This is a genomic window from Elioraea sp., assembly GCF_022842375.1.
In the GTDB taxonomy this organism is placed as follows: domain Bacteria; phylum Pseudomonadota; class Alphaproteobacteria; order Acetobacterales; family Acetobacteraceae; genus Elioraea_A.
In genome coordinates this window covers 109433-166150 of sequence record NZ_JALHPR010000007.1, presented here as the reverse complement: position 1 = coordinate 166150, position 56718 = coordinate 109433, and the positions used below count along the sequence as shown (strand labels likewise).

52 protein-coding genes (2 of these 52 only partly in view) are annotated in these 56718 nt (G+C 70.0%); 27 read left to right on the top strand and 25 right to left on the bottom strand.

Annotated features, from left to right (window positions below; translation table 11 throughout):
* Positions 1-1100: the 3' portion of an ABC-F family ATP-binding cassette domain-containing protein gene (locus tag Q0C38_RS09050; RefSeq protein ID WP_291296753.1), read on the top strand. Its footprint begins 712 nt before the window's first position; the window shows 1100 of its 1812 coding nt (coding positions 713-1812); its start codon lies beyond the left edge, outside the window; it ends in the stop codon at positions 1098-1100.
* On the opposite strand, the gene Q0C38_RS09045 is transcribed toward Q0C38_RS09050, so the two are convergent.
* The 4 genes from Q0C38_RS09045 to Q0C38_RS09030 are packed head-to-tail and all read right to left on the bottom strand — an operon-like array spanning position 1097 to position 4989.
* Positions 1097-1945 carry a peptidase gene (locus Q0C38_RS09045; protein ID WP_291296752.1) on the bottom strand — a complete coding sequence of 283 codons (849 nt, stop codon included), beginning with the start codon at positions 1943-1945 and terminating at the stop codon, positions 1097-1099. The genes Q0C38_RS09050 and Q0C38_RS09045 overlap by 4 nt on opposite strands.
* Positions 1946-1958: 13 nt before the next feature.
* Entirely contained in the window at positions 1959-3470 is a 1512-nt protein-coding gene (locus Q0C38_RS09040; protein ID WP_291296751.1) for a tripartite tricarboxylate transporter permease, read from the bottom strand.
* Positions 3471-3477: 7 nt separating this feature from the next.
* A complete protein-coding gene (locus tag Q0C38_RS09035; protein WP_291296750.1) occupies positions 3478-3939 on the bottom strand; it encodes a tripartite tricarboxylate transporter TctB family protein in 462 nt (153 codons plus the stop codon).
* 42 nt (positions 3940-3981) lie between these two features.
* Positions 3982-4989 carry a tripartite tricarboxylate transporter substrate binding protein gene (locus Q0C38_RS09030; protein ID WP_291296749.1) on the bottom strand — a complete coding sequence of 336 codons (1008 nt, stop codon included), beginning with the start codon at positions 4987-4989 and terminating at the stop codon, positions 3982-3984.
* Positions 4990-5240: 251 nt separating this feature from the next.
* Between Q0C38_RS09030 and Q0C38_RS09025 the strand changes: the two genes are divergently transcribed.
* On the top strand, positions 5241-6329 hold the full coding sequence (locus tag Q0C38_RS09025) for an AbrB family transcriptional regulator (protein ID WP_291296748.1): 1089 nt from the start codon (positions 5241-5243) through the stop codon (positions 6327-6329).
* Positions 6313-7104, top strand: a complete 792-nt coding sequence (locus Q0C38_RS09020; RefSeq protein WP_291296747.1) for an SDR family oxidoreductase — start codon at positions 6313-6315, stop codon at positions 7102-7104. Before Q0C38_RS09025 ends, Q0C38_RS09020 begins: the two co-directional genes overlap by 17 nt.
* 3 nt (positions 7105-7107) lie before the next feature.
* On the opposite strand, the gene Q0C38_RS09015 is transcribed toward Q0C38_RS09020, so the two are convergent.
* Positions 7108-8064 (bottom strand): alpha/beta fold hydrolase, encoded by a 957-nt coding sequence (locus Q0C38_RS09015; protein WP_291296746.1) that lies wholly within the window; start codon positions 8062-8064, stop codon positions 7108-7110.
* Positions 8065-8129: 65 nt separating this feature from the next.
* The gene (locus Q0C38_RS09010; RefSeq protein WP_291296745.1) at positions 8130-8840 is read right to left on the bottom strand and encodes an FCD domain-containing protein; all 711 of its coding nucleotides are present in this window, start codon (positions 8838-8840) and stop codon (positions 8130-8132) included.
* 121 nt (positions 8841-8961) lie between these two features.
* Here Q0C38_RS09010 and Q0C38_RS09005 point away from each other — a divergent pair, with 121 nt between their 5' ends.
* The 8 genes from Q0C38_RS09005 to Q0C38_RS08970 are packed head-to-tail and all read left to right on the top strand — an operon-like array spanning position 8962 to position 16813.
* On the top strand, positions 8962-10155 hold the full coding sequence (locus Q0C38_RS09005; protein ID WP_291296744.1) for a CaiB/BaiF CoA-transferase family protein: 1194 nt from the start codon (positions 8962-8964) through the stop codon (positions 10153-10155).
* A gap of 11 nt (positions 10156-10166) precedes the next feature.
* A complete protein-coding gene (locus Q0C38_RS09000; protein WP_291296743.1) occupies positions 10167-10973 on the top strand; it encodes an enoyl-CoA hydratase in 807 nt (268 codons plus the stop codon).
* A gap of 60 nt (positions 10974-11033) precedes the next feature.
* A complete protein-coding gene (locus Q0C38_RS08995) occupies positions 11034-11996 on the top strand; it encodes a tripartite tricarboxylate transporter substrate binding protein (RefSeq protein WP_291296742.1) in 963 nt (320 codons plus the stop codon).
* A 27-nt stretch (positions 11997-12023) separates the two neighbouring features.
* A complete protein-coding gene (locus Q0C38_RS08990; protein ID WP_291296741.1) occupies positions 12024-12473 on the top strand; it encodes a tripartite tricarboxylate transporter TctB family protein in 450 nt (149 codons plus the stop codon).
* 3 nt (positions 12474-12476) lie between these two features.
* Positions 12477-13937, top strand: a complete 1461-nt coding sequence (locus Q0C38_RS08985) for a tripartite tricarboxylate transporter permease (RefSeq protein ID WP_291296740.1) — start codon at positions 12477-12479, stop codon at positions 13935-13937.
* On the top strand, positions 13934-15280 hold the full coding sequence (locus Q0C38_RS08980) for an MmgE/PrpD family protein (protein WP_291296739.1): 1347 nt from the start codon (positions 13934-13936) through the stop codon (positions 15278-15280). Before Q0C38_RS08985 ends, Q0C38_RS08980 begins: the two co-directional genes overlap by 4 nt.
* A 13-nt stretch (positions 15281-15293) precedes the next feature.
* A complete protein-coding gene (locus Q0C38_RS08975) occupies positions 15294-16058 on the top strand; it encodes an SDR family oxidoreductase (RefSeq protein ID WP_291296738.1) in 765 nt (254 codons plus the stop codon).
* Between the two features lie 8 nt (positions 16059-16066).
* Complete coding sequence (locus tag Q0C38_RS08970; RefSeq protein ID WP_291296737.1) at positions 16067-16813, top strand: sulfite exporter TauE/SafE family protein; 747 nt, start codon at positions 16067-16069, stop codon at positions 16811-16813.
* A 21-nt stretch (positions 16814-16834) separates the two neighbouring features.
* Here the strand turns inward: Q0C38_RS08970 and Q0C38_RS08965 are convergent, their stop codons facing one another.
* A complete protein-coding gene (locus Q0C38_RS08965) occupies positions 16835-17407 on the bottom strand; it encodes a demethoxyubiquinone hydroxylase family protein (protein WP_291296736.1) in 573 nt (190 codons plus the stop codon).
* Positions 17408-17499: 92 nt separating this feature from the next.
* On the opposite strand from Q0C38_RS08965, the gene Q0C38_RS08960 reads away from it, so the two are divergent.
* Complete coding sequence (locus Q0C38_RS08960) at positions 17500-17856, top strand: thiol-disulfide oxidoreductase DCC family protein (RefSeq protein WP_291296735.1); 357 nt, start codon at positions 17500-17502, stop codon at positions 17854-17856.
* A 4-nt stretch (positions 17857-17860) separates the two neighbouring features.
* On the opposite strand, the gene Q0C38_RS08955 is transcribed toward Q0C38_RS08960, so the two are convergent.
* Positions 17861-18499: a DUF938 domain-containing protein gene (locus Q0C38_RS08955; protein WP_291296734.1), complete on the bottom strand. Its 639-nt coding sequence runs from the start codon at positions 18497-18499 to the stop codon at positions 17861-17863.
* 132 nt (positions 18500-18631) lie between these two features.
* Between Q0C38_RS08955 and treS the strand changes: the two genes are divergently transcribed.
* The 4 genes from treS to malQ are packed head-to-tail and all read left to right on the top strand — an operon-like array spanning position 18632 to position 28261.
* Positions 18632-21937, top strand: a complete 3306-nt coding sequence (gene treS, locus Q0C38_RS08950; protein ID WP_291296733.1) for a maltose alpha-D-glucosyltransferase — start codon at positions 18632-18634, stop codon at positions 21935-21937.
* Positions 21934-24087 carry a 1,4-alpha-glucan branching protein GlgB gene (gene glgB / locus Q0C38_RS08945; RefSeq protein WP_291296732.1) on the top strand — a complete coding sequence of 718 codons (2154 nt, stop codon included), beginning with the start codon at positions 21934-21936 and terminating at the stop codon, positions 24085-24087. The genes treS and glgB overlap by 4 nt, the downstream gene beginning before the upstream one ends.
* On the top strand, positions 24084-26180 hold the full coding sequence (gene glgX / locus Q0C38_RS08940; RefSeq protein WP_291296731.1) for a glycogen debranching protein GlgX: 2097 nt from the start codon (positions 24084-24086) through the stop codon (positions 26178-26180). Before glgB ends, glgX begins: the two co-directional genes overlap by 4 nt.
* Positions 26177-28261 (top strand): 4-alpha-glucanotransferase, encoded by a 2085-nt coding sequence (gene malQ, locus Q0C38_RS08935; RefSeq protein ID WP_291296730.1) that lies wholly within the window; start codon positions 26177-26179, stop codon positions 28259-28261. Before glgX ends, malQ begins: the two co-directional genes overlap by 4 nt.
* A gap of 45 nt (positions 28262-28306) precedes the next feature.
* Here malQ and polA read toward each other — a convergent pair whose 3' ends face one another.
* Together polA and Q0C38_RS08925 are read right to left on the bottom strand one after the other, a co-directional pair.
* Positions 28307-31072 carry a DNA polymerase I gene (gene polA, locus Q0C38_RS08930; protein WP_291296729.1) on the bottom strand — a complete coding sequence of 922 codons (2766 nt, stop codon included), beginning with the start codon at positions 31070-31072 and terminating at the stop codon, positions 28307-28309.
* A gap of 18 nt (positions 31073-31090) precedes the next feature.
* On the bottom strand, positions 31091-31267 hold the full coding sequence (locus Q0C38_RS08925; RefSeq protein ID WP_291296728.1) for a zinc-finger domain-containing protein: 177 nt from the start codon (positions 31265-31267) through the stop codon (positions 31091-31093).
* A gap of 185 nt (positions 31268-31452) precedes the next feature.
* Between Q0C38_RS08925 and Q0C38_RS08920 the strand changes: the two genes are divergently transcribed.
* Positions 31453-32379, top strand: a complete 927-nt coding sequence (locus tag Q0C38_RS08920) for an alpha/beta fold hydrolase (protein WP_291296727.1) — start codon at positions 31453-31455, stop codon at positions 32377-32379.
* Positions 32380-32431: 52 nt separating this feature from the next.
* Positions 32432-34039, top strand: a complete 1608-nt coding sequence (locus tag Q0C38_RS08915; protein ID WP_291296726.1) for an ABC transporter substrate-binding protein — start codon at positions 32432-32434, stop codon at positions 34037-34039.
* Positions 34040-34242: 203 nt separating this feature from the next.
* Here the strand turns inward: Q0C38_RS08915 and Q0C38_RS08910 are convergent, their stop codons facing one another.
* From Q0C38_RS08910 to Q0C38_RS08895, 4 genes are all read right to left on the bottom strand, one after another.
* Positions 34243-34719 (bottom strand): copper chaperone PCu(A)C, encoded by a 477-nt coding sequence (locus tag Q0C38_RS08910; protein ID WP_291296725.1) that lies wholly within the window; start codon positions 34717-34719, stop codon positions 34243-34245.
* A 16-nt stretch (positions 34720-34735) separates the two neighbouring features.
* Entirely contained in the window at positions 34736-35377 is a 642-nt protein-coding gene (locus Q0C38_RS08905; protein ID WP_291296724.1) for an SCO family protein, read from the bottom strand.
* Positions 35374-36033, bottom strand: a complete 660-nt coding sequence (locus Q0C38_RS08900; protein WP_291296723.1) for a hypothetical protein — start codon at positions 36031-36033, stop codon at positions 35374-35376. Before Q0C38_RS08900 ends, Q0C38_RS08905 begins: the two co-directional genes overlap by 4 nt.
* 95 nt (positions 36034-36128) lie before the next feature.
* A complete protein-coding gene (locus tag Q0C38_RS08895) occupies positions 36129-36518 on the bottom strand; it encodes a hypothetical protein (RefSeq protein WP_291296722.1) in 390 nt (129 codons plus the stop codon).
* Between the two features lie 79 nt (positions 36519-36597).
* Here Q0C38_RS08895 and Q0C38_RS08890 point away from each other — a divergent pair, with 79 nt between their 5' ends.
* The 6 genes from Q0C38_RS08890 to Q0C38_RS08865 all read left to right on the top strand — a co-directional run bounded on the left by Q0C38_RS08890 (position 36598) and on the right by Q0C38_RS08865 (position 41921).
* Positions 36598-36927: an NIPSNAP family protein gene (locus Q0C38_RS08890; RefSeq protein ID WP_291296721.1), complete on the top strand. Its 330-nt coding sequence runs from the start codon at positions 36598-36600 to the stop codon at positions 36925-36927.
* Between the two features lie 200 nt (positions 36928-37127).
* Positions 37128-38045: an IclR family transcriptional regulator gene (locus Q0C38_RS08885; RefSeq protein ID WP_291296720.1), complete on the top strand. Its 918-nt coding sequence runs from the start codon at positions 37128-37130 to the stop codon at positions 38043-38045.
* Between the two features lie 16 nt (positions 38046-38061).
* Positions 38062-39003 carry a dihydrodipicolinate synthase family protein gene (locus Q0C38_RS08880; protein ID WP_291296719.1) on the top strand — a complete coding sequence of 314 codons (942 nt, stop codon included), beginning with the start codon at positions 38062-38064 and terminating at the stop codon, positions 39001-39003.
* A 67-nt stretch (positions 39004-39070) separates the two neighbouring features.
* Positions 39071-40048, top strand: a complete 978-nt coding sequence (locus Q0C38_RS08875; RefSeq protein ID WP_291296718.1) for a tripartite tricarboxylate transporter substrate binding protein — start codon at positions 39071-39073, stop codon at positions 40046-40048.
* On the top strand, positions 40045-40728 hold the full coding sequence (locus Q0C38_RS08870) for an SDR family NAD(P)-dependent oxidoreductase (protein ID WP_291296717.1): 684 nt from the start codon (positions 40045-40047) through the stop codon (positions 40726-40728). Before Q0C38_RS08875 ends, Q0C38_RS08870 begins: the two co-directional genes overlap by 4 nt.
* Positions 40729-40751: 23 nt before the next feature.
* Entirely contained in the window at positions 40752-41921 is a 1170-nt protein-coding gene (locus tag Q0C38_RS08865; protein ID WP_291296716.1) for a mandelate racemase/muconate lactonizing enzyme family protein, read from the top strand.
* A 3-nt stretch (positions 41922-41924) separates the two neighbouring features.
* Here Q0C38_RS08865 and Q0C38_RS08860 read toward each other — a convergent pair whose 3' ends face one another.
* Positions 41925-42647 carry a superoxide dismutase gene (locus Q0C38_RS08860; protein ID WP_291296715.1) on the bottom strand — a complete coding sequence of 241 codons (723 nt, stop codon included), beginning with the start codon at positions 42645-42647 and terminating at the stop codon, positions 41925-41927.
* Between the two features lie 491 nt (positions 42648-43138).
* Here Q0C38_RS08860 and Q0C38_RS08855 point away from each other — a divergent pair, with 491 nt between their 5' ends.
* Positions 43139-44128 (top strand): TAXI family TRAP transporter solute-binding subunit, encoded by a 990-nt coding sequence (locus Q0C38_RS08855; protein WP_291296714.1) that lies wholly within the window; start codon positions 43139-43141, stop codon positions 44126-44128.
* A 69-nt stretch (positions 44129-44197) separates the two neighbouring features.
* Here the strand turns inward: Q0C38_RS08855 and Q0C38_RS08850 are convergent, their stop codons facing one another.
* Complete coding sequence (locus tag Q0C38_RS08850) at positions 44198-46561, bottom strand: methyl-accepting chemotaxis protein (protein WP_291296713.1); 2364 nt, start codon at positions 46559-46561, stop codon at positions 44198-44200.
* Between the two features lie 125 nt (positions 46562-46686).
* On the opposite strand from Q0C38_RS08850, the gene Q0C38_RS08845 reads away from it, so the two are divergent.
* Positions 46687-47634 carry a DMT family transporter gene (locus tag Q0C38_RS08845; RefSeq protein ID WP_291296712.1) on the top strand — a complete coding sequence of 316 codons (948 nt, stop codon included), beginning with the start codon at positions 46687-46689 and terminating at the stop codon, positions 47632-47634.
* Between the two features lie 39 nt (positions 47635-47673).
* On the top strand, positions 47674-48705 hold the full coding sequence (locus Q0C38_RS08840) for an aspartate-semialdehyde dehydrogenase (RefSeq protein ID WP_291296711.1): 1032 nt from the start codon (positions 47674-47676) through the stop codon (positions 48703-48705).
* Positions 48706-48747: 42 nt separating this feature from the next.
* Here the strand turns inward: Q0C38_RS08840 and Q0C38_RS08835 are convergent, their stop codons facing one another.
* The 9 genes in view from Q0C38_RS08835 to Q0C38_RS08795 are tightly spaced (at most 39 nt apart) and all read right to left on the bottom strand, a layout consistent with a single transcriptional unit that may run on beyond the window.
* Positions 48748-49986 carry an MFS transporter gene (locus tag Q0C38_RS08835; protein ID WP_291296710.1) on the bottom strand — a complete coding sequence of 413 codons (1239 nt, stop codon included), beginning with the start codon at positions 49984-49986 and terminating at the stop codon, positions 48748-48750.
* 21 nt (positions 49987-50007) lie between these two features.
* A complete protein-coding gene (locus tag Q0C38_RS08830) occupies positions 50008-50934 on the bottom strand; it encodes a DMT family transporter (RefSeq protein WP_291296709.1) in 927 nt (308 codons plus the stop codon).
* A 39-nt stretch (positions 50935-50973) separates the two neighbouring features.
* The gene (gene hpxZ, locus Q0C38_RS08825; protein ID WP_291296708.1) at positions 50974-51387 is read right to left on the bottom strand and encodes an oxalurate catabolism protein HpxZ; all 414 of its coding nucleotides are present in this window, start codon (positions 51385-51387) and stop codon (positions 50974-50976) included.
* The gene (locus Q0C38_RS08820) at positions 51384-52787 is read right to left on the bottom strand and encodes an AtzE family amidohydrolase (protein WP_291296707.1); all 1404 of its coding nucleotides are present in this window, start codon (positions 52785-52787) and stop codon (positions 51384-51386) included. The genes hpxZ and Q0C38_RS08820 overlap by 4 nt, the downstream gene beginning before the upstream one ends.
* Positions 52784-52990, bottom strand: coding sequence for a DUF4089 domain-containing protein (locus Q0C38_RS08815; protein WP_291296706.1), 207 nt, complete (start codon positions 52988-52990; stop codon positions 52784-52786). The genes Q0C38_RS08820 and Q0C38_RS08815 overlap by 4 nt, the downstream gene beginning before the upstream one ends.
* Positions 52987-53997: an ABC transporter ATP-binding protein gene (locus Q0C38_RS08810; RefSeq protein WP_291296705.1), complete on the bottom strand. Its 1011-nt coding sequence runs from the start codon at positions 53995-53997 to the stop codon at positions 52987-52989. The genes Q0C38_RS08815 and Q0C38_RS08810 overlap by 4 nt, the downstream gene beginning before the upstream one ends.
* Positions 53979-54947: an ABC transporter ATP-binding protein gene (locus Q0C38_RS08805; protein ID WP_291296704.1), complete on the bottom strand. Its 969-nt coding sequence runs from the start codon at positions 54945-54947 to the stop codon at positions 53979-53981. The genes Q0C38_RS08810 and Q0C38_RS08805 overlap by 19 nt, the downstream gene beginning before the upstream one ends.
* A 13-nt stretch (positions 54948-54960) precedes the next feature.
* Positions 54961-55821: an ABC transporter permease gene (locus Q0C38_RS08800; protein ID WP_291296703.1), complete on the bottom strand. Its 861-nt coding sequence runs from the start codon at positions 55819-55821 to the stop codon at positions 54961-54963.
* Positions 55818-56718 carry the 3' portion of an ABC transporter permease gene (locus tag Q0C38_RS08795; protein ID WP_291296702.1) on the bottom strand. The gene runs 113 nt beyond the window's last position, so the window shows 901 of its 1014 coding nt (coding positions 114-1014); the start codon falls outside the window, past its right edge; its stop codon occupies positions 55818-55820. Before Q0C38_RS08795 ends, Q0C38_RS08800 begins: the two co-directional genes overlap by 4 nt.

The window sequence follows — 56718 nt, the reverse complement described above, 5'->3', positions numbered from 1 at the left end:
CGGCACGCCGCAAGCGAAACGTCCGCCGCATGGCGGAGCTTGGCGCGCTGCGCGAGAAGCGGCGGGCGCGCGTCGTTCCCGTCGGCCGAACCGCCGCGGGCGCGACCGAGGCGGCGGGCTCGGGCAGCCTCGTGATCGCAGCCGATGCGATAACGAAACGGTATGGCGAGCGTGCGGTGGTGCGCGAGTTCACCACGCGCGTGATGCGGAGCGACCGTGTCGGCATCGTCGGCCCGAATGGCGCAGGCAAGACGACGCTGCTCGCCATGCTTACCGGAGCGCTCGCGCCTGACGAGGGCAGCGTGAGGCTCGGCACCGGACTGGCGATGGTCACGCTCGACCAGGGCCGCGCCAGCCTCGACCCGACGACGAGCCTTGCCGACACGCTGACGGGCGGCGGCGACATGGTGCGCGTGGGCGACACGCCGCGGCACGTGATGGGCTACCTCAAGGACTTCCTGTTCCTGCCGGAGCAGGCGCAGACCCCGGTGGGCAAGCTCTCGGGCGGCGAGCAGGCGCGCGTGCTCCTGGCCCGCGCCCTTGCGGCCCCCTCCAACCTTCTGGTGCTCGACGAGCCGACGAATGATCTCGATCTCGAAACGCTCGACCTGCTGCAGGAGTTGCTCGCCGAGTACAAGGGAACGGTCATCGTCGTCAGCCATGACCGCGACTTCCTCGACCGTGTCGCGACCTCGGTGATCATGTCGGAGGGCGAGGGGCAGTGGCAGGAGTATGCCGGCGGCTATTCCGACATGCTGGCCCAGCGCGGCGAGGGCATTGCCGCGCGCGTGGTGCCCGCGCAGCGTCGGCCGGATGAACGCACCGAGGCACAGGTCGAGAGCCGCGCGCCGGACCAGCGCCGCAAGCTCACGATGGCGCAACAGCATGCGCTGAAGACGTTGCCGGCCCGCATCGAGGCGCTGGGCGCGGAGATCGTCCGCGCCAACGCCACCCTCGCCGACCCCGGCCTCTATGCGCGCGACCGTGCGACGTTCGACCGCGCCTCCGCGGCACTGGCGAAGGCGCAGGCCGCGCTGGCCGAGGCCGAGGAGCAGTGGCTCGAGATCGCGCTGCTCGCCGAGGAGATCGGGGCTGGCTAGACGATCGGAGCGAGCCGCGTCAGCCGCGGCGGGCTGATCTCGCTCAGCAGGATCGACCCGTCGGGTGCTGCCCAGATGCCGTGCGCGCCGTTCAGCACGGGGCGGCAACGACCCTGGAGCGTGCCATCGGGGCCGAGCAGGGAGAGCCTCGGCACCTGGTCGGTCACATAGAGGCCGCCGCCAGGGGCACCGTGCACCGACATCGGCTTGTGGTGATCGCGCCAGTCGGCGAGCCAGCGCCCCTCGGCGTCGAACACCTGCACGCGGTTGTTCTCGCGGTCGGCCACCGCGACGCGGCCATCGGCGAGCACCCAGATGCCGTGCGGCGTCGAGAACTGGCCGGGGCCTTCGCCTGGCTCACCCCAGCGTCCCAGCGGCGTACCCTCCGCCGTGAAGCGATGCACGACCGACGCGCCGTAGCCATCGGCGACGTAGATCGATCCATCCGGCCCGAACGCCACGTCGCACGGTGCATTGAACGGCTCGCCCGGGCAGTGCCGCCGGCCGATGCCGCCGAGGCGCTTGCCCGCGCGGTCGAACACGATGATCTCGTGCGCGTCACGGTCGACCACGAACACACGGCCATCGGGGTGAACCGACAGCATGTGCCCATCGGCCACCGCATCGCCGCCCCAGGCATCGATGCGCCGCCCATCGGGGCTGAGCACGACGACGGCTGGGCCGGCCGGGTCATAAGGGTCCTGGCGGAGCTGGCAGAACACGGTGCCATCGGCCGCGCAGGCAACGTCGCTCGGCGTGCCGACGCCTGTGGGGATGTCACCCCAGGGGCGCTCGATGCGGTAGCGGCTTGTTCCGAGTGCGACGATCAATTCGTGGCGCGGCATCCAGCGTCCCCCTTCAGCCGGCGGTGATGTCCTCGACCCGGCGTCGCCTGCTGTCCTGCCACATCGAGAACCCGAGCGACAGCACCATCAGCGCAATGATCACCAGCGCCCAGGGGTGGTTCAGCACCTCGCCGATGTCGCCGCCGGCGAGCTGCCAGGCGCGCAGAAGCTCGGTCTCGATCAACCGTCCGAGCAGAAGCCCGACGACCACGGCAGCGACGGGATAGCCGGCCGATGACATCAGCCAGCCGAGTACGGAGAACACGAACAGCGTCATCGGCCCCGCGATCGAACCTTCCATGGCGAAGGAGCCCATTGTCGCCATCACCAGCACGCAGGGGATCAGGAAGCGCAGCGGCAGCCGCACGATCGAGCTCGCGCAGTAGACGAAGGCGGTGCCGACGAAGAGCAGCAGTACGGCCTGGGCGAAGTTCGAGAGGATGATCGCGTAGACGATGTCGCGGTTCTGGTCCATGAACCGCGGGCCGCCAACGACGTTGTGCATGGCGAAGGCCGCGAGCAGGATCGCCGTGGCGCCGCCGCCGGGAATGCCGAGGGCGAGCATCGTCGCCATCGATCCGCCCTCCGACGAGCTGTTGGCACTTTCCGAGGCGATCACGCCTTCTGGGTTGCCCTTGCCGAAGCTGTCACGATCCTTCGAGGCGCGGCGCGCCTCGGCGTAGGAGAGCAGGTTCGAGATCGATGAGCCGACGCCCGGTGCCGCGCCGACAAGCGCGCCGATCATCGAGCCGCGGACCAGCGTGCGTGGGTGCTTGAACGTCATCATGCCGCCCGCGACGATCCGGGAGAGGCTGATCTGGCGATCCTCCTCGGCCTCGACCAGGAAATGCGTGTTCACCAGGCCAAAGAGCTGGCTTGCCGCGAGCAGCCCGACCATGGCGGGAATGGTCGGAATGCCATCGAGCAGCTCGGGGATGTTGGCGGTGCCGCGGAGATAGCCCGCCGTGTTCATTCCCACCGTGCCGAGCAGCACGCCGATGCCGGCCGCGAACAGCCCGCGGCTCAGCGATTTTCCGCCGAGCGAGCCCAGCAGCACCATGCCCCAGATCGCGATCGCGGCCATCTCGAACGGGCCGATGCGCAGCACGAGCTCGGCGATCGGCTGAACGAGGAAGAACAACACGATGTAGCTGCCGAGCACGCCGAGGCAGGACGACACAAGGGCGAGGCCGAGCGCCTCGTTGTGCTTGCCCGCGCGCGCCATCGGGTAGCCATCGAACGTCGTGGCGACGGCAGAGGACGTGCCGGGAATGTTCATCAGCACCGCCGGCACCGACCCGCCGAAGCCCGCGCCGGTATACACGGAGGTGAGGAAGATGATCGCCGGCAGGAACTCCATGTAGAGGGTTGCCGGCAGCACGAGCGCCATCGCCATCGACACCGAGATGCCGGGCATCGCGCCGAAGACGAGGCCGATCAGGAGTCCCGGCACGACCCAGAGCCAGGCGTCGAGCGAGCCGGCAAGGAGGGCCACGGCGGAACCGGCGGCAGCGAGGTCGACCATCGCGGTCCTAGATCAGGGTGGTCGGAAACGGATAGGGCACGAGGGCGCGGAAGCCGAAGATCGCGGCGGCCGTGAAGATCAGCGAGAACAGCACCAGCACGAGGGGCCGCCGCTCACCTCCGATCCAGAGCGCCGCGCTCACGAACAGTACCATTGCGATATCGTAACCGACGCGCTCGAGGGAAAGGATGAAGAACCCGAATGCCGCGACCATGCCGACAACGCGCAGTGTCGCCCGCCAGTCGGCCGGTGCCGGCGACGCTTCGCCCGCCGGGGCGCGGCTGACGCAGCCGATCGCGATGACGCCCCAGAGGAAGAGGACGAGGATCGCTGTCGGTTGGAGCAGGAGCAGGTTGTTGACCGAGAGGGAGACCGTGCGCGCATCAACCAGATAGGCGAGCGCGAAGGCGGCAAGGGCGGTGACCAGGGCGAGTTGCCCCCACGCCACGCGCCATGCTGCCCCTCGCACCCCCGACCTCCCTGCCCGCGCTGTCTTACGCCCGCGGCCAGCTCACGCCTGCTTCAGCAGATCGACATACTTCTCCATCAGCGATGCGCTGCGGAGATACGCCTCGTTCGAGGCCTCGGCCCCGTACCAGGTGGTGGCAAGCTGCTGCGCCTTCAGCGCGGCGACGCACTCGGGGTCCTTCGTCGCGCGCTCGATCGCCTGGAACATGATCTGGTAGCGATCAGGCGCGCGGTCGCGGAAGCGGCGGGAGACGACGAAGCCGCGCTGCGATCCGTCGACATACTCGGGCGCGAAGCCGGAGGCCTTCGCATGATCGGTGCTGAGCGGCGCCTCCGGGAAATCCTCGTTCTTCTCATTGGAGAAGACGAGCAGCGGGCGGATGCGGTCCTTCACCGGCAGGAAGCCTTCGCCGCCGACCAGGCCGATATCGACATGCCCGCCCATCGTGGCGGTGCGCGCTGGGCCGCCGCCGTCATAGGTGACGACACGCATGCGCGAGCGGTCGATGCCGTGGCCCTGCATGAGCAGCGCGAGGTTCACGAGGTCGGCCGAGGCCGGCTGGATGCCGACGCTGACGGAACGTGGATCGCGCTTCAACTGGGTGATGACGTCGCCGATCGAGGTGAAGGGCTTCGACGTCGCGCACGCCACCAGCGTCGCGTCGCGCGACGGCAGGTTGATCATCCAGAAATCCTCGACCTTGTACTGCGCGTTGCGCGTCAGCACCGAGAGCGGGATGAACGGGCCGGCCGAGTGCACCATCACCATGTAGCCGTCATCGGGCTGCTGGAGATAGAACATGTTGCCGAGCATCGTTCCGCCGCCGGGCCGGTTTTGCACCACTACCGGCTGGCCGAAATGCTTCTGCACGAACGGCGCAATGGCGCGCGCGTAACGGTCGTTGTAGCCGCCGGTGGCGAAGGGAACGAGGATGGTCAACGGCCGCTCGGGGTAGGTCGCGGCGCGCAGCGGCAGAGGTGCGGCAAGCGCGGTGCCGGCCGCAGCGGCGATCACCGAGCGGCGCGAGATGGACGTGCAGCGAACGGTCATGGCGAGTTCCTCCCTGGGTCCCTTCGTCGCCGTCCCAGATCGCGGGCCCGGGCGGCGGGATTGCCGTTTCGATTGGCACCATCTCTAGGCCGCGCAAGTGTCTACCGTCAACGGTGGCGGCAAGCCGCTGTTTTCACTGTGCTTTCTTCACTTTCGCGGAAGAAATGGACGGGGACGGTGCAGAGTGTCAACCGTTGACACCTTCCCCCCGAGGGCGGAGCCTTGCGCCTCAACCCACGACGAACGGGTCCATGACCGCCCCTGCCCCCCAGCCAGCGAGCAGCCCCCGCACCACCGCAGCGCGTGCCGTTCTCGCCGCCTTGGCACTTGGCGTGGCGGGCGGGTTCGCTGCGTGGTGGCTGCGCGTTCCACTCGCCTGGATGATCGGGCCGATGGTCGCGACCGCTGCCGCCAGCGTCGCCGGCGCCAATCTCGCCCAGGTACCGGCGGGGCGACAACTGGGGCAGGCCGTTGTCGGGCTCGCGATCGGGCTGCGCATGACACCCCCGGTGCTGGCGGGAACCGTGTCGCTCGCGCCGGCGATCGCGATCGCCACGATCGGCGTGATCGTGGTGACGACGCTCGCTGCCTTCATCCTCCGCCCGCTCGCGCGCGTCGATGCGCGCACCGCGTTCTTCGCCACCGCCGCCGCCGGAATGGCGGACATGGCGCAGGTCGCTCGCCGCCACGGCGCCGACGCCGATGCTGTCGCGACCGTGCATGCGATCCGCGTCTTCGTCGTCGTGCTGGTGGTGCCGGTTCTCGTGATCGCCTTCGGCAGCGGTGGCGCGGTGGAGGATGCGCCCGCGACCGGCGCGCACCCCGCCGCGTGGGCGCTGCTCATGCCCGGTGCGGTGCTCGCTGCCTACGCGCTCGTCCCGCTCGGGTTTCCCAATCCGTGGCTTGTCGGGCCGATGTTCGGCGCGGCTGGCTTCGCCGCCCTCGCTCCCTTTCCGGCCGCTGTGCCGTGGTCAGCCCTCGTCATCGCGCAGCTGGCCATCGGCATCGCGCTCGGCGTGCGGTTCCGCCGCGACAGCCTGGCACGCCTGCCGCGCGTGGCGTGCGGCGGCCTCGTCACCGCGCTCCTGCTTGTCACGGCGGCAGCGTGCGGCGGTGCCGTGCTCGCGGCAGCAACGGGGCTGCCCTTCGCCACCGGTTTCCTCGCCGTTGCACCTGCCGGCATCACCGAGATGGTGCTGACCGCCAAGATCATGCGCCTCGACGCGACGGCGGTGACGGCGTTCCAGATCGTGCGCATCGCGGTGATCGCGGCGACAATCCTTCCCGTGTTCAGGCTCTATCGTTCGGTCGCAAGGAGGCTCCATGGATCTCAGGTATGACGGCAGGCGTGTTCTCGTGGTGGGCGCCTCCGCCGGCATCGGGCGTGCCACCGCGCACATGCTCGCCGCGGAAGGCGCGCATGTCGCGATGGCCTCGCGCAACGCCCATGACATCGCCGATGCCGCGGCCGCGATCGGCGCGGCGGCGGGCCGCACGCCGGTGGCGTTCGCATCCGACATCACCTTCGCCGGCGAGGCCGACAGGCTGGTCGCGCAGGCAACGGAGGCGCTTGGCGGCCTCGATGCGGTGATCGATTGCGTTGGTGGATCGATCCGCTCCGCGTTCGAGAAGCTGTCCGACGAGGATTGGCTCGGCAACTACACGTTCAACGTTCTCTCGGCCGTCAGGCTCGTGCGCGCGGCACTGCCGGCGCTGCGGCAGGGCAACGACCCGGCGATCATCATCCTCGGCGCGGCTTCCGCGCGGCAGCCGCACACGCACCAGGTGGTGTCGAACGTGCACAAGGCGGGCTTGCTCGGGCTGATCAAGACGTTGGCGGGCGAACTCGCCCCGGAGGGCATCCGCATCAACTCCGTCGCCCCCGGCCGCACGCTCACGAGGCTTTGGACCGACCGGGCCGACAGGATGGCGGCCGAGCGTGGCGTGACGCGCGAGGCGATCGTCGCCGAGTTCACGCACGAGATCCCGCTCGGCCGTTTCGCCGAGCCCGACGAGGTGGCGGCGATGGTGGTGTGGCTCGCAAGCCCGCTGGCTGGCTACGTCACCGGCCAGACGGTGAATGTCGATGGCGGCATCGCGAAGGGCCTTCTGTAGCGCTCATTCCTTATAGGGAATGGGTTCGCCGCCCGAGAACAACCGCCAGAATGGGTCGTAGACGAGATCGGGCCTGTGCTCGGCCGGATAGTGCCCTGTTGGCACCGCCCAGCCGCGCAGGTCGGGCGCCCAGGGGCGCCAGGCATCGAGCACCTGGAAATGCCGCCCGCAATGGCTGTTCGAGCCCCAGAGGACGAGCACCGGGCAGGCGATCGTGCGCTTGCCGAAATCGGCGCTGTCCATCGCGAAGTCGACGCTGACGGTCGCGCGATAATCCTCGCACACGGCGTGGATCTGCTCGGGCGTGGTGCAGCGGACGTATTCCGCCATCGCCTCGGCCGAGAAGATCTCGAGCCCGACGCCCTTCTTGTTCAGCTTGTAGGAGATGTAATAGGCGAGGTCGGCCGTCAGCAGCTTCTCGGGGAACGGCGCCTTCTGCGCCATGAAGAACCAGTGATACGCCTCGAGCCCCCAGCCGAGGGTGACGTTCGACAGCACGTGGTGCGTCGGCACGATGTCGAGTGCGGCGAGTTGCGTCACCTTCTCCGGGTGGTCGAGCGCCATGCGGAAGCCGACGCGCGCGCCACGGTCATGCCCCGCGATGCCGAAGCGCGTGAAGCCGAGGCGTTCCATGACCGCAACGTTATCGTTGCCCATGGTGCGGAACGCGTAGCCGCTGTGATCCGCCCCGCCATCGGGCTTGTCGCTGTCGCCGTACCCGCGGAGGTCAGGGGCCACCACGGTGAAGCCCTGCGCGAGCGAGGGGGCCACCTTGTGCCAGGACACGTGCGTCAGCGGGTTGCCGTGCAGCAGCAGGAGAGGCGGGCCGGAGCCGCCGATCGCGACATTGATGCCGACACCGCCGACCTCGATCCGCTCGCGCCGGAATCCGGGAAGCAGTTCCTTGCCCCAGGGCAGGAGGGGCGGCGGCGTCAGCGGAATTGCGTGATGATCTGGCATGCGTGTTTCCTCCGTTTGGCCGGACGGTCGTCGGGCGCGGGGAAACTGTCAACAGTCAACGGCGCTCAGGTGCCCGCTGTCGAGCCCACGACATCGAGGAAACGCCGCCTGCCGCCGACGATATGCTCCTCGCCCACCTTGCGCGCCGTCTCGGCATCGCCGCGGCGGATCGCGTCGAGGATGGCGGCGTGCTCGGCGTTGCTCTCGCCCATGTTGCGCGGGCTGAACAGGCTGCGCCGCCGGCAGAGATGGCTTTCCTTTACCAGCGCGTCGTACATCGCCTTCGCACGCATGTTGCCGGCGAACTGCATCAGCTTGTCATGGAAGGCGAGGTTGATGGCGTAGTAGAGCGCCTGGTCGCCGGCCGAGGCCGCACGCTCCATCTGTGTCACGAGGCCGGCGAGCTCGCCGCGCTGATCGGCCGTGGACGCAGCGGCGAGGCGGGCGCAGGCGAAGCCGGTGATCAGCCCGCGCATCTCGTAGATCTCGAGCGCCTGCTCGACCGAGACCTCGCGCACGTAGACGCCGCGATTGACGCGCGCCTCGACCAGCCCCGCGCGCTCGAGACCGCGCAGCGCCTCGCGCACCGGCCCGCGGCTGACCCGCAGGCGCTGTGCCACGTGCTGTTCGTTGATGCGCTCGCCCGGTTTCACGTCGCCGGCCAGGATCAGCCGTTCGAGCTCGCGCTGCACCAGCGTGGTGAGCGACTGGGTGCGGACGATGTCGATCGGGCCCTGATGGGTCGATCCGGGCGCGGTGGCTGGAGCTTCGAGCATGCCGGGGGTGTGCCATTGCTGGAGCGCGAAGGCAAACTGTTAACAGTTTACATCAGCCTGCGCCGATGCTAAGCCGCACAGTCACGATTTGGCATCGCACAAGCAACGAGGCACGTCCAGCATGCCCCTCCCGCCAGCCTCATCCACGCTCTCCGGCATCCGCGTTCTCGATCTCACGCGCGTGCGCTCGGGCCCCACCTGCGTTCGCCAGTTGGCCGACTGGGGGGCGGACGTGATCAAGGTCGAGATGCCGGAGGGGCTCGAGGCCAGCGAGCCGCTCGGCGGGCCGCGGCACGGGCCAGACTTCCAGAACCTGCACCGCAACAAGCGGGCGATGACACTGAACCTGAAGGCCCCGGAAGGGCTTGCGATCTTCCGCAAGCTGGTCGCCACCGCCGATGTCGTGGTCGAGAATTTCCGCCCCGACGTGAAGGGGCGGCTCGGCATCGACTACGAAGCGCTGAAGGCGGTGAACCCCCGCATCATCCTCGCCTCCATCTCCGGCTTCGGCCAGGACGGCCCGTACGCGGAACGGCCCGGCTTCGATCAGATCGCGCAAGGCATGGGCGGGTTGATGAGCATCACCGGCCTGCCTGGCCAGGGTCCCGTGCGCGTCGGCATTCCGATTGCCGATCTCTGCGCCGGCATCTTCTGCTCGCAGGGCATCATGCTGGCGCTGCTCGAGCGGCAGAAATCGGGCATGGGCCAGTGGGTGCAGACGTCGCTGCTGCAGGCGCAGATCTTCATGCTCGACTTCCAGGCCGCGCGCTGGCTGGTCGACCATGAGGTGCCGAAGCAGGCCGGCAACAACCACCCGACCTCGATCCCGACCGGCGTGTACCCGACATCCGATGGGCACATGAACGTCGCCGTTGCCGGCGGCAAGATCTGGGAACGCTTCGCCAAGGCCGTCGGCCGCGAGGACTGGATCACCAATCCCCTCTACGCGAAGGGGGCTGACCGGTCGAAGAACCGCGACGCGCTGAACGCCGAGATCGCCGAGCTGCTGCGCACGAAGCCCGCTGCGCATTGGGTGGCGGTGCTGAACGAGGCCGGTGTGCCGACGGGGCCCATCAACAGCATCGACGAGGTGTTCGCCGACCCGCAGGTGAAGCACCTGAAGGTTGCGGCAACGGTCGAGAGCCCCGTGCGTGGCACGATCGAACTCGTGTCGCAACCGATCGTCCTCTCGCGCACCCCCTCCTCGCTGGCAGCGCCGCCGCCGGAAGTCGGCGAGCACACCGACGAGGTCCTCGCCGATGCCGGCTACTCGGCCGACGAGATTGCCGGCTTCCGCTCACGCCAGATCATCTGAGGACCACGACCATGCCAGACGGGTTGATGCTCAAGACCGACAAGATGCTCGCCTCCAAGCAGGGCGGCATCGGCACGATGACCTTCAACAACCCGGAGCGGCGCAACGCCGTCTCGATGGAGATGTGGGAGGCGGCGGAAGCGATCCTCACCGATTTCCGCGATGACCCGGACGTGCGCGTCGTCATCATCACCGGGGCAGGTGGCAAGGCATTCGTGTCGGGCGCAGACATCTCGAAGTTCGAGAGCGAGCGCTCGGGCCCAGATGCAGTCGCTGCCTACAACGCGCAGACCGAGCGCGTGTACGGCCTGCTGCACGGCTTCCCGAAGCCAACGATTGCCGAGATCCACGGCGCCTGCGTCGGCGGCGGCATGGCGCTCGCCATCTGCTGCGACCTTCGCCTCTCGGCCGATGACAGCCGCTTCGGCATCCCGGCCGCGAAGCTCGGCCTCGGCTATGGCTATGTCGGGATGAAGCGGCTGTCGGACGTCATCGGCCCCTCCTTCGCCAAGGAGATGCTGTTCACCGCGCGGCTGTTCTCGGCCGAGGAGGCGCGGCTGATGGGCCTCGTCAACCGCGTGATGCCGGATGCGGAACTCGGGCCCTACGTCGCCGACTATGCCGCGACCATCACGGGCAACGCGCCGCTGACAGTCGCGACCGCGAAGTTCGTGCTGAACGAGGCGATGAAGGACGAGAGCCAGCGCGATCGCGCGAAGGGCGATGCGATGGTCGCCGCCTGCTTCAGCTCGGAGGACTACATCGAGGGCCGGAAGGCCTTCCTCGAGAAGCGCAAGCCCGACTTCAAGGGGCGCTGACGCGCCGCCTGCCACGACGAGACGAACGCCGGGACAAACCCGGCTGGATGGGAGGATCCGATGCTCACGCGCCGCCACGCTCTTGCCGCAGCGACCTTGCCGCTCGCGGCCCCCGCACTCCGCGCCCAGGCACGCTACCCTGTGCCGACGGTCACGCTCGTCACGCACTCATCGCCTGGCGGGGGAAGCGACATCTTCCTGCGCGAGCTCATCAAGCATCTCCAGCCGGTGATGGGCACGAACTTCGCCGTAGAGAACGTGCGCGGCGGCAGCGGTGCGACGGCGGTGGCCCGCGTCGCGCGGGCGCAGCCGAATGGCGGCATGTTCTACGCGACGACGCCGACCTACATCCAGACGACGCTGCTCTCGCGGCCCGAGTTCGGCTACGACAGCCTCGATCCCCTGTCGGTCGTGTTCCTCGACCCGGAGGTCGTCTACACCCGCGTGCAGTCGCCCTTCACGACGCTGGCGAAAGCGATGGCGGCGGCCAAGGCGAACCCGGGCCGGCAGAAATGGGGGGCGGCGAACCCGGCCTCTCTCGAGCGGATCGCGCTCGAGCGGCTGAACCGGATCACCGGCGCGCGTGCAGCCGTAGTGCCGCACGAGGGCGGCGGCGACTTGATGATCAACGTGCTGAACGGCACGCTCGATATCGGCATCGGCGAAGTGCAGGAGATCCGCGCCCAGCTCGATGCCGGGCGCGTCCGCCTGCTCGGCGTGCTGACCGAGACGCGCCTGCCAGACTTCCCCGACCTTGGCACCGCGCGCGAGCAGGGCATCGACCTGGTGGTGACGAAGTTCCGCGGCCTTGCCGGACCGAAGGGCATGCCGGACGAGATCGCCGCGCAGTGGAGCACGGCCCTCGCGACCGTTCTCGACAGCCCTGCCTACAAGGCCGTGTTCTCGAAGGAGAGCCTGGTGGCGACGCCGCAGCTGCTGCCCCGCCCGGCAGCGCGCAGCTTCACCACGGAGTTCGCGGCTGACATCGCCACGTCGCTGCGCGAGCTCGGTGTCGCACGCTGATGGCCCGCCCGCGATGAGCGGCCCCCGATGAGCCGTGCCGTGGATGCCGCACTCGGCGCCGGCGCGCTGGCGCTTGCCGGGGCCTATGGCGCGATGGCGACAGCGATCCCCGTCAGCATGCTGTCCGATGCGGTCGGCCCCGGTGGCGTGCCACTCGTCGTTGCCGGGCTGCTGGCGTTCGGCGGTGCCGGGGTGCTGATCAAGACAGCGCTGGTCGGCGGCGGCACGGCGGGCAAGCAGCCCGATCACCAGCGTGCCGCCGGGCTGTTCGTCATTCTGGTCGCCTACGTCGTAGCGGTGCCGCTGCTCGGCTATCCGCTCGCGGTCGGCATCCTCGCCGCTGCGGTTGCGTTCTTCGCCGGCGGGCGCGGTATCGGCATCGTTGCGTTCGCGGCGGCACTTGCTGGGCTCTTCTGGTTCGGCTTTGTCAAGCTGCTCGGCATTCCATTTCCCTCCGGCCTGTTGTTCGGCGGCTGAGGCGTGGCAGCACTGTTCTCGGGTGACGGCTTGGTCACCATACTGTTCGCCTTCGCCGGCTGCCTGTGGGGCATCTTCGGCGGCGCGCTGCCGGGCATCTCGCCCTCGATCGCGATGGCGCTGCTGCTGCCCTTCACCTATGGGATGGACCCCATCCCCGCCATCGTGCTGCTCGCCTCCGTCTATGTCGGGGCGGAGTATGGCGGCTCCATCCCGGCCATCCTGATCCGCACGCCCGGCACCAATGCCTCGGCCGCGACGACGATCGACGGCTACGAGATGGCGCGGCAGGGCAAGGGCGGCGAGGCGCTCGGCATCTCGCTCATCTCCGGCCTCGTCGGCGGCCTGTTTGGCCTCGTCGTCCTCGTGCTCGCGACCGAGCCGCTGGCGCGCGTGGCACTGGCCTTCACGCCGGCAGCGTATTTCGCGCTCGCCGTGCTCGGCCTCTCTGTGATCGCGTCGCTCTCGGGCGGATCGCTGCTCAAGGGCGTGATCGGCGCGGGGCTGGGGCTCATGGTCGCGACCGTCGGCACCGACCCTGTCTCGGGCGTGCCGCGCTTCACCTTCGACAGCCCGGAGCTGCTTGGCGGGATCAGGCCGATCCTTGTTATGGTCGGCCTCTTCGCGGTGGCCGAGATGCTGGTGCAGATCGGCGAGCCGCCCTGGGCGAAGGCCGAGGCGCGCGACACGCGGCTGAAGCTGCCGGGCTTCGGCATGATGCGGCGGCTGTTCCGCGCCCAGGCGATCGGGTGCGGCATCGGCACGTTCGAGGGTGTCACGCCAGGAGCAGGCGGCACAGTCGCTGCCTTCATGGCCTACAACGAGGCCCGCCGCTGGTCAGCCGACCCGGACGCGTTCGGCAAGGGCTCACCCGAAGGCGTCGCCGCACCCGAGAGCGCCAACAACGTGGTGACGGCCACCGCGCTGGTGCCGCTGCTTTCGCTCGGCATCCCGGGGTCCAACTCGGCCGCGATCCTGCTCGGCGGCTTCATGGTGCATGGGCTGACGCCGGGGCCGCTCCTGTTCGAGCGCGCACCGGAGGTCGTGTGGGGCCTCTACGGCGGCCTGCTCGCCGCGAACATCGCGATGGTGCTGCTCGGCATGGTGATCCTGACGCCGGCGCTCTGGCTCGTGAACCGGCCGAAGCCGTACCTGATCGCCGCGATCCTCTGCCTCATCGTCTCCGGCGTGTTCGCGATCGAGCAGAGCGTGTTTGATGTCGGCCTCGTGCTCGGCATCGGCGTGGTGGGCTACCTGCTCAGGCTCGCGGGCGTTCCCGTTCTGCCGATCGTGCTCGGCGTCGTTCTCGGCTTCATGCTGGAGAGCAACTATCGCCGCAGCCTGATGCTCAGCGCCGGCGACCATGCGGTGTTCATCGAGGACCCCGTGGCGCTCGTGCTGCTGCTGCTTGCCGTCGCACTCACCGCCTACTCGTTCTGGTCGGAGTTCAAGAGGAAGACATGACGATCGCCCAACGTCTTGCCGCCGCAGCGCTTGCGGCCACGCCGACGGCTGCGATGCGCGAAATGGCCGAGCGCCTGGTGCTCGATGCCGCTGGCCTCTGCGTCGGCGCGCGGAACGAGGTGTACGTGCAGGCGATGCTCGACACGGCCGAGGGCGAGGGATCGTCCACCGCCATCGGCCATGCGCGGGCGATGACGGCGGCGGACGCGGCGCTGATCAACGGCACGGCGGCGCATGGCGAGGATTACGACGACACGTTCGAGGGCGGGCCGGTGCATGCGGGTGCCGTCGTCGTGCCGGCCGTGCTTTCGGCAGCGGAACGGTTCGGGCTGTCGGGCCAGGCGGCACTCGCCGGCATCGCGGCGGGGTCGGAGGCCACCTGCCGGCTATCCACCGTGGTGCCCAAGGCCGTGCACAAATCCGGCTTCCACCCGACCTCGGTGTTCGGAACGGTCGGTGCGGCGCTTGGCGTCGGCGTCGCGCTGAAGCTGCCGGAGGAGCAGCTCGTCCACGCACTCGGCATCGCCGGCAGCTTCGCCTCCGGCATCATCGAGTACCTGGCCGATGGCTCCTGGACCAAGCGCGCGCATCCGGGCTGGGCCGCGCAGGCGGGCGTGCGGGCGGCGTTGCTGGCGCGCAGCGGGTTCATCGGGCCGCTCACCGTGTTCGAGGGCAAGCACGGGCTCTTCAACGGCTTCGCGCATACGACCGAGGGCGACTGGGCCGCCCTGCTCGACGGCTTCGGCGAACGCTGGATCGCCGAGACGATCGCGTTCAAGCCCTATGCCTGCGGCACGATGATCCACCCCTACATCGATTGCGCGCGCAGGCTCGCCGCACGCGGCATCGCGCCCGAGCGGATCATGTCGGTCACGTGCGAAACGGCCGAGGGCATCCTGCACCGCCTGTGGGAGCCGCTGGGCTTCAAGCAGGCCGTGCCGAACGCCTATGCGGCGAAGTTCTCGGTTCCCTTCGGCATCGCCGCCGGGTTCCTGCTCGACGGTGCCTATCTCGATGCCTTCACCGAGGCGCGCGTGGCCGACCCCCGGATGCGGGCGCTCGCGGCCAAGGTGTCCTACGTCGTCGACCCGGCCAACCCCTACCCCAAGGCCTTCACCGGGCACGTGAAGCTGACGCTCGACGACGGCACGACGGTGGAGGAACGCCAGCCGCATTTCCGTGGCGGCGCCTCCGAGCCCCTGCCGCGGTCCGAGCTCGAGGCCAAGTGCATCGCCAATTGCCGCCATGGCGGGTGGAGCGACGCGCGGGCCGAGGGCCTGCTCCGCTTCGCCGCCAGCGTGTTCGACGCAGCCCGTGTCGATGCCGCATCGTTGCGTGCCTGAGAGGAAAACGCCGATGGACCGTGAGCTCGAGGGCCGCGTCGCGCTCGTCACCGGCGCTGGCCGGAATATCGGGGCGGCGATCGCGCGTGACCTTGCAGCGGCCGGTGCCGCGATCGTCGTCAACGCCCGCAGCAACGCGGCCGAGGCAGACGCCGTCGCTGCCGCCATCCGTGCGGCGGGTGGGCGGGCGGCGACCGCGCTCGGCGACGTGGCCGACCCTGCCGCCGCCGCCGCCATGGTGCGCGTGGCGACCGAGACCTTCGGGCGGCTCGACATCCTCGTGAACAACGCCGCCATCCGGCGCGAGATCCCGTTCGCCGAGATGGATTTCGCCGCCTGGCGCGACGTTCTCGGCGTGTGCCTCGATGGCGCCTTCCACGTCACGAAGGCCGCCCTCGATGCACTCCGCGCATCGGGCCACGGGGCGATCATCAACATCGGCGGCCTCACTGGCCACACGGGCGCGCCGCATCGCGCGCATGTCGTCACCGCCAAGGCGGGGCTTGCGGGCTTCACCCGCGCGCTCGCGCATGACCTCGCCGGTGACGGCATCACCGTGAACCTCGTCGCCCCCGGCATGATCGACACCGCCCGCGGGCCCGGCGGGTCAGCCACGCCGCATGCGCCGGGCCACCGTGCGGGGCGCAGGACGCTGGTTGGCCGCGAGGGCACGTCGGAGGAGGTGGCATCCGCCGTGCGCTTCCTCGCCGGACCCGCGGCGCGCTATGTCACGGGCCAGTCGATCCACGTGAACGGCGGGGCCTATCTCGGCGGCTGAGCGCGGCGATGCTCGAAGCATGGCAATGGGTGGCGGCACTCGGCCTGGCCCTTGCCGCCGGAACGCTCTCTGGCATCTCTGGCTTCGGCGCGGGGCTGATGCTGTCGGCCTACCTGCTGCCCGTGCTCGGCGCGCGCATCGCCGTTCCGGTGCTCGCCGTCGCGATGGTGCCGACGAATTTCGGGCGCATCTGGGCCTTCCGCCAGGGGCTTGATCTCCGCCGCGCCGTGCCGGTGCTGGCGGGCGTCCTGCCCGGCTCCCTGGTCGGGGCCACGGCCTTCGCCGCGCTCTCTGGGCCGATGGCTGATCTCGTCGTCGGCGCCTTCCTCATCATCACCGTTCCGCTCCGCCGTGCGCTCCAGGGCCGCGCAGTGATGGGCCATCCGCTGATGCTGGTCGGCGGCGGCGCCGTCACGGGCGTGCTCTCGGGCATGACGACGGGGGCTGGCGTGCTGCTCGTGCCGCTGCTGCTGGGAGCCGGCCTCGCTGGCCCTGCGCTGCTTGCGACCGATGCGTTCGTCTCCGGCTCGATGCATGTCGTGCGCTGCATCGGCTATGGCGCGACGGGGCTGCTTGGGCCTGACCTGATCGTTCTCGGCCTCGCCCTCGGCGTCGCGACGATCCCTGGCAGCAGGCTTGCGGCCGTCATCGTCGCGAAGCTGCCGCCGTGGCGGCATGTGCAGATCCTCGAGGCGCTGGTGATCCTCGTCGGCCTGGTGACGGCGGGCTTCGCCGTCCGCGACCTGCTGGGCTGAGCCGGCGGGGGCCTCCGCGCGTCAGATCCGCCGCGCCGCCGAGACGGCCGCTTTCGAACCCGCACCGACAAGCCCAGCCCAGAAGCGGAGCAGCGCACCAGGCGGGGCGTCGCCAAGGTCGCGCGCCTCGTCGCGGTGATGCACCTCCTCGAGCCGGCAATGCTCGAGCAGGGCGCGGATGTCGGGGTGGATGGCTTCCGCGTCCAGCCGGTCGATCTGATCCTGGTAGTGGTGGTCGACGAAGGTCTCGACGGCATCGATGGTCGCGTAGACCGCGCGGGGGCCGAACAGCGAGGGGATCGCGCCCGTCAGCCAGCCGGCGACGCGCCAGATCGGCAGCAGGCGGCTCCTCTGTGCCGGCGGCAGCAGCGCCTCCAGCAGGTCAAGATGGCCCTGCTCGGTCGCCTTGTGGCGCTCGCTGAAGTGCCGCACGCCCGCATCGCGGCTGACGGCGAGGATGCCGCGATAGATCATCACCGCCCCCGTCTCGCCGGCATGGTCGGAGCGGAGCTCGCCGATCAGCCAGGCAGGCAGCGCATCCGGCCGCGTGGTGACGCGCGGGGGGCTGGGGAGGGCGTCGGTGGCTGCGTTCATCGTGGTGTCCATGATTGCCCTGACAGATGTGGCGTCGCATCCCCGGGAGGCAACCTCCTTGGCGGCGCGGGCCGCGTCCCCATTTCCACCCCATGGACGCTGCCCAGCCACGCCCCGCCGTGTTCTATGACGGCGCCTGCCCCATCTGCCGCCGCGAGATCGCGCATTACCGCGGTGGCGAAGGCGGCGAGGCGATCGAGTGGGTGGATGTCAGCGCCTGCGGGGCGGAGGCGTTGGCCCCAGGGTTGACGCGCGAGGCAGCGCTTGCGCGCATGCATGTGCGCGATGCGGATGGGCGCGTGGTTTCCGGCGCGCGGGCCTTCGCTGCCCTCTGGCTCGCCCTGCCGCGCTGGCGCTGGCTCGGCCGGATCGTCGGCAGCGCGCCCGTCGCGCCGGTCGCCGAGCTCGGCTATCGCGCATTCCTGGTCGTTCGCCGCCTCTGGCGGTGAGGCGTCAGGCGCGCCGGAACAGCACCGAGAGGTTGTTCGCCGGCATCGGCACGACCTCGGGCGCGGCAAAGCCTGCCGCGCGCGCGGCCTCCGCCAGCGTGTCGAGGTCGCGCACCCCCCAGGCCGGGTCACGCGCACGCAGGCTCGCGTCGAACGCGGCGTTGCTCTCGGCGGTATGCGCGCCGGCCACGGTGAAGGGGCCGTAGAGGTAGAGCAGCCCACCCGGCGCGAGCACCGAGGCAGCGCCCCGCATGAGCCCGACCGTCGCCTGCCAAGGCGCGATGTGGATCATGTTGATGCAGAGCACGGCATCGGCCGACGCGATCGGCCATGGCCAGGCGGTGGCATCAAGCGCGAGCGCAGGCAGAACGTTCCGGCAACGCATCTCCCGCGCCCAGGCGTCGATGCTCGCACGTGCTTCCCCGTCGGCCTCGCTCGGCTGGAACAGGAGGTCGTCGCCCATCGCCGTGGCGAGGTGAACGATGTGTTCGCCAGAGCCGCTGGCAACCTCCAGCACAGTGCCGCGTTGTGGCAGGTGCGCGCGCAGCACCGCGAGGATCGGGTCACGGTTGCGCGCGGCGGAGGGGGAGAAGCGCCGTGGGTCGTCGGGGCGGGGATCTTCAGGTTCAGGACCGCTCAGCATCGGTTCGCGATGCACCGGCCTCACGCGCTGGTCAAGCCTTGCCCGGCGCGGATGCGTTGACCGCCGGGCGCCGCCCTGGGGTAGTCTGCCGCCCAGACAAGGAGAGGCGCATTGCCGAGGAAGGGTTCACCATTGCCGGGCACGCTCCGCCCGGCGACATCCGTTGCAGCCACGGCGGACGACCCGCTCTGGTACAAGGATGCCGTTCTCTACCAGGTTCACGTCAAGTCATTCTACGATAGCAACGAGGACGGGATCGGTGACTTCGCCGGCCTGATCGCGCGGCTCGACTATATTGCCAGCCTCGGCATCACCGCGATCTGGCTGCTGCCCTTCTATCCGTCCCCGCGGCGCGATGACGGCTACGACATCGCCGACTATGTCGCCGTCCACCCCGACTACGGCACGCTGCGCGACGTGCGCCGCTTCATCGATGCAGCGCACGCGCGCGGACTCCGCGTCATCACCGAGCTCGTCATCAACCACACCTCTGACCAGCACCCCTGGTTCCAGCGCGCCCGCCTCGCGCCGAAGGGCTCGTGGCAGCGCGATTTCTACGTGTGGCGCGACGACGACAAGGGCTTCTCCGACACGCGCATCATCTTCATCGACACCGAGACGTCGAACTGGGCGTGGGATGACGTCGCGAAGGCGTATTACTGGCACCGCTTCTACAGCCACCAGCCGGACCTCAACTTCGACAATCCCCGCGTGCTGCGCGCGGTGATGGATGCGCTACATTTCTGGATGAAGGCGGGCGTCGACGGGCTTCGCCTCGATGCCGTTCCCTACCTGGTCGAGCGCGAGGGAACGAACAACGAGAACCTGCCAGAGACGCATGACGTCATCCGCCGCATCAGGGCTGAGCTCGACGCGCACTACCCGGGCCGCATGCTGCTTGCCGAGGCGAACCAGTGGCCGGAGGACACGCAGCTCTATTTCGGCCAGGGCGACGAATGCCACATGGCGTTCCACTTCCCGCTGATGCCGCGCATGTACATGGCGCTTGCGCAGGAGGACCGGTACCCCATCACCGACATCCTGCGCCAGACGCCGCCCATCCCGGAGCCGTGCCAGTGGGCCATCTTCCTCCGCAACCACGACGAGCTGACGCTCGAGATGGTGACGGATTCCGAACGCGACGTGCTGTGGCGCACCTATGCGGCCGATCCGCGCGCGCGCCTCAACCTCGGCATCCGCCGCCGCCTCGCCCCGCTGCTCGACCATGACCGGCGCCGGATCGAACTGCTCAACGCCCTGCTGCTGTCGATGCCGGGGACGCCCGTGATCTACTACGGCGACGAGATCGGCATGGGCGACAACATCTTCCTCGGTGACCGGGACGGCGTGCGCACGCCGATGCAGTGGTCGCCAGACCGGCAGGGCGGGTTCAGCCGCGCCGACCCCGCGCGCCTCGTGCTGCCGCCGATCATGGACGCGGTGTACGGCTACCAGGCCGTGAATGTCGAGGCGCAGTCACGCGATCCGCACTCGCTGCTGAACTGGACGCGACGGATGCTGTCGGTGCGTCAGGATCGGGCGGCCACGTTCGGCCGCGGCACCTACCGCCCGCTCTATCCGGCGAACCGGACGATCCTTGCCTATCTTCGGCAGCATGTGGGCGATACGGTACTCTGCGTGGCAAACCTTTCGCGCAGCGCCCAGGCGGTGGAACTCGACCTTGCGGATTTCCAGGGCCGCGTTCCCGTCGAGATGCTCGGCCGCAGCGCATTCCCGCCGATCGGAGCGCTGCCCTACCTGCTGACGCTGCCGCCCTACGGCTTCTTCTGGTTCGTGCTCGATGAGGCGCAGGCGCCCCCCGCCTGGCACAAGGTGTCGCCGGCGATGCTGCCGGAACTCGTCACCTTCGTGTTGCGCGAGGGCCTTCGCCCTGCCTTCGCGCAGGAGGCGCGTGCGCTGTTCGAGGAACAGGTGCTGCCGTCGTACCTGCCGCTCCGCCCCTGGTTCGGCCCGGTGTCGGCGAAGCCGCGCGCGGTGCGTGTCGTCGCGGCTCCCGCGTTGCGCACCGCCGATGGCGATGTCGTGCTCGTCGAACTCGCCGGCGAGCGTGCGGGCGAGCAGTATTTCCTGCCGCTCGCCCTCGTGTTCGACGGCGACGAGCGCGCCAACGCACTCGCCGCGCAACTGGCGCTCGCCCGCGCCCGCCGTGGCCGGCGCGTGGGCCTCGTCACCGATGGCTTCGCGATCGACGCATTCGCCCATTCGATGGTCGCTGCCCTTGCCGAGGGTCGCGTGATCGTCGACGAGGCGGGCGAGGTGCGCTTCCGCCCAGCACCTGGCCTCGCTGCCGCTCTTCCCGGCGAGGGTGCCGCGGTGCACCGCGTTGGGCTTGCGCTGACGCAGTCCTCGCTGCTTGTGGGCGAAACAATCGTGCTCAAGCTCGTTCGGCGCAGCCGCCCCGGCTCGCACCCGGAGATCGCGATGATCCGCCATCTTACCGAGAAGGGCTTTGCCGCAACGCCCACCTTCCTCGGCGATGTCGTCCGCGTCGGCGGCGACGGGTCGGAGCGCGTGCTCGCCTTCGCGCAGGGCTTCGTGCGTAACCAGGGCAACGGCCGTGACTGGACGCTGGCGCAGCTGCGCCGCGTGTTCGACGACGCGCTGGTCGCCGATCCGCCACAGCCCGCGACGGTGCTGCTGGCGAGCCACGGCGCGCCGAGCCTCACGTTCATGGGCGCGCTCGGCCGGCACCTCGGCGAGATGCATGCGGTGCTCGCTGCACCCGACGATGATCCCGCCTTCGCTCCCGCCCCCGTCACCGACGACGCCTCGACCGCCTGGGCCGTCGAGGCAGCGACCATTCTCGCGGCGACGCTCGACCGGCTCGGCGCCAATCTCGGTGCACTCGGCGAGGCCGATGCCGCCATGGCGCGCGCCGTGCTCGCCGCGCGCGGCCCCCTGCTTGCGCGGCTTCGGCGCCCGCTGCCGGGGCGGAAGGCGGGCCTCAGCATCAGGGTGCACGGTGCGCTCGACATGACGCGCACACTGGTCGTCGCGGGCGATGCGGCGCTGGTCGGGTTCGGCAGCACGCATCCTGCGCAGCACGGGCTGCGCGCGGCGTTGACCTCGCCTGCGCGCGATCTCGCCACCCTCGCCTGCAGCCTTGATGCGCTGGTCGCCGCCGCACTGTCCGACCTGCCGCCACCGCGCGCTGGCGTGGAGGATCCGCGCCCCGCGCTCGCCGCTGCCTGGCGGGAGGCAGCCCGCACCGCGATCAGCGAGGGCTATCGCGCGGGAACCGCCGGCACCGCGCTGCTGCCCGCGGCGGCGGCGGACGAGGCGAAGCTGCTGCTGCTGTTCACCACGGCGGAGGCGGCCGCGCAATTGTCCGCCGCACTCGATGGCGGCGACCGGATCGCTGCATCGGCGGCGCTGGCCACGCTCGCGCGCCTCGTGCTGCGGGAGACCGCGTCATGAGCGGGGCGGCAGCGCTGGAGGCGCTCGTCGCCGGAACGCATGGCGATCCGTTCTCGCTGCTCGGCCCTCACCTGACGGACGCGGGCTGGGTGCTGCGCGCACTGCTGCCGGGTGCGCGCGGCGTCGCGGCGCATGCGCCCGATGGCGCGCTGATCGCCGTCCTCGAGCGCGCCCATCCCGATGGGCTGTTCGTGGGTGAAATGCCCGGCCGCCTGCCGTATCGCCTTCGGATTGACTGGGCCAGCGGAGAGCAGGAGACGGCCGACCCATACGCGTTTCCGCCACTTCTCGGCGGGATGGACATCTACCTCATCGCCGAGGGGCGGCATCGCAGGCTTGCGGAAGCGCTCGGCGCGCACGCGATGACGATCGATGGTGTCAGCGGTGTTCGCTTTGCCGTGTGGGCGCCGAATGCGCGGCGCGTCTCCGTTGTCGGCGATCACAATGGCTGGGACGGGCGGCGGCATCCGATGCGGCTGCGCATCGAGGCGGGCGTATGGGAGCTCTTCGTCCCGGGCCTCGGGCCAGGCGCACGCTACAAGTACGAACTGATCGGCTTCGATGGCACGCTCCTGCCGCTGAAGGCCGACCCATGCGCGGGCCAGGCCGAACATCCCCCGGCGACGGCCTCCGTCGTTCCCGCGCCCTTGCCGCCGCATCCGCGCATCGGCGGTCCCGCGCTCAGTGCCGATGCGCCGGTGAGCATCTACGAGGTTCATCTTGGTTCGTGGATGCGTGGCGAGGGCGGGCGTGCGCTCACCTGGGACGAGCTCGCCGAGCGCCTGGTGCCCTATGCCCGCGACCTCGGCTTCACCCATCTCGAGCTGCTGCCGATCACCGAGTTCCCGTTCGATGGAAGCTGGGGCTACCAGCCGATCGGCATGTTCGCGCCGACCTCGCGATTTGGCCCGCCGGAAGGGTTCCGCCGCTTCGTCGATCGTGCGCACGAGGCAGGCATCGGCGTCATCCTTGACTGGGTGCCGGCGCATTTCCCGACGGATGCGCATGGCCTCGCGCAGTTCGACGGGACCCATCTCTACGAGCATGCCGATCCGCGCGAGGGGTTCCACCAGGACTGGAGCACGCTGATCTACAATCTTGGCCGGCACGAGGTGCGGGGATTCCTGATCGCCTCGGCACTCACCTGGCTGCGCGATTTCGGGTGTGACGGTCTGCGTGTCGATGCCGTCGCGTCGTTGCTGTATCGGGACTATTCACGCAAGCACGGCGAGTGGGTCCCAAACATCCATGGGGGGCGCGAGAACCTCGAGGCAATCGGCTTCCTGCGCGAGCTGAACGAGGCGGTGACCGAGCATGCGCCGTGGGCGAGCGTGATCGCCGAGGAGAGCACCGCCTGGCCTGGCGTCACCGCGCCGGTCGCGCAGGGCGGGCTCGGCTTCAGATTCAAGTGGAACATGGGCTGGATGAACGACACGCTCGACTACGTGTCGCACGATCCGGTGCACCGGCCCTGGCACCACGACAAGCTGACCTTCGGCCTGCTGTACGGGTTCAGCGAGCGTTTCATCCTGCCGCTCTCGCATGACGAGGTGGTGCACGGCAAGCGCAGCCTGCTCGGCCGCATGCCCGGTGACGCGTGGCAGCGCTTCGCGACGCTGCGGGCCTATTTCGGCTTCATGTGGGGACATCCGGGCAAGAAGCTGTTGTTCATGGGCGGTGAACTGGCCCAGCCGGATGAGTGGAACCACGAGGCGTCACTGCCCTGGCATCTGCGCGACCATCCTGCCCATGCCGGCGTCTCTGCGTGGGTGCGTGACCTCAACGGCCTGCTCGCCGCCACGCCGTCGCTTTATCGCAACGACGCCTCACCGGCGGGGTTCTCCTGGTCGGTCGTCGATGACCGCGAGCATTCCACCTACGCGTTCTGTCGCTACGGCGATCCGGGCGATGCACCCGCGCTGGTCATCAGCAACTTCACGCCCGTGCCGCGGCCAGGCTATCGCGTCGGCGTGCCGCGGCCAGGCCTCTGGGCCGAGCGGCTGAACAGCGACTCGGCCCTCTATGGCGGCAGCAACATGGGCAATGGCGGCGGGGTGCCGGCAGAGGACGTTCCCGTGCATGGCCACGCGCAGTCCCTCGTGCTCACGCTGCCGCCGCTCGCCACCCTGATCCTCGTGCATGCGCCGTGACGACGCTGCCTGACAGGCTCGATCCAGGCGCGCCCTGGCCGCTGGGTGCGACGTGGGACGGGATGGGCGTGAACGTCGCAGTGTTCTCGGAGCATGCGACACGCGTCGTCCTCTGCCTGTTCGACGCCGACGGCAGGCGCGAGGCGGCGCGTCTCGATCTGCCCGAGTGCACCGATGGTGTCTGGCATGGCTATCTCGCCGGGGCGATGCCCGGCCTCCTCTACGGGTTCCGTGTGCACGGCCCCTATGATCCCCGCGCGGGCCATCGCTTCAATCCGCACAAGCTGCTGCTCGACCCCTATGCGCGCGCGCTCGCGGGAACGCTGCGTCATGGCGATGCGCTCTACGGCCACCGCCTCGCCGCGGGGGGCGACCACGCACAGGACAGGCGCGACAGCGCGGCGCTGATGCCGAAGGCGGTCGTCACCGCATTTCCCGAACCCGATGCCGAACCTCGCCGGCCGAACACGCCCTGGCGCGACACGGTGATCTACGAGGCGCATCTGCGCGGCCTCACCATCGCCAACCCTGACATCCCCGCCGCACGACGCGGCACTTTCGCGGCACTCGGGCACCCGGCCGTGATCGCGCACCTGCACCGTATCGGCATCACCGCGATCGAGCTGCTGCCGATCCACGCCTTCGTCGACGAACCGTTCCTGATGCGAAAGGGACTGGTGAACTACTGGGGCTACAACAGCCTCGCCTTCTTTGCACCGCACCAGCGCTATCTGGCCACCGGCGCGGTGGAGGAGGTGCGGCAGGCGGTACGCGCACTGCACGAGGCCGGCATCGAGGTGATTCTCGACGTCGTCTACAACCACACGGCCGAGGGCAGCGAGGAAGGCCCGACGCTCTCGTTCCGCGGCATCGACAATGCGAGCTACTACCGCCTTCACGCGGAGGACCGTCGCCGCAGCATCAACGACACCGGCACGGGCAACACGCTGAACGTCTCGCATCCCCGCGTCATCCAGCTGGTCATGGACAGCCTGCGCCACTGGGTGAGCGTGTACGGCATCGATGGATTCCGTTTCGATCTGTCCACTGTGCTCGGCAGGGAGGCGCATGGGTTCGACCAGGGGGCAGGGTTCTTCGATGCGCTGCGGCAGGACCCGGTGCTTGCGCGGACGAAACTGATCGCCGAGCCGTGGGACATCGGGCCCGGCGGCTACCAGCTCGGCAACCATCCGCCAGGCTTTGCCGAGTGGAACGACCTCTTCCGCGATACGGTCCGCCGCTTCTGGCGCGGTGACGAGGGTATGCGCCCGGCGATGGCAGCGCGGCTCGCCGGGTCTGCCGGCCTGTTCGACAAGGCGGGGCGGCGGGCCTGGGCGAGCGTGAACTACATCGCGAGCCATGACGGGTTCACGCTGCGCGACATCGTCACCTACGCCCACCGCCACAACGCCGCCAACGGCGAGGATGGACGCGACGGGCATTCCGAGAACCACAGCGCCAACTGGGGCGCTGAGGGCGAGAGTGATGATGCTGCAATCGTCATGACCCGTTCCGCGGTCGCACGTGCTATGCTGGCCACGGTGTTCGTGGCGCACGGAACGCCGATGCTCGCGATGGGTGACGAGGCCTGGCGCACCCAGGGCGGCAACAACAATGCCTACTGCCAGGACAACGCCACGAGCTGGCTTGCCTGGCCTGAGAGCAGCGGCGAGGCCGCGGCGATGACACGCTTCGCAGCCAGGCTGGCGGCACTCCGGAAAAGCTACCCGGTTCTGAGAACGGATCGTTTCCTGCACGGTACGCCGGTGGCACCCGGGCTGCCGGACATAGCCTGGTTCGAGGCTGACGGAACCGCCCTCGCCCCGTCACGCTGGCATGATCACGGGGCGCGGGCATTCGCGATGCAGCTGGCCGGCCCAGCCAACCGGGGCGGGGCCGACCAAGGAGGAATCGAGATCGTGCGCGTGCTCATGAACCCAGGGTCGGAGCCCGCGACGTTTCGCCATCCCTCCGCCTTCCGCGCCGTGCTCGACAGCGCCGCTCCCGACTGCGAGGCAGCAGCGCCGGCTGACAGCACCGACGTCGCCCCGCACGCCCTCGTCGTCGCGGTGCGCCGGCAGGCTTTGCCGTGAGCGGCGGCGACAACGCGCTGCTCGCCCTCGCCGCGCGCCACGGCATCGATACGACATGGCACGATTACCGTGGCGAGCACAGGCATGTCGGGCTCGATGTGGTCCGCGCGCTGCTCCGCGCCGTCGGCGTCGACGCCACCTCGCCGGAGGATGCGTTGCGTGCGGCCGAGGCACGACGCGGCGTACTGCCGGCGCTGTTGACCGGCACAGCCGGCGGCCCCCTCATCGTCCCGCTCGGCATGGGCGAGGCGGCACTGCGTGTCGCATGGCAGCTCACGGACGCCTTCGGCACCACGCATCACGGCGTTGCGGAGCCGTATCGGACCGAGGATGGCGGGCGGGCGCTAGCTCTCACATTGCCCGGCGCGATCGGCCATGCGCGGCTTGCCTTCGCCGGGCATGACACGGCGGTTCTCATCGCGCCGCCATCCTGCCATCGCGGGGCGCTTCGCCACGGCAGGCTCTGGGGCCTCGGCGCGCAACTCTACGGGCTGCGCGGCGCTGCCGATGGCGGGCTCGGGCATCTCGGGCTGCTGCCGCCGCTGGTGCGCGAGGCCGCGGCGGCTGGTGCCGATGCGCTTGCTGTCAGCCCCCTGCATGCGCTGTTCGCCGCCGATCCTGGTGCCTACAGCCCGTATTCGCCGTCGCATCGCAGCATGCTGAACGGCTGGATGGCCGATGCCGGAGGGCTGTCGGATGTCGCTACGGAGGAGGAGCTTGCCGCAACGCTCAGCATTCGCACGCTGCACGACGAGGAGAAGCTGATCGACTACGCGACAGCGATTTCCACGCGGCTCCGCATGCTGCGGGCGTTGTTCGGTCGGTTCCGCGCAGAGCATGCCGACACGGCGCTCGCGGTCGCCTTCGCGCAGTTCCGCGCAGCAGGTGGTGCGACGCTTGAGAACCATGCGGTGTTCGAGGTGCTGCACGCGCATCATTTCGGGCGGGATGCATCGGCATGGGACTGGCGTGGCTGGGCAGCGCCCTACCGGACGCCATCGTCGCCCGAGGTCGCGCGCTTCGCGGCCGAGCGGGCGGAGGACGTGTCGTTCCACGTGTTCCTGCAATGGCTCGCGGCCCGGCAGTGCGATGCGGCGCAGGCCGCCGCGCGCGAGGCGGGCATGGCGATCGGGTTGATCGCAGATCTCGCCGTCGGCAACTCATCGGGCGGCTCGCGGGCATGGTCGGGCACCGCGGCACTGCTGCCTGGCGTGTCGATCGGCGCGCCACCTGACCTGCTCAACACCGTCGGGCAGGATTGGGGTCTCACCACCTTCGCGCCCGGCCCGCTCGCCGCCGCGGGCTTTGCGCCGTTCATCGAGGATCTGCGCGCGGCGATGGCCCATGGCGGGGGCATCAGGCTCGACCACGTGATGGGTCTCTCGCGCATCTGGTGCATCCCCGAAGGTGCTGCGCCGCACGAAGGCGCCTATCTGCGCTTCCCGGTGACCGACATGCTCCGCGTCGTTGCTGCTGAATCGCACGCCGCGCAGGCCATCGTGATCGGCGAGGATCTCGGCACGGTCCCGGACGGGTATGGCGAGACGCTCGCCGCGCACGGGCTCTACGGCATCCGCGTCATGTTCTTCGAGCGCGAGGGCGGCGGCTTCGCACCCCCCGCACGCTACGATGCGCACGCCACCGCCACGAGCACCACGCATGACCTGCCGACTGTCGCCGGCTGGTGGGAGGGGGCCGACATTCCGCTGCGGGCGGGCCTTGGCCTCCTGGCCCCTGGCGAAAGCGCTGATGACGCGACCGAGCTTCGCGCGGCGGAGCGCGGGGCGCTGTGGGATGCTCTCGTCGCGCATGGCGGGGCGCAGGGCGAGGCGCCTGTGCGCGCGGCGCACCAGCTCGGCACGGCGGTCGCACGGTTCCTTGGCGCGACGCCATCACCGCTCGTGCTGTTGCCGCTCGAGGACGTGACGATGACGCCAGACCAGCCGAACCTCCCCGGTACGGTCACGCAACATCCGAACTGGCGTCGCCGCTTGCCGCGCCCTGCCGAGCGGATGCTGGGCGAGGAGCCTGCGGTCTCGATCCTCGGCGCGCTTGATGCCGCGCGGCGCACGCGCCGCTAGGGCAGTTCACCGTGATCCACCACAGGGATCACGGTCCGAGGCGCGTCAGTGGGCCTTGGCCCAGTTCGCCGCACTGCCCGTCTCGGCCACGAGGGGAACGCGCAACGTCGCCGCGGCCTCCATCACCGCCTTGACCGACGCCGCGGTCCGCCCAGCCTCAGCCTCGGGCACCTCGAACAGCAGCTCGTCATGCACCTGGAGCAGCATGCGCGCGGCGAGCCCAGCCTCGGCGAGCGAGGCGGGAAGGCGGATCATCGCGCGCTTGATGATGTCGGCCGCCCCGCCCTGCAGCGGCGCGTTGATCGCCTGGCGCTCGGCGAAGCCGCGGCGTGCGGGGTTCTTCTCGCCGATGCCCGGGATCCAGATGCGCCGGCCGAAGGGCGTCGTCACGAACCCCTTCATCCGCGCCTCCTCCTTCATCCGTTCCATGTAGGCACGGATGCCGGGATAGCGTTCGAAATACGCATCGATATAGGCCTTCGCCTCGCCCGGGCTGACGGAAAGCTGGTTGGCAAGCCCGAAGGCCGAGATGCCGTAGATGATGCCGAAATTGATCGCCTTCGCGCGCCGCCGCGTCAGCGGGTCCATCCCCGCCATCGGCACGCCGAACACTTCCGATGCCGTGCGCGCATGGATGTCCTCGCCGTTGCGGAACGCGTCCGACAGCGCAGGAACATCGGCCACGTGCGCGAGCAGGCGAAGCTCGATCTGCGAATAATCGGCCGAGAGCAGCACGTGCCCGGGCTCGGCGATGAAGGCGCGTCGGATACGGCGGCCTTCCTCGGTGCGCACGGGGATGTTCTGCAGGTTCGGGTCGGTCGATGAGAGGCGCCCGGTGCTCGCCACCGCCATCGCGAAGCAAGTGTGCACGCGGCCGGTGTCGGGGTTGATCTGGTCGACCAGCGCATCGGCGTAGGTGGACTTCAGCTTGTCGAGCTGCCGCCACTCCAGCACCTTGGCCGGCAGCGGATGCTGGGGGGCGAGCTCCTCCAGCACGCCGGCATCGGTGGCGTACTGCCCCGTCGCGGTCTTGGCACGCCGGCCGCCAGGTGGTTCGAGCTTCAGCTCGTCGAACAGCACGCGGCCCAGCTGCTGCGGGCTGCCGACGGTGAAGGGCCTGCCGGCAAGCGCGTGGATCTCGCTCTCGAGCGCGGCGAGACGGTCGGCGAACTCGGCGCTCATCTGGCGGAGGTCGCGCGCGTCGACCTTGATGCCCGCCTGCTCCATCGCTGCGAGGATCGGAACGAGTTTCCGCTCCACGTGCTCATAGAGGGTGAGCACCTTCGCCTCGCGCAGCCGTGACTTCAGCGCGAGCCAGAGGCGCAGCGTCACGTCCGCGTCCTCGGCCGCATAGGCGGTGGCACGGTCGAGCGGCACCTCGGCGAAGGAGATGCGCGACCGCCCGGTGCCGGTGACGCTGTCGTAGCTGATTGGCGTGTGGCCGAGATGGCGGGCGGAGAGGTCGTCCATCCCGTGCTTGTGCGCGCCGGCATCGAGGCAGAAGGAGATCAGCATCGTGTCGTCGATCGGGGACACGGCGAGGCCGCCATTCTCCGGCCGCGCCAACACCGCGATGTCGTACTTCGCGTTCTGCAGCACCTTCAGAACCGCTGGGTCGGCCAGCAGGGGGCGGAGGGCGGCGATGGCCGTGTCGAAGCCGATCTGTTGCGGTGGCGGATCGGCGGCGAGGTCGTTGCCGCGGCTGGTGTGCCTGAGCGGGATGTATGCCGCCTTGCCCGGTGCGAGGCCGAGCGAGATGCCGACGAGCATCGCGCGCTGCTGGTCAAGGCTGTCGGTTTCGGTGTCGAGTGCGACGATTCCTGTCGCGCGCGCCTCGGCAATCCAGGCATCGAGCGTGGCTGCATCGGTGATCGTGACATAGGGGCCGAACGGGTATGCGGGTGCCGCCGGCCCCGGCGCGGGTGTCGCCTCCGCCGCGGGTGCGCCTGCCTCGAGGCCGAGGCGCTGGATGGTGGAGCGGAAATTCTGCGACGCGAGCCATGCGGCAAGCTTCGCCCGATCGGGCGGCTTCAGCGCCAGCGCCGTGAGCGGCAGAGGAAGCGGGGCATCTGCGCTCAGCGTCACCAGCCGCTTGCTGATGCGCGCTGCCTCGGCGTGTTCGATCAGCGCCTCGCGGCGCTTCGGCTGCTTGATGGCCCCGGCGCTGGCCAGCAGCGTCTCGAGGTCGCCGTATTCGGTGATCAGTGCCGCGGCCGTCTTGATGCCGATGCCGGGAACGCCAGGCACGTTGTCGACCGTATCGCCGGCCAGTGCCTGGACGTCGATCACCTTCGCGGGTGGCACGCCGAACTTCTCGAACACCTCCGCCTCGCCGATCGGCTTCTGCTTGATCGGGTCGAGCATCGTCACGCCGGGCCGGACGAGCTGCATCAGGTCCTTGTCGGAGGAGATGATGGTCACCTGCCCGCCTTCGGCCGTCTCGGCACGGGCATAGGCCGCGATCAGGTCATCGGCCTCCCACTCGGCGAGCTCGATCGCCGGCAGGCCGAAGGCGTCGACCGCCTCGCGGATCAGTCCGAACTGGGGGATCAGCTCCGGCGGCGGATCGGGCCGCTGGGCCTTGTAGGCGGGGTAGATCCCGTTGCGGAAGGTGTGGCGGCCGGCATCGAAGATCACGGCGATGCGCTGGCCGGCACTGTCGGCGATCAGCTTCGCGAGCATGTTCACGAAGCCGAACACGGCGTTCACGGGCGTGCCGTCGGGCCGCGTCATCGGCGGCAGGGCATGGAAGGCGCGGAAGATGTAGCCCGATCCGTCGACCAGGATCAGGTGCGGGGGTGCGTCGGACACGCGCGGTTTCCCGGCGGCTCAGCCCGCCATTCCCCCCACCGCGCCCGACAGCACGTATTCGCGCGAGCAATAGGGGCAGACCGCCTTGCCGGCGACCAGCGTCAGGAACACGCGCGGGTGGCCGAGCGCGCCGCCGCCCCCGTCGCAGGCGACGGGGCTCGACGTCACCATGATGGTCTCGGCGGGGGCCGGCATGGATGACGGGGGGTGCGCGGGAATCGGCGTTGCCATGGGCATGGGTGTTCCTGTCTGGAGCGCGGTGGCGGATGATAGCGACAGCCATGGCCCGATCAACCAAAGCCCGTATCGCCCTTCCCCGTATCGCCCTTCCCCGGCGCGCCCTCCTTGCTGCGTCCCTCGGGGTCGCGTCTGCGGGCGGCGTGCCTCTCCTGGCCGGCTGCGCCCCGCGCCTGGTGCCGGCAGGCCCCTCGATCGGCCCGCCGCGCGACGATGGCGATGCGCTGGTGATGGCCGACGGCGTGCGCCTGCCGCTTTCCTCCTGGCGGCCGGTGGGCGAGCCGCGCGGCGTCGTGCTTGGCCTGCACGGGTTCAACGACTATGCCCGCGCCTTCGAGATTCCGAGCCCCCTGTTCACCGCTGCCGGCTGGACGCTGCATTCCTATGACCAGCGCGGCTTCGGCCGAGCCCCCGCCCGCGGCCTCTGGGCAGGGACCGACACGCTGGCCGAGGATGCAGTGACGGCGGCCGCGCTGATCCGCGCGCGCCACCCTGGCCTGCCGCTCGTGATGCTGGGCGAGAGCATGGGGGCTGCGGTGCTGCTCGTCGCTGGTGTGCGCGATCGCCCGCCGCCAGCCGATGGTTACGTGCTGTCCGCCCCCGCCGTCTGGGGCGGGGAAACGATGGGTGCGACGGGGCGGTGGTTCCTCGACCTCTTCGCCAAGACGGTGCCCGCCCTCGGCATCGTCGGCGGCAGCCCCTTCATCCGCGCCTCCGACAACGAGGCGGCCCTCCTGGCAATGGGCCGTGACCCGCTGATGCTGCGTTCGACGCGCATCGATGCGCTGCATGGCCTCGTCGCGCTGATGGATGCCGCACTCGACGCGTCGCGCTCGTTCGATCATCCGGCGCTGGTCCTCTACGGCGAGCGTGACGACATCGTGCCCGAGAGCGCGATCGCCGCACTGCGCGAGCGGCTTCCGGGCGTTGGCCCTGGGCACCAGCGCGTCATCGGCTACGATCAGGGCTATCACCTGCTGCTGCGCGACCGAAGCCGCGCCGCGGTGGCGGCCGACATCCTCGCCTGGGCGGCCAACGGTGCGCTTGCCGGAGCTGTGCGTCCCGCATAGCGTCTGGCCTGGGAGACGAACGCCGGTCATGCCCAAGAACGGGAGATGACCGATGCGAGGATTGTTCGCCGCCGCTGCCGGCATTGCGCTGGCGCTCGGGGCGGGGAGTGCGCACGCGCAGCCGCGCGAGAAGGTGCTGCGCATCGCCATGACCGCCTCCGACGTGCCGACGAGCACGGGCATGCCCAATAACGGCTTCGAGGGCATGCGCTTCATGGGCTACCCCATTTTCGAGGGGCTGGTGCTGTGGGACCTGTCGCAGACCGAGACGAATGCCGGCCTCCGCCCCGGCCTTGCCGAAAGCTGGGCGCAGGACCCGGCCGACCCGAAGACGTGGATCTTCAGGCTCCGCCCCGGCGTGACGTTCCATGACGGCTCGCCCTTCAACGCCGATGCGGTGATCTGGAACCTTGACCGGTACTTCCGGAACGACAGCCCGCAATTCGAGCCGCAGGCCTCCGGCATCAGTCGCGCGCGCGTCACCATCATGGAAGGCTACCGCAAGGTCGACGACATGACGGTCGCGATCACCTCGACGCGGGCGGCCTCGTACTTCCCGTACATGATCGTCTACCTGCTCATGACGAGCCCGAAATCATGGGAGGATGCGGGGCGTGACTGGGCGCGCGTCGCCACCCTGCCGCCGGCGGGCACCGGGCCGTTCCGCCTCACGCGCGTGACGCCGCGGCAATCGGCCGAGCTCACCAAGCACGGCGGCTACTGGGACCAGGCCCGCGTGCCGAAGGTCGACCGTGTCGTGCTGCTGCCGATGCCGGAGGCGACGACGCGGATGGCAGCCCTCAGGGCCGGCCAGGTCGACTGGATCGAGGTGCCGCCGCCCGATGGCATCCCGGCGCTGCGCCAGGCAGGGTTCAACATCGTCACCGGCAGCTACCCGCATGCCTGGCCGTGGTTCCTCCAGACCGGCGGCACGACGAGCCCGTTCCGTGACGTCCGCGTGCGCCAGGGCCTCAACTACTGCGTCGACCGCGAGGGGCTGGTCGCACTGGTCAACGGCACGGCGGAGCCTGCGGTCGGCTGGTTCAACGCCAAGAACCCGCTGTTCGGCAATCCGCAGAACCGCTACAGGCTCGACCCCGCCCGCGGCCGCGCGCTGCTGGCCGAGGCAGGCTTCACGGCGCAGAACCCGCTGCGCTTCAAGGTGATGATCTCGACCTCGGGCTCTGGCCAGATGCTGCCGTTGCCGATGAACGAGTTCATGCAGCAGAGCCTGAAGGAGAGCTGCGGCGTCGAGGTGACGTTCGAGGTGACGGAGTGGAACACACTCCTCGTCGCCACCCGCAGCCCGCCTGACAGCCCTGCGGTGCGCGGTTCGGCGGCGCTGAACCCGTCATCGCCGACGTCTGATGTCGGCGTGATGGTGCGCTACTTCTCGCGCGCCTCGTTCCCGCCGAACGGCTTCAACTGGCCGAACTGGGAGGATGCCGAGTTCGAGGCGGCCGTGCGCGCGCTCGAGGCGGCGACGGACCAGGCCGCGATCGATGCCGCGACCCGCAAGGCGCATGAGCGGCTGGTCGACAACCCACCTTGGCTGTTCATCGTGCATGACCTGAACCCGCGCGCGATGAGCCGGCGCGTGACGGGGTTCCGCAGCGCGCAATCTTGGTTCCAGGATCTCGTGCCGGTCGATCTGCAGTAGCGCTGCAGGACCCTCCGCCGCACCCTCACCCTGTCCCTCTCCCGCACGCGGGAGAGGGGACGCCTCGCGACACCTCGCCCCACGGTCCCCTCTCCCCCCTTGGGGGGAGAGGGATAGGGTGAGGGGGACGCGTCGGTCGTGAGGGGGACGCGTCGGTCGTGGGGGGGACGCGTCGGTCGTGGGGGCGCCCACCCCACGCCAGCTCAGTGGCGATGCTGGGTGCCGTGTCCGTGCTGGCCCGGACCAGATGCGCCGGCCGCCTGGACGGCAACGTTCACCGTCACCTCGCCCGCCTTCTCGAAGCGCAGCGTGAGCGGAATGGTCTCGCCCGCGCGCAGGGGGCGCGCGAGGTCGATCAGCATGATGTGCAACCCGCCGGGGCGCAGCACCGCAGGCTCGCCGGGGTTCACCTCGATCGCGCTCACGGGTCGCATGCGCATCACCGCGCCGTCCATCATGTGGGTATGCAGCTCGACCACCCGCGCCACCGGGCTCGTTGCCGAAACGAGACGGTCGAGCGCGGCCGTGGTGTTCTCGATCGTCATGTAGGCGGCGGAGGTCCGGCCCTGCAACGCGGCACGCGCCCACGGCTCCTGCACCGAGATCGGTGCCTGCGCGTTGGCGGGGGCTGCGACGATTGCGGCGAAGCCAGCGGCAATGACAATGCGTCGTGTCGTCATCGGAACAATCCTCTTGTCAGCTGCGCGCGAGATAGGCGCGGATGGAGCCGGCGATCTGCTCCGGTGTTGCCTGCGGCGAGTAGAACTGGCGGAACGCACCGTCGGGGCCGAGCAGGTACACGAATGCGGAATGATCCATCGTGTAGGCATCCGCCGCTTGCCCGGTCTTCACCTTGTTGTAGTAGACGCGATAGGCCCGTGCGGCGGCGGCGATCTCCGCTTCCGTTCCCGTCAGCCCGATGATCGCCGGGTGGAACAGGTCGGTGTACTGGGCAAGCGCGTCGGGCGTGTCGCGGGCGGGGTCGACCGAGACGAACAGCGGCACGACGCGGGCCGCGTCCGGCCCTAGCAGGTCGAGTGCCGCGGCGACCTTGGCGAGTTCGGTCGGGCATACGTCGGGACAGTAGGTGAAGCCGAAGAAGACGAGCATGTGCCGGCCGCGATAGTCAGCCTCCGTCACGCGCTTGCCGGTTTCGTCGGTCAGGATGAACGGCCCGCCGATCGCGACGCCCACGGGCAGGGTGGGCCCGAGGCTCTCCTGCGCCGGTTTCAGCCACAGCAGCGACCCGCCGACACCGACGAGCATGAGCAGCGCCCCGCCGGCGAGGATGGCCAGTCCGCGCTGCGCGGCGGTGTGGGGCTTGGGTTTGTCGGTCATGAGGGCTCCTCGTCGCGTGCGTTGGCGACACCGAGGATGAGGATGAACGCAAGCGGAACGCCGGCAAGGGCGGCGTAGAAGATGATCGCCGGCGACCAGGCCAGCGAGACGAAGGCCAGCACGAGGAACACATTGAGAAGGAGCCAGAGCAGCGGCTCCGGGCTGTCGATCCGCACCGGGCGCGGCGCGCGGCGCACTGACGTGCTGGACGGCGCGAGGCCGAGCTGCATGAAGACGACCATCGCCACCGTTGCCGCCGCGACCGCGACGATCCCGCCCGTGTCGCGTCCGAGCAGCGCGAGGACGACGACACCCGCCGCGCCGATGCCGCCGGTGCACCAGGGCAGGAGGCGGGCGATCGGCGGCACCGTCAGCGTCTCCGGCCCGCCGCGCATCGCACTTGCGATCTGGCCGAGATTGGCGACGTAGAACAGGCCAGCGAGCGGCAGGGACGCGAACGTCATCGCGATCATCTCCGGCGTGCCGAAGCCGCTTTTCGGCCCGGCGATTCCGGACAGGTAGAGCCCCGCCCACACCGCGAAGGGGGTGAGCATGAACCCCCCGATGGCATAGGGCAGCCACCAGAAGGGGATCGGCCCGGGTGATGGCGCTGCGGCAGCCGCGGCGCTCAGGCGCGCCGGTGGCGTGGCTTGCATGATGTCTGCTCCTCGATGTGACAGCAGTGGGCGCGGCCCGCGGGCGCAGTGGGGGCGCGCCGGGACGCACAGTCAGCCGCGCATTCAGCCGCGGCTCAGGCGTGGAGCGGAGGGCCTGTCGGGTCCGGTCGTGCGTGAGGCGTTGCACGCCGCGGCGCAGCCGCGAAGGCGGGCGCCTGCCGCATGACGGCGGCGTGCGCTGGGTGTGCGGCGGGCGCTGCCTGCGGCGGCATGGCAAGCGCCGGATCGGCGCGGAGGCAGGCTGGGCAATGGTCGCGGACGCCGTAGCCGGCGGGGGCGCTTGGAAGTTCGTCACCCAGCGCAATGGTGACGAGCCCCTCGGTCGTGCAGATGACCAACGAGAAGGGGGCCGCAGCAGGCCTTGGCGTAATCGCGCCGGCCAGCGCGGGCGCGAGGATGGCAAGCACCGCGAGCGTGGCCAGCGCGCGGGCCTTCTGGCGCAGGAAGGGGAGCAGCCTCGTCACGCCAGAGGGTATGGCGTCGGCCCTGTGCTTGCGCAAGTCTCGCGACCGTGTGCAGCACCAAGGGAGGAACCCAAGGGCCATGATCGTCGATCTTCGCATCTACACCTGCAAGCCGAACCACCTGAACGAGTTCGTCGCGCTCTACCGCGAGCATGCGTGGCCGTTGCAGCAGAAATACCTGGGCCGCTGCGTCGGCTGGTACGTGACGGTTGAGGGAACGCTGAACCAGGTCGTGCACATGTGGGCCTATGACAGCCAGGCTGACCGTGAGCAGCGCCGCAACGCCATGGCGGCGGACCCAGCCTGGCAGGCCTACCTGAAGAAGGCGGCCGAGGCTGGGTATCTCGTGCACATGGAGAACCGCATCATCCGCCCCGCGCCGCATTGGACGCCGCTCCCGGGGATGTAGGAGCCCATTTGCGAGTTCTACTGCTGCGGCCGTCTGGCTCTGTGTCCTGCGCTTCCGGTGCTCACGGCCGATCTGGCCGCTGCGCGCCGGTTCTCGGACACTGCGCCATCCGACTGACAGCAGCGAACTCTCAAACGGAGTCCGAGGGGCGGTTCCGCCGCGGCGCTTGACGATGCGTCGCGGCGGGGACTACCGTCATCATGAGCGAAAACAAAAGTTCGCATTCCGAACTTGGGGAAGGGGCTCCAGCGCCGGCAGCGGCGAAGCCGCGCGAGGCACTCCTGAATGAGCCGGCCGAAAAGAACCTCGTCCGCTCGCTGGCCAAGGGCTTTGCGGTGCTGCGCGCCTTCCGTGCCGATGCGCCGGAGCTCACCCTCTCCGAGATCGCCCGCGCCGCCGGCCTCGACAACGCCACCGCATTTCGGCTGACTAACACCCTGCTGATGCTCGGCCTCGTCGCGCGCGTGCCGAACTCGCGCCGGTTCAGCCTGACGCTTGCCTGCCTCGATCTCGGCTTCAACGCGATCGCGCGGTCCGATCTCCGCACGCTCGCCCGCCCGCTGCTGCGCGGCCTGGTCGGCGCGCCGGTGGAGGCTGCGTCGATCGGCGTGCTCGACGGCGCCTCCGTCGTCTATGTCGAGCGTGTGCAGGCAGGGCTCGTGCGGCTTGGCGTCGATGTGCGGATCGGCAGCCGCGTGCCGGCCTATTCCTCGGCGATCGGCCACGCCATCCTCGCCTTCATGCCCGAGGCGGTGCAGCGCGCCGTGCTCGCCAGCGCCCCGCGCCCGCCACTGACCGACCGCACGGTGACGGACCTCGACGCGCTCGTCGCCCGCCTCGCCACCGTGCGTGCGGCGGGCTTCGCCGTGTCCGACCAGGAGACGGTGACGGGGCTTCGCGTCCTCGCCGCCCCGGTGCGTGACGCCGATGGCGTGCCGATCGCCGGCCTCTCGGTCGCTGCCCCTGCCTTCGCCGCGAGCCTCGAGGATTTCGTCGCTGCCGCCGAGGAGCCCGTGTGTTCCGCCGCCGCGGCGCTGTCGCGCGCGCTCCAGGCAGCCGGCAGCGTCGCCCTTCCCGAAACACTTCCCATGGCTCAGGCGCGCCGCGATGCGCAATGACGAGGAGACACGCGTGATGGTGATGACAAACTTCCACGGCCTGATCCCGGCGATGGCCGTTCCCTTCCGCCCCGACCACAGTATCGACGAGACGGCGCTCCGCAGCTTCGCGCAGTGGCTCGGTCGCCAGCCGGGCGTCGTCGGCATGATGACGAACGGGCACACGGGCGAGGTGTTCAGCTTCACCCCGCGCGAGCGGGCGGAGGTGACGCGCATCGTCGCCGAGGCGTCCGCCGGCGTCTGCCCCGTCGTCTCGTCGGTCGTGTGCGAGGGCGTCCGCGATGCGGTGGAGCAGGCGGGCTGGGCCAAGGCAGCGGGCGCGCAGGCGCTCGACATCATGCCGCCGCATCACTGGCTGCGCTTCGGCTTCCGCCCCTCGCAGGCGATCGACTATTTCCGCGCGATCGGCGACGCGACGGGCCTGCCGCTGATCGTGCATGTCTATCCTGCCTGGACGAAGGCCTCGTTCAGCTCCGACCTGCTGGCGGACCTCGCGCGCCTTCCGGCGGTGAAGGCGTTCAAGATCGGCACGCGCGAGATGAACAAGTATGCGCGCGACCTCGCCGCCATCCGTGCCGCCGCGCCGGAGAAGGCGCTGCTCACCTGCCATGACGAGTACCTGCTCGCCTCCATGGTGCAGGGCGTCGACGGCGCGCTGGTCGGCTTCGCAAGCCTGATCCCCGGGCTGATCCACGGCCTGCTCGAGGCGGTGAAGCGCGGCGACCTCAAGGCAGCGATGGCCATCCAGGCGCGCATCGATCCGTTCAAGGAAGCCGTCTACGGCGCCGGCGAGCCGACGGGCGAGGCGCACGCGAACATGAAGGCAGCGATGGCGGCGGCCGGCATCATCCCCCACGGCACCGTCCGCCCGCCGACGATCCCGCCCTCGGCCGAGGAGCTTGCGCGCATCCGCGCCGTCGTCGCCGCATCCGGCATCGCGCGCCGCGACGCTGCCTGAACTGAACAAAACCGAACCGCACCACACCAGAACGATCCGCCAACCGGACGAACAGGAGGACATGACCATGACGCATCCCACACGCCGCGCCACGCTTGCCGCGGCCGCATCGCTGCTCGCCGCCCCCGCCGTGCATGCGCAGGAGGCCTGGCCGCGCGGCCGGCAGCTGCGCGTGATCGTGCCCTGGCCGCCGGGGGCGGCGAACGACCTGCTCGGCCGGCTCTTCGCGCAGCGGCTGAACGAGAAGCTCGGCGCCAATGCGGTGGTCGAGAACCGCACCGGCGGCTCCGGCCTTGTCGGCACCTCGGCGGTGATCCAGGCAGCGCCCGACGGCTACACGCTGCTCGCCTCGGCCTTCAACACCGCCGTGATGCCGCTCGTGCTCAAGGCAGCGACCTTCAACCCGGAGACCGATCTCGCGGTGATGGCGCGCACGGCGGCCGCACCGCTCGTGCTGATCTCGACGCCGACGCGGCCGCAGAGCACGATCCCCGAGGTTCTCGCCGCGGCGAAAGCCAACCCGAAGAACTGGACCTTCGCCGTCTCCTCGCTCGGCTCTGCCGGACATCTCGCGACCATCGAGTTCCTCCGCCGCGCCGGCGTGGCGATCGAGATGGCGCCCTATCGCGGCACCCAGCCTGCGTTGACCGACATCATCGCCGGAAACGTGCAGCTGCTGATCGACCCGTCCTTCGCGCTGCTGCCGGCGGCCCGCGAGGGGCGTGCGCGTGCCCTCGGCATCGCCACGCGAACACGTTCCGCACTCGCACCGGACGTGCCGACGATGATCGAGCAGGGAATGGATGGCTATGAGTTCCAGTCCTGGTACGGCATCTGGGGGCCGAAGGGCACGCCGGAGCCTGTCGTTTCGCAGGTGAACACGCTGATGCGCGAGACGATGCGCGAGCCCGACATGGCCGCGCGGCTGAAGCAGATGATCCTCGAACCGGTCGACGAGACGATCGAGCAGACCAAGGCCTTCATCAGTGCCGAGATCGTGCGCGCAACGGCGCTGCTGCGCAGCGTGAACTACGAGCCGACGTGACGCGGCCGAGACACGCCGTCGTCACGGGCACGTCGAGTGGCATCGGCCAGGCCATCGCCGAGCGGCTGCTCGGCGATGGCTGGCGCGTCACCGGCCTCGACCGTGCGGTGGCCACGATCGACCACGCAGGCTTCACCGCGATCGCCGCCGATCTCGCCGACACGGTGGCGACCGAGGCGCTCGCGGCCTCGCTGCCGCCGGCAGAGGCCTTCGTGCATGCCGCCGGCATCATGCGTGGCGGGGCCATCGGCGAGGTCGATGCCGAAACGGCAGCACTGCTCTGGCGCATCCATGTCGCGGCCGCGCAGGCGATCGGGTCGGCGCTGATCCCGCGCATGGAAGATGGCGGGCGCATCGTGTTGATCGGTTCGCGCGCGGCCAATGGCGCCCCGCGAAGGGCCGACTATGCCGCGACCAAGGCGGCGCTGGTCGGCCTCGCCCGCTCATGGGCGATGGAGCTCCTGCCGCGTGGCATCACCGTCAACGTCATCGCGCCGGCGGCGACCGACACGGCGATGATCCGCGACCCATCGCGCGCTGGCATCGCCATCCGCCTGCCGCCGGGGGGCAGGCTGATCGCGCCGGAGGAGGTGGCGGGGCTTGCCGCGTTCCTGCTGTCGGGCGACGCTCGCTCCATCACCGGACAGACGGTAACGATCTGCGCCGGCGCCTCTCTCTGACATGACCCGTTGAAGGACGTTCCATGACCGTTCGGATCCTCGCCGTCGAGGAAGTGACCAAGCCGATCGCCTCGGCCATCCGCAACGCCTATATCGACTTCTCGAAGATGACGACGAGCCTCGTGGCCGTCGTCACCGACGCGGTGCGCGATGGGAAGCGCATCGTCGGCTACGGCTTCAACAGCAACGGCCGCTACGGCCAGGGCGGGCTGATCCGCGAGCGCTTCGCCCCACGGTTGCTCGAGGCTGACGCGGCGACGCTGAACACCGACGATGGCACCAACCTCGACCCCGACCGGGCTTGGGCTGCGATGATGCGCAACGAGAAGCCTGGCGGGCACGGCGAACGCTCCGTCGCCGTGGGCACGCTCGACATGGCGATCTGGGACGCGACCGCGAAGATCGCGGGCGAGCCGCTGCACCATCATTTGGCGGAAGGCGCGGGGCGGGCCGCCAACCCGCGCGTGTTCGTCTACGCCGCGGGCGGCTACTACTACCCCGGCAAGGATGACGAGGCGCTGAAGGCAGAGATGCGCAGCTACCTCGCCCGCGGCTACACGGTGGTGAAGATGAAGATCGGCGGCGCCTCCGTCGACGAGGACCGGCGGCGGATCGAGGCGGTGCTGGGCGAGCTCGGCTCGCGGGCGCAGCTCGCGGTCGATGCGAATGGCCGGTTCGATCTCGAAACGGCCATCGCATATGCGAAGATGCTCCGCGAGTACCCGCTGTTCTGGTACGAGGAGGCGGGCGACCCGCTCGACTACACGTTGCAGGCGACGCTGGCGCAGTTCTATCCGGGCCCGATGGCAACGGGCGAGAACCTGTTCAGCCACCAGGATGCGCGCAACCTGCTGCGCCACGGCGGCATGCGGCCCGACCGTGACTGGCTGCAGTTCGACTGCGCGCTCAGCTACGGCCTCTGCGAGTATCGCCGCACGCTCGGCGTGCTCGCCGAACATGGCTGGTCACCTTCGCGCTGCATCCCCCATGGCGGGCACCAGATGAGCCTCGCCATCGCCGCGGGCCTGGGGCTCGGCGGCAACGAGAGCTACCCCGACCTGTTCCAGCCCTATGGCGGCTTTCCCGATGGCGTGAAGGTCATCGGCGGCCACGTGACGCTGCCTGACCTTCCCGGCATCGGGTTCGAGGGCAAGGGCGACCTCTACGCCGAGATGAAAGCGCTCGCCGCGTAGCGGCTAGATTGTGAGGGTGCCCGCGCGCGCAGCGGCGTAGCGGGCGCCGATTTTGTCCCAGTCGAGCACCTGCCACCAGTTCCGCACGTATTCGGCGCGGCGGTTCTGGTAGCGGAGGTAGTAGGCGTGCTCCCACACGTCGTTGCCCATCAGCACGTGGGTGCCGTCCATCAGCGGGTTGTCCTGGTTCGGCTTCTGCACGATGGCGAGCTTGCCCTCGCGCGTCACCGTCACGAAGGCCCAGCCGGAGCCGAACAGGGTGGTCGAGGCGCGGTCGAACTGCGTGCGGAAGGCGGGAAGGTCGCCGAAATCGCGCGCGATGGCGGCGGCGAGGTCACCCGTCGGGTCACCGCCCTTGCCGCCCATGATCGCCCAGAACATCGTGTGGTTCGCATGCCCGCCGCCGTTGTTGCGGATGGCGGTGCGCACGGCCTCGGGCATCTCCGGCAGCTTCATCAGGATCTGGTCAAGCGGCATCGCGGCGACCTGCGGGTGGTTCGCCACCGCGGCGTTCAGGTTCGCAACCTGCGCGCCGTGGTGGAAGCGGTGGTGAAGCTCCATCGTCCGCGCGTCGATCGCCGCCTCGTTGGCGTCGAGGGCGTAGGGCAGCGGGGCCAGGGTGAAGGGGCCTCCCGGCGGCGTGGCGGCCTGGGCGAACACATGGCGTGGTACGGAAAGCAAGGCGGCGCCGGCGGCAAGCAGCAGCGCGCTGCGTCGTGCGATCATCGGTGTTTCCCCTGTTCGTCTGTTCGGTTGCCGGGAGTATAGCCGACCGCGGTCTGCCGGGTGCGCAGGATTCACGCACACGTCATCGCATCGTCGTGGCCCCGTCACCAAGGATGCGCATGGTGGGCGGCAGTCCTGGTCGGGAGAACCGCCGATGCATCGCCGCACCCTGCTTGTCGCGCCCAGCCTCCGCGTCGGGGCGTGAAGGCGATGTTCGCATTGTTCGGCGAGGCACTCTTCTTTCCGCACCGGAAGCGTCGGCGGATCCTCGATGCGCTCTGGCGGTTCCGCCGCACCGGGCGGTGAGGCGGGCCGACCGGGCCGCGCGCGCGGCCCTGCTCCCCCGCCGGCCCGGCCTGGCTGGGAGGTACTTCTCGGGGCTTGAGGCGCTTCCCTCTTTTCTATCCGGTCGGATTCGACCATGGTGGCCTGGAGAAGGCGGTTCGGGTAACCGCCCGGATGGAAACGCTCGTGAAGGGGAGGTCACACGCATGATCAAGCGACGCACACTCATGGCCGCGACCGGCGCCGCCGGCCTCGGGGTTCCGACCCTGGCCTGGGCGCAGCCGCGCAACTCTGCCTGGCCGCGCGCCCTCAACATGGGAACGGCGGCTCCCGGCGGCACCTACGCGATCTACGGGCCTGCCTGGGGCCAGATCGTGCAGGAAGCCACGGGCGTGAACATCAGCTACCGCACCACCCAGGGCCCGAACCAGAACATCATCCTGACGAACCGCAAGGAAGTCGAACTCGGGATGGTGACGATGGGCGTGGCGCTCCAGGCCTGGAACGGCCAGGGCGAGTGGACGCAGGGGAACCGTTTCCGCGACATCCGCGCGCTGTTCCCGATGTACGACACGCCGTTCCATGGCGTGGCCCTCGTGCGCTCGGGCATCACCGACCACAGCCAGCTCAACGGCAAGTCGGTCGGCGTCGGCCCGCGCGGCGGCACGCCGGGCACCTACTATCCGCTGATCCTGCGGTCCCTCGGCGTCACCCCGTCAGCGATCCGCTACGGCAGCGCGTCCGACCTCATCGGCCAGGTGGCCGACGGGCTGCTGGACGCGTTCCTGTTCGCCTCGGGGGTGCCGATCCCGGCGTTCTCCGAGCTCGAGACCACCAACCAGGTGAACATCTTCGGCTTCACGACGGCGCAGATGGACACGATCGTCGCCGCGATTCCGGAGCTCTCGAAGGGCACGGTGCCGCGCGGCACATACCGGACGCCGACGGCCGACCTCAACATCCTCGGCGTCTACAACTTCGCCATCGGGCACAAGTCGCTCCCCGACGATCTCGCCTTCGAGATCACCAAGGCGGTGATGACGCAGAACGCGCGCATGGTGCAGGCGACGGCGGCGTCGAAGGAGACGCTGGCGGCGAACTGGAACAAGAACACCTTCCTGCCGTTCCACCCCGGTGCCGCGAAGTGGTTCCGCGAGAATGGCCATGCCATTCCCGACAATCTCGTCATGGCCTGAGCCTTGATCGGCTGACGCAGACGGCCGGCCCCGGTGACGGGGCCGGCCGTTTTCGTTTGTGGAGCCGCCTCAGGCGGCCTGGCGCATGGGCTGTCCGCCAAGGGCGCGCGCGAGGGCCGCCTGGTCGGCCTCGCTGGCATGCACGAAGGCGAAGCCCGCGTCGCGTCCGTCGCGGCGGGCGGCGGTCGCGCGCAGCTGCGGCAGGCCGGCGGCGGTGATCGTCACCTCGCCCGTGGTCGGTGGCGCATCGGCAGGAAGGCGCAGGGCGCAGCCGCGCGCCGAGATGTCGATCAACTCCGCCGTCATCGTGGCGCCATTCGCCAGGCGCAGGGTGGCAGGCCCGGAACGCTGCACGCGCTCGGCCACGCGGCGGTCGGCGTCGTCGGTCGCGGTGCGGACGACACGGGTGAGAAGCCCCTTCAGCCCGCCCACCTCGTCGGCTACCGCGCCGACCACGCCGCGCACCTCGGCCGCGATCGTGCCGTTGCGGGCCGCCTCCTCCGACACCCCGCGCATCTGCTGCGCGACCGACCGTGCGCTGCCGGCACTTTCGTTCACCGCCGCGGCGATCTGGCGCACCGCCTCGGTCTGGCTGTCCATCGCGGCGGCGACCTCGCTTGCGATCGCATCGACCTCGCCGATCGCGCTGGTGATGCCCGACACCTCGGCGAGGGCATCGCGCGTCGCCTGCTCGATCGCGCCGATGCGATTGCCGATCTCCTCCGTCGCCTTGGCGGTCTGCGTCGCCAGGTTCTTCACCTCGGAGGCGACGACGGCGAAGCCCTTGCCCGCCTCTCCGGCCCGCGCCGCCTCGATCGTGGCGTTGAGCGCGAGCAGGTTGGTCTGCCCGGCAATCGTGCCGATCAGGCGGCTTACCTCGGCGATCTCGCGCACCGCGCCGGCCAGCTCGTCGAAGCTGCGGCGGGCGGTGTCGGCGCGCGCCGTGGCGCCCCGCGTCGCTGTCGCCGAGCGGCTGATCTGGCCGGCGACCTCGCCGATGCTGGCCGACAATTCTTCCGCCGCCGCGGCGGCGGAGGTGACGGTGCCGACGGATGTCTCGGCGGTGGCCGACACATCGCCCGCGATTCGCCCGACGGTGGCGGCGATGGCGTTCAGGTCACCCACCAGCGCGATCACCGTCTCGTTACGCTGCGAGACCTTGGAGACGGCACCAGCCGCCTCGTTCTCGATCCTGTCGGCCATCGCCCGGATGGCCTGCACGCGCGCCGCGTCGGCCTCGGTGCGCAGGCGCTCCTGGTCGGCCAGCAGCGTTGCGTTCTCGCGTGCCTGGACCTGGAACTGGGCGGTGGCTTCCAGCAGGGCGCCGATCTCGTCGCGGCTCCTCGCCGGCGGCACGGCGACGGCGGTATCCCCGGCGGCCAGGCGACGGATGACCGCGACGGCAGCCATCAGCGGCCGGATCACCTGCGCCCGCAGCATCAGCCAGAGGGCGAGGGCGCCGAACAGGGCCAGGAGGACGAGACCGCCATTGATCACCAGCGTGCCGCGCCCTTCATCACGCGATGCCGTAAGCGAGGCGTCGAGTGCGGTGTTGGCCGCGCCGATGGCCGCCTCGACATGGGCCATCATGCCGGTGACCTCGCGGAACCAGACATCGGCGGTCAGCGGATAGGCCTCGCCCTTGGCGGAGGCGTCGACCAGGCGATCGACCAACGTGTCGATCGGCACGTAGTACCCCGTCTCCACACGGGCGAGGGCCTCGCGCAGGGGCTGCGGCATCGTCTCGGTGCGCAGCGCGATCCAGCGGCCGCGGCTCGAACGGATGTGGCCGCGGAAATAGCCGATCTGGCGGAGCTGCGCCTCGGTCAGCGGCCTGTTCCCGGCAATGGTGCCGGCGATCATGCCGCGCTGCCGCCCGGCGTATTCCAGCGTCTCCCACAGTGCGTCGCGGATGCCGGCCAGCGCCGGGGTGAGGTCGGCCGCCGAGGTGATGGATGTGCCTTCGATGGCGCGGCGGAGAGAGGCCGAAGCGTCGATCACCGTGGTGATGCCGGCAAACCACGCTGCCTGGCTGGGCGCCGACGCCGCTGGCCCGTCAACGGCTGCGCGGAGCGCGGACAGGCGCTGGCGTGCCTCGGCGAGTGCCTGATGCTCGGGCATTCTCGCCCCGGACGTTCCGGCGAGGCGGCCGAGAGCTGCCTCGAGCGCCGCCTCGGCCTTGGTGCGGGCAGCGAGGATCGGGGCGCGCGCGGCATCGCGCCGCTCGGGCGGCTGGCCGAGCATGGCGTTGGTGCCGCCGCGCTCGACGGCGAGCGCCGTCGTCGCCTCGATGAGCCCCTCGGCCACCGTGTTCGCCGCGAACGCCCTGTCGGTACGCCCCACCTCCGTGATGGCGACCCTCACCTCCTGCGACAGCGCCATCATCAGAACGGCGACGAGGGCCAGGAACGGGCCGATGATCTTCCAGCGCAAGGACACGGGAGCCCCCAGAGGTCAGTGGTGCGTCGACACGACACAATCGCGCCGAAAAGATGAAGGCTGTCCGAACGACCACATGCGCTGGCGCGCGGCCGGGTTGCGCGTATGCTCTGTCTGGCATGCACGGACCCTCGACGGCGCGGCCGGGGCTATCGCGGCGCGAAGCCCTTGGCTGGGCAGCGGCGAGCAGCGCGGTGATGATCTGGGCCGGCTGGGCCGTCGCCACCCGCTACCTCCTCGGCACCTCTCGGCTGGGCGCGACCGACATGGTGGCGATCCGCTTCCTCACCTCCGCGTTGCTGCTGAGCCCGCACGTGGCCCGCCGCGGCCTGCCGGTGCGGCGGCTGAAGCCGCTGTCGCTTGCCGCCATCGTCGGCGGAGGGGGTTTCGCGTTCAGCCTCTGCAACACCGGCGGCCTCGTGTTCGCGCCGGCCGGGCACAGCGGGGCAATGACCGCACCGCTCTCTGCCGTGTTCACCGGCATCCTCGCGCACTTCGTGCTGGGCGAGGGGCTGTCACGGCGCAGCATCGTGGGGCTCGGCTTCATCGTGTCTGGCGTGGCGGCCCTGGTCGGGGCGACGATGGCGGGATATCCGCCGACGGTGTTCATCGGCCACGCGCTGTTCGCCTGCGCGGGGCTCCTGTTCGCGCTCTACACCGTCGCGATCCGCCGCGCGCGGCTTGCCTCGCTCGATGCGGTGGCGATCAGCGCGATCGGGTCGGTGATCGTGTACCTGCCGCCCTACCTGCTGCTGTTCGGGCCGCGGTTCCTCACGATCCCGATAGGGGAGCTCGCGCTGCAGGCGCTGCTGCATGGCGGGCTGGCGGCGACGCTGTCGGTGATCCTGTTCAACATCGGGGTTTCGCGGCTCGGCGCGGCGCGTGCGGCGATCCCGGCTGCGCTGAACCCGGCGATGACGGCGCTGCTGGCCGTTCCCGCGCTGGGGGAGGTGCCGTCCTGGCCCGAGATCGGGGGGTTTGCCGCGCTGACGGCCGGGGTGTGGCTTGCCTCCGGTGCGCGGCTGGTGGCGAAGCCACCGCTTGAACCGGGCGGTCGGGCGGCGTAACTCCCGTATCCGCCACGATGGCGGAAGGGAGCATGTGTCATGGGCTACAGGGTTGCAGTCGTCGGCGCCACCGGAGCGGTCGGGCGTGAGCTGCTGAAAACGCTGGCCCAGCGCGACTTTCCGGCGACGGAGGTGATCGCGCTCGCCTCAGGCCGTTCGACGGGCTCGCAGATCAGCTATGGCGATGATCGCGTGCTGACGGTGCGAAACCTCGAGACGTTCGACTTCGCCGGCACCGATATCGGGCTGTTCAGCCCCGGTGCGTCGGTCTCTGCCATCCATGCGCCGCGGGCGGCGGCGGCGGGCTGCGTGGTGATCGACAACACCAGCCAGTTCCGGATGGACCCCGACATCCCCCTCGTGGTGCCGGAGGTGAACCCCCAGGCGCTGAAGGGGTTCGCCAAGCGGCGGATCATCGCCAACCCCAACTGCTCCACGATCCAGATGGTGGTGGCGCTGAAGCCGCTGCATGCCATTGCGAAGATCAAGCGGGTGGTGGTGTCGACCTACCAGTCGGTGTCCGGCGCGGGGAAGGAGGGGATGGACGAGTTGTTCACCCAGTCGAAGGGCAGCTTCGTGAACGACCTTCCGGTGCCCGAGCAATTCACCAAGCCGATCGCCTTCAACTGCATTCCCCACATCGACAAGTTCATGGATGACGGGTCGACCAAGGAAGAGTGGAAGATGGTGGCCGAGACCAAGAAGATCCTCGACCCCGACATCGCCGTGATGGCGACGTGCGTGCGCGTGCCCGTGTTCGTGGGCCATGCCGAGGCGGTGCATGTGGAGTTCGAGAGCCCGATCAGCGTGGCCGAAGCCATGGCTGCGTTGCGGAAGGCACCTGGCGTGGCGGTTGTCGATCGGCGCGAGGATGGCGGCTACATTACGCAGATCGAGGCGGCGGGTGAGGACGATGTGTTCGTCAGCCGCATGCGGAAGGATTTGACGGTTCCCAACGGGTTGGCCTTCTGGTGCGTGAGCGACAACCTCCGCAAGGGTGCTGCGCTCAACGCGGTGCAGATCGCCGAAACGTTGATCGCCCAAGGCCACCTGTCGAAGGTCGCGGCCTAGGTTCTGCCGGGTCCAGGGGGGCGCTGCCCCCCTGGCGGGGGCTCAGGGGGCGGAGCCCCCTGTCTTCTTCGGTGTGATGACGAGTGAGGTCACGGCGAGCAGCCCGCACGCTGCCATCGCCGCTGGCATGCCGATCACGCCTGCGAGCCCCGCTGCCACGGCGCCGCCTGCGATCTGGATCGCCCCTGCCAGGCTCGCGGCTGTCCCCGCGTTGCCCTTGAACTCGGCGAGTGCGAGGGCGAAGGCGGCGGGCAGGGCGAGGCCCAGCCCCAGAACGAACAGGCTCATCGTCACGTTCACGCCGTGCTTGTCGAACAGCCCGAGGGGTTCGAGCGCCACCATGCCGAGGCCGCCGGCGAGCATCAGCAGCGTGCCGGTGAGCAGGCCCGCGCTGCTCTGCCCGCGCTTCATCAGCCGCCGCGCGATGCCGCCGCCGATGACGACGCCGACGACCGCGATCAGCGGGTAGAGGGCGTAGGCGGTCGGCGTCAGGCCAAACTCGTTGATGTAGAGGTTCGGGCTGCCGGCGCCGAAGGCAAACAGCCCGCCCATGGCACCGGCCGCGACCAGCACGTTGGCGCGGAAGCGGGCCGATGCCCAGACGCCGCGATAGCCGCGCGCGATGGCGGCGGCATCGAGAACCGCAAGCCGTGTGGTGTTGCTCTCGCCGAGCGCGCGTGCAGCCCACGCCAGCACGAGGAGCGCGGCGGCGGCAGAGGCGAGGAAGCCCGCCCTCCAGCCTGCCAGCAGGTCGAGCCCGGCGCCGGCGAGTGGCGAGAAGGCCGGCACGGCGGCAATCGCCATCGAGAGCGAGGCCATGCCGCGGCCGACGCCCGCGCCTTCGTTGGCGTCACGGATCATCGCGCGCGCGATCACGAGGCCGGCCGCTCCGCCGGCAGCCTGGATAACGCGGCCTGCGAGCAGGACCGCGAAGTTGGGCGCCGCGGCGCAGACGAGGCTTCCGGCCGCGAAGAGTGCCAGCGTGCCGAGCACGACCGGCCGCCGCCCGTGCCTGTCCGACAGCGGGCCCCAGACCAGCTGGAACGGCGCGAAGGCGGCGAGGAACACCGCGAGCACGAGTTCTCCCCCGCCATTGCCGACGCCAAAGGCATCGGCGATGGCCGGCAGGCTGGGCAGCGGCAGGTTGGCCGCGACCTGGCCGATGCCGGCGACGGCCGCGAGCAGCAGGAACGGCGTTGCCGCCGGCGCTGTCGATGCTGTCGGAAACGACGCGGCGTGTTCGGCGCGCGCGGACTGGGTTCCATCCATACGGTGCACCATGTGCGGCGCCCGGGAGCATCGTCAACGCCCCCCGGAACCCCCCGCGGAACATCCCCCGGGCGATCTGGGGGATGGTCCCGCCGCTGCCAGCGCGGTACCGGCGAGGATCAGCGCGATGCCGATTGCGGCGAGTGGGTCGGGAAACAAGCCGAACAGCAGCACGTCGAATCCCAGCGCCCAGACGAGCTTGGTGTATTGCCAAGGTTGCAGTCCTGCCATCTCGGCCCGCTGCACGGCCATGGCGAGCGTCACCTGCCCCGCTGCCGTGATGGCGGCGAAGGCGATCACCATCAGCCATTCGATGGCGGTTGGCGTGACCCACAGGAAGGGCATGGCGGGCAGCGTGATGGCGGTGCCGACAATCGCCGATTGCAGCGTCAGGTCGGTTGCGTCCGCCTCGCCGCGAAGCCTGCGCGCGACGATCTGGTAGCCCGCATAGGCGCACTGGCCGGCCAGCGCGAGGAGGGCGGCTGGCTGGAACCCCGCCATGCCGGGGCGGAGCACGACGAGCATGCCGCCGAAGCCGAGCCCAACCGCGACCCAGCGGAACGTGCCGACGCGTTCGCCGAGCAGGGGGCCGGCCAACGCGGTGAGGATGATCGGCCCCATGAACGCGACCGCGGAGACCTCGACGACCGGCATCCGCGCATAGGCGAGGATCACCAGGATGGAGGAGCCGATCACGCCCAGGCCCGCAAGCCGCATGTCGCGCGCGCGCGGCGGGAACAGCAGCCGCCGCCAAGCCGCGCCCGGATTCGCCGCGAAGGGTGTGCTGAGCGCGAAGGCGGCGAGCAGCAGCGCACAGCGGAGGAAGGTGAGCTGCAGGGCATCGATCCTGCCGGCGAGCAGCTTCGCCGTGACGTAGGCGACGGTGTAGAGAAGCCCCGAGAGAACGATCAGCGCGGGCGCCATTGCCCCGTCCCACCGCGCCGCATGTGCACCCGCCATGGCCGTGAGCTTACGCCGGCGCGTGCCGGGCGAAAGGGCTTATGCGGGGGTGGTCAGCAGCGAGACGTGGGCGGCGACGATGCGCCAGCCGCCGAAGGCCGCGCCGACCTCGGCCGGGGGGAACTTCACCCAGGTCTGGCTCTGCCGGCCGGTGCGGGTCGAGCCTTCGCGCGTGAACTCGGTGTTGGCGGTGGCCATGCCGGCGCCGAAGGTGGTGATGACGGTGTTGGAGATGCTGCGCGCAAGCCCCGCGGCAGGGCGGCCGGCGCGGAAGGCGGCGATGGCCTCGTAGCCGTAGAGGTTCTCCGTCACGCCGTAGCGGAGCGTGTGCGGGTTGTTCCAGAACAGCAGGTCGAGCATCGCGACGTCATTACCGGTGAGTGCCTTTTCGTAGGCGGCGAAGGCCTCCTGCATCTCGGCCAGCGGCGCGGGGAGGTTGATCGCGATCGTCATGCCGGCAGCCCCGGGCAGTGTGCGAGTCCGGAACGTTCCAGGACGGCAGCGACCATGAGCGCCTTCTCCTCGGCCCAGGGTGCGGCGATGACCTGGACGCCGAGCGGCAGCCCATCCGGCCCGCGCGCACCTGGAACGCACACGACAGGAAGCCCGATGAACGACAGCGGCTGCGTGTAGAGGCCGATGTTCGGTCGCAGCGGCACGGTGGCACCGCCCAACGTCATGGTCTGCCCGCCGATCGGCGGGGCGGGCAGTGGCGTCGCCGGGGCGAGGATGACATCGACCGTCTCGAACAGCGCCAGCACCTGCGTGCGGTACCAGGCGCGGAAGCGTTGCGCGGCGAGATACCAGCCGGCGGGCAGCATCGCGCCGGCGAGGAACCGGTCGCGCGTTGCCGGGTCGAAATCCATCGCGCGGGCACGCAGGCGTGGCAGGTGAAGCTGCGCGCCCTCGATCGTGGTGATGACGAAGGCAGCCGCCCGCGCACGCGCGGCCTCGGGGATCGCGACCTCGCGCGTGACGCCGAGTGCGGCCGCGGCGCCATCGGCGGCCTCGAGAACCCCAGGGGCCGCATTCTCGCGGAAATGGCCCGCGGCAACGGCGATGCGAAGCCCCGAGACATCGCCGCCAAGACGATGCGAGAGCGGATCGACAACCGAGGCCGCGCAGACCGGATCGGCGGCATCCGGCCCCTGCATCGCGTCATACACGGCGGCAAGGTCGGCCACGCTGCGCGCGAGCGGCCCGACATGGTCGAAGCTGCCGGCGAACAGCATCGCACCGGCCCGCGAAAGCCGCCCGTAGGTGGGCTTAAGGCCGAAGGTGCCGCAGAAGGCAGCCGGCACGCGGATCGAGCCGTTGGTGTCGGAGCCGAGCGCGAACGGCACCAGGCGCCCACCCACCGCACTGCCCGAACCGCCAGAGGAGCCGCCCGCCATCCGCGAGACGTCGTGCGGGTTGCGCGAGGGCCCGTCATGCGCGTTCTCGCCGGTGAAGTCGTAGGCGTACTCGCCCATGTTCAGCGCGCCGACGAGCACCGCGCCTGCCGCGTCGAGGCGCGTGATGGCGGTGGCATCCTCCGTGGCGGGTGGGTTGTCGCGGCCGATGCGCGAGCCCGCGCGCGTCGGCAGCCCGGTAACGTCGAACAGGTTCTTCACCGCATAGGGGACGCCGGCCAGCGGGCCGGGATCGCCGCCCACGGCGATCGTCGCATCCACGCCGCGCGCGGCGGCCAGCGCGCGATCGGCCGTCACATCGGTGAAGGCGTTCAGCGCGGGGTTCCGCGCGGCGATGCGCGCGAGTGTTGCTTCCGCAACCGCCGTGGCCGTGACGGTGCGGGAGCGGATGGCGGCGGCGATGACAGCCCCATCACCATCGAGCAGCGCCTCGATGCTCATGCGCGGAACACCGGTGCTGGCTCATCCGTGTCGCCGAGCGGGAAGCCCATGACGAAGGCCGCGGCGGTGGAGGCAGCGACGATGTTCGTGACCGTTCCGGCCCGACATTTCTCGGGCACCGGCAGGGCGAGCGCGCGCGAGGCCGCATCGAGCAGCGCCTCGGCTTCCTTCTCCGTCAGCGGTTTCGGCGTCGTCTCGGTCATGCATGCTCCATGAGCGGCAGGTGGCAGAAGGCGCGGCGCCCGGTACCGGGGGTGACCTCCGGTGGGGCGACGCTGCCGCACACATCCTGCCCACGCGGGCAGCGGCCGTGGAAGCGGCAGGCGTTCTGGTCAGGGTCGATCGGGCTCTTCGGGTCGCCGGAGAGGCGGAGCCGTGGCCCCTCGCGGATCTGTCCCGGCACCGCGACGCTATCGACCAGCGCGCGGGTGTAGGGATGGGCCGGCGCGCGGAACACCGCCTCCGCCGGTCCTTCCTCGACGATGCGGCCAAGATACATCACGAGCACGCGGTCACAGATGAGCCGCACGACGTTGAGATCATGGCTGACGAAGAGATAGGACATGCCGAGGCGCGATTTCAGCTCCGCCAGCAATTCGAGGATCACGACCTGCACCGAGACGTCGAGCGCCGAGGTCGGCTCATCGAGGATCAGCAGCTTCGGTTCGGTCGCAACGGCACGCGCGATGCCGACGCGCGCCTTCTGCCCGCCCGAGAGCTGGTGCGGATAGCGGCCGAGCAGCGTGAGGGGCAGGCCACATTGTTCCGCCGCCCGTTCGACCCGCGCGCGCAACGGAGCACCAGAGAGGCCATTGAGTCGGCGCAGCGGGGCGGCGATGGCATCGAAGGCGGTGAAGCGCGGGTTGATCGAGCCTTCGGCATCCTGGAACACCATCTGGATCGCGGCGCGCGCGGGGTGACCGGCGAAGCGCGCGGCAGGGACGGTGGCGAGATCATCACCGCCGAACAGGATCGACCCCTCGGTCGTATCGATCAGGCGTGCGAGCATGCGTGTGAGGGTAGTCTTGCCGCAGCCGCTCTCGCCGACGAGGCCCACCGTCTCGCCGGCGCCGACCGTGAGCGAGATGCGATCGACCGCATGCAGCAGCGGCACCGGCCCGCGCGCGAAGAGCCCACCGCCACCGACGGGGTAGCGCTTGCAGACATCCCGCGCGTCGAGGACGGGCGCGCTCACAGCGGGTTGTGGCATGCGACGAGCCGCCCCTGGTGAGTCACGCGCGGCAGCGGCGGCGCATCGCACGCATCGCGCCGCCGGTCGCAGCGCGTCGAGAAGCGGCAGGGCGGAAGATCGTCACGCCGCAGGTCAGGCAGCCCACCCGGGATCGTGCTGATCTCCGACAGCGCGAGGCCTGGCCGCGGCGTGGCGGCGAAGAGCCGCGCGGTGTAGGGGTGGCGCGGGGCGGCGAAGAGGGCGGCTGTCGGCGCATCCTCCACCACGTGGCCCGCGTGCATCACCACCACGCGATCGCATCGTTCCGTTGCCAGACCGAGATCGTGGGTGATCAGCATCGTCGCCATTCCCCGCGCGCGGCCGAGCTCCGACACGAGGTCCATGATCGTTGCCTGCGTCGTCACGTCGAGGCCCGTCGTCGGTTCGTCGGCGATAAGCAGCGCGGGGCGGCAGGCAAGGGCGATGGCGATGCCGATGCGCTGGCACATGCCGCCCGAGAGCTCGAACGGATAGGCCTTCGCGCGGCGCGACGGCTCGGGGATGCCCACCTCGGCGAGCAGCGCGACGGCCCGCTCGCCCGCCTCCTTCGCCCCGACATTGGCGTGGCGCAACAGAACATCCGCGATCTGCTGGCCAACGCGGCGGATCGGGTTCAGGCTCGCGCGCGGGTTCTGGAAGATCATCGAGAGCTCTCGCCCGCGCAGTTCGGCGAGCGTTCCCGCATCGGCGCCAAGCATGTCGAGCCCGCCGAACATGATCCGGCCGGAGGTGATGCGCGCGGCATCGTCGAGCAGCCGCATCACGGTATACGCCGTGACCGACTTGCCGGACCCGCTCTCGCCCACCACGCCCACTGTCTCGCCCCGCGCGATGGCGAAGCTGATCGCCTCGAGTGCGCGCACTGTGCCAGAGCGTGTGCGGAACTCGACCGAGAGATCCTCGACCGAGAGGAGCGGCGGCTGGCTCATGTCCGACGCCCCATCATGTCCTTCTGCGGGGATCGACGATGTCGCGCAACCCGTCACCCATCAGGTTGAAGGTGAACACCGCGAGCATGAGTGCCAGGCCCGGGAACAGCGCGATCCACCACTCGCCCGAAACGATATAGCCCGCCCCTTCCGCGACCATGATCCCCCACTCGGCGGTGGGCGGGCGGATGCCGAGGCCGATGAACGACAACCCCGCGGTGTTGAGGATCGCGTAGCCCATCGTCAGGCTCACCTGCACCATCATGATCGGCAGCACGTTCGGCAGCACCTCGAACAGCATCACCGCGAGGGTGGACGCGCCGGCGAGTCTCGCGGCCTCGATGTATCCAGCCTCGCGGCGGATGTTGGCTTCCGTGCGGGCGACGCGCGCGTAGATCGGGAAGTTGATGATGGCGGTGGCGTAGATCACGTTGGCGATCGTGTTGCCCAGGGCAGCGACCAGCCCCATCGCGAGAACGAACAGCGGAAAGGCCATGATCGTGTCGGTCACGCGGCCGACGATGCGGTCGGTCCACCCGCCGAGGAAGCCGGCGGCAACACCCGCGAGCGTGCCGGTGACGAAGACGAGGGCCACGGCCGCGAACGCCATGCCGAGGTCGAGCCGCGTTGCGACCACGACGCGAGCGAACACGTCACGCCCCAGGTTGTCGGTGCCGAACCAGTGCTTCGCCGAGGGGGCCGCGAGTGCGGCGTCGGACGAGGCCAGCGGATCGTATGGCACGAGCGAGGGGCCGAGGATGGCGGTCAGCACCAGCAGGCCGAACAGGCCGAAGGAGAGGCCCGTGACGGGGTTCTCCGACAGCACGTGCCGGATGTGGCCGACCGTTCCACCTGCGGCGGCGCTGGCACTCACGCCTCGATCCTCACGCGCGGGTCGATCGCCTGGTAGGCGAGATCAATCACGAGGTTCAGTGCGACGTAAAGGATCGCCATCGCCATCACGAAGCCCTGCACGGGCGCATAGTCGGACGCGATCAGCGCCTCGATTGCGTAGGAGCCGATGCCGGGCCAGGCGAACACCTTCTCGACCAGCACGTTCGCGCCGAGCAAGAACGACAGCACCATGCCGAGGGTGGTGACGACGGGCAGCAGCGCGTTGCGCAGCGCGTAGCGGATGACGATGGTGTTGCCGCTGAGCCCCGCGGCGCGCGCCGCCCGGATGAAGTCCGACGACAGCACCGACAGCATCGACCCGCGCGTCATCCGCGCGATCGGCGCCAACGCGAAGATGCCGAGCGTGAGCGCAGGCAGCGCAAGCTGCGCGGCCGCACCCGTGAACGTCTCGATGTCGCCCGCGAGCAGGCTGTCGATCAGGTAGAACCCCGTCACTTGCGGTGGCGGCGAGGAGAACGCATCGAGCCGCCCGAGCGGCGCTGGCGCCCAGCCGAGCTGGTAGTAGAACACGTAGACGAGCAGCAGCCCGGTGAAGAACGTCGGCAGCGACACGCCGGCGGTGGCGATGACGCGGCAGAGGTGATCGACCCACGAGTTGGGCCTGAGGGCCGCGGCCACGCCCATCGGCACGCCGAAGCCCGCGGCGATCAGCAGCCCGATCAGCGTGAGTTCGGCCGAGGCCGGCAGCCGCTGCGCGATGTCAGCCAGCACCGGCTGCCCCGTGGTGATGGACAGGCCAAGGTCGCCGCGCGCGAGATCGGCCAGGTAGTCGCCGAACTGCACCCAGAGTGGCTGGTCGAGGCCGAGCTGGCGGCGGATCTCCTCCACCGCCTCGCGCGTCGCCGCGGGCCCCGCG

Excerpts from the sequence above, each read along its gene's own strand:
- Q0C38_RS08980 (WP_291296739.1), top strand. The coding sequence starts at position 13,934 with ATGACGATCGCCCAACGTCTTGCCGCCGCAGCGCTTGCGGCCACGCCG.
- Q0C38_RS08840 (WP_291296711.1), top strand. The coding sequence starts at position 47,674 with ATGGGCTACAGGGTTGCAGTCGTCGGCGCCACCGGAGCGGTCGGGCGT.
- Q0C38_RS08970 (WP_291296737.1), top strand. The coding sequence starts at position 16,067 with ATGCTCGAAGCATGGCAATGGGTGGCGGCACTCGGCCTGGCCCTTGCC.
- Q0C38_RS08990 (WP_291296741.1), top strand. The coding sequence starts at position 12,024 with ATGAGCCGTGCCGTGGATGCCGCACTCGGCGCCGGCGCGCTGGCGCTT.
- Q0C38_RS08880 (WP_291296719.1), top strand. The coding sequence starts at position 38,062 with ATGGTGATGACAAACTTCCACGGCCTGATCCCGGCGATGGCCGTTCCC.
- Q0C38_RS08805 (WP_291296704.1), bottom strand. The coding sequence starts at position 54,947 with ATGAGCCAGCCGCCGCTCCTCTCGGTCGAGGATCTCTCGGTCGAGTTC.
- Q0C38_RS08845 (WP_291296712.1), top strand. The coding sequence starts at position 46,687 with ATGCACGGACCCTCGACGGCGCGGCCGGGGCTATCGCGGCGCGAAGCC.
- Q0C38_RS09040 (WP_291296751.1), bottom strand. The coding sequence starts at position 3,470 with ATGGTCGACCTCGCTGCCGCCGGTTCCGCCGTGGCCCTCCTTGCCGGC.
- Q0C38_RS08905 (WP_291296724.1), bottom strand. The coding sequence starts at position 35,377 with ATGACCGACAAACCCAAGCCCCACACCGCCGCGCAGCGCGGACTGGCC.
- Q0C38_RS09005 (WP_291296744.1), top strand. The coding sequence starts at position 8,962 with ATGCCCCTCCCGCCAGCCTCATCCACGCTCTCCGGCATCCGCGTTCTC.
- Q0C38_RS08910 (WP_291296725.1), bottom strand. The coding sequence starts at position 34,719 with ATGACGACACGACGCATTGTCATTGCCGCTGGCTTCGCCGCAATCGTC.
- Q0C38_RS08810 (WP_291296705.1), bottom strand. The coding sequence starts at position 53,997 with ATGCCACAACCCGCTGTGAGCGCGCCCGTCCTCGACGCGCGGGATGTC.
- Q0C38_RS08835 (WP_291296710.1), bottom strand. The coding sequence starts at position 49,986 with ATGGTGCACCGTATGGATGGAACCCAGTCCGCGCGCGCCGAACACGCC.
- Q0C38_RS09045 (WP_291296752.1), bottom strand. The coding sequence starts at position 1,945 with ATGCCGCGCCACGAATTGATCGTCGCACTCGGAACAAGCCGCTACCGC.
- Q0C38_RS09020 (WP_291296747.1), top strand. The coding sequence starts at position 6,313 with ATGGATCTCAGGTATGACGGCAGGCGTGTTCTCGTGGTGGGCGCCTCC.
- Q0C38_RS08925 (WP_291296728.1), bottom strand. The coding sequence starts at position 31,267 with ATGCCGGCCCCCGCCGAGACCATCATGGTGACGTCGAGCCCCGTCGCC.
- Q0C38_RS08965 (WP_291296736.1), bottom strand. The coding sequence starts at position 17,407 with ATGAACGCAGCCACCGACGCCCTCCCCAGCCCCCCGCGCGTCACCACG.
- Q0C38_RS08865 (WP_291296716.1), top strand. The coding sequence starts at position 40,752 with ATGACCGTTCGGATCCTCGCCGTCGAGGAAGTGACCAAGCCGATCGCC.
- Q0C38_RS08885 (WP_291296720.1), top strand. The coding sequence starts at position 37,128 with ATGAGCGAAAACAAAAGTTCGCATTCCGAACTTGGGGAAGGGGCTCCA.
- Q0C38_RS09030 (WP_291296749.1), bottom strand. The coding sequence starts at position 4,989 with ATGACCGTTCGCTGCACGTCCATCTCGCGCCGCTCGGTGATCGCCGCT.
- Q0C38_RS08815 (WP_291296706.1), bottom strand. The coding sequence starts at position 52,990 with ATGACCGAGACGACGCCGAAACCGCTGACGGAGAAGGAAGCCGAGGCG.
- Q0C38_RS08830 (WP_291296709.1), bottom strand. The coding sequence starts at position 50,934 with ATGGCGGGTGCACATGCGGCGCGGTGGGACGGGGCAATGGCGCCCGCG.
- Q0C38_RS08960 (WP_291296735.1), top strand. The coding sequence starts at position 17,500 with ATGGACGCTGCCCAGCCACGCCCCGCCGTGTTCTATGACGGCGCCTGC.
- Q0C38_RS09025 (WP_291296748.1), top strand. The coding sequence starts at position 5,241 with ATGACCGCCCCTGCCCCCCAGCCAGCGAGCAGCCCCCGCACCACCGCA.
- Q0C38_RS09010 (WP_291296745.1), bottom strand. The coding sequence starts at position 8,840 with ATGCTCGAAGCTCCAGCCACCGCGCCCGGATCGACCCATCAGGGCCCG.
- Q0C38_RS08915 (WP_291296726.1), top strand. The coding sequence starts at position 32,432 with ATGCGAGGATTGTTCGCCGCCGCTGCCGGCATTGCGCTGGCGCTCGGG.
- Q0C38_RS08875 (WP_291296718.1), top strand. The coding sequence starts at position 39,071 with ATGACGCATCCCACACGCCGCGCCACGCTTGCCGCGGCCGCATCGCTG.
- hpxZ (WP_291296708.1), bottom strand. The coding sequence starts at position 51,387 with ATGACGATCGCGATCAACCTCCCCGCGCCGCTGGCCGAGATGCAGGAG.
- glgB (WP_291296732.1), top strand. The coding sequence starts at position 21,934 with ATGAGCGGGGCGGCAGCGCTGGAGGCGCTCGTCGCCGGAACGCATGGC.
- Q0C38_RS08995 (WP_291296742.1), top strand. The coding sequence starts at position 11,034 with ATGCTCACGCGCCGCCACGCTCTTGCCGCAGCGACCTTGCCGCTCGCG.
- Q0C38_RS09000 (WP_291296743.1), top strand. The coding sequence starts at position 10,167 with ATGCCAGACGGGTTGATGCTCAAGACCGACAAGATGCTCGCCTCCAAG.
- Q0C38_RS08855 (WP_291296714.1), top strand. The coding sequence starts at position 43,139 with ATGATCAAGCGACGCACACTCATGGCCGCGACCGGCGCCGCCGGCCTC.
- Q0C38_RS08820 (WP_291296707.1), bottom strand. The coding sequence starts at position 52,787 with ATGAGCATCGAGGCGCTGCTCGATGGTGATGGGGCTGTCATCGCCGCC.
- Q0C38_RS08900 (WP_291296723.1), bottom strand. The coding sequence starts at position 36,033 with ATGCAAGCCACGCCACCGGCGCGCCTGAGCGCCGCGGCTGCCGCAGCG.
- Q0C38_RS08955 (WP_291296734.1), bottom strand. The coding sequence starts at position 18,499 with ATGCTGAGCGGTCCTGAACCTGAAGATCCCCGCCCCGACGACCCACGG.
- Q0C38_RS08860 (WP_291296715.1), bottom strand. The coding sequence starts at position 42,647 with ATGATCGCACGACGCAGCGCGCTGCTGCTTGCCGCCGGCGCCGCCTTG.
- Q0C38_RS08975 (WP_291296738.1), top strand. The coding sequence starts at position 15,294 with ATGGACCGTGAGCTCGAGGGCCGCGTCGCGCTCGTCACCGGCGCTGGC.
- Q0C38_RS08890 (WP_291296721.1), top strand. The coding sequence starts at position 36,598 with ATGATCGTCGATCTTCGCATCTACACCTGCAAGCCGAACCACCTGAAC.
- Q0C38_RS09015 (WP_291296746.1), bottom strand. The coding sequence starts at position 8,064 with ATGCCAGATCATCACGCAATTCCGCTGACGCCGCCGCCCCTCCTGCCC.